The sequence below is a fragment of the Sedimentibacter hydroxybenzoicus DSM 7310 genome, from assembly GCF_013403245.1.
Lineage (GTDB): Bacteria > Bacillota > Clostridia > Tissierellales > Sedimentibacteraceae > Sedimentibacter > Sedimentibacter hydroxybenzoicus.
This window is the reverse complement of the sequence record NZ_JACBNQ010000001.1, coordinates 1-57,671: the sequence shown is the minus strand read 5'-3', so window position 1 is coordinate 57,671 and position 57,671 is coordinate 1. Positions and strand designations below refer to the sequence as shown.

The window sequence follows — 57,671 nt, the reverse complement described above, 5'->3', positions numbered from 1 at the left end:
TGTAAATAGCATTTTCGCCTCTTTCCGGAGCGGAACCGTGGCATGAAACACCTTGAACATCTACACGAATTTCCATACGTCCGCGTTGTCCTCTGTAAATACCGCCGTCTGTAGGCTCTGTTGAAACAACAAACTCCGGTCTCACCTTATCTTCTTTGATTATATATTCCCAGCAAAGTCCGTCGCAATCTTCTTCTTGTACTGTTCCCGTAACCAAAGCAGTATATTTGTCATTTAACAGACCTAAGTCCTTCATTATTTTGGCACCATATACGGCTGAAACTATACCTCCTAATTGATCGGATGTTCCTCTTCCTCCTATTTCAGTGTCTGATTCAAAGCCTTCATAAGGGTCAAACTGCCAGTTTGCTTTATTTCCTATACCAACGGTATCGATATGTGCATCAAAGCCTATCAATTTTTCACCATTGCCCATATAACCCAAGACATTACCTTGAGGATCAATTTGAACCTTATCAAATTCTAACATTATCATTTCTTCAGCTATACGGTCTATAACTCCCTTTTCTTCGGCACTTTCACCGGGTATGCGAACTAAATCTCTTAAGAATTTAGTCATATCTTTTTCATAACCCTGTGCTGACTCTTTAATTTTATTGAAATCTAAATTAGAACTCATTTTTTCCTCCAAATTTATATATTTATCTTATCAGCCTTGCTTTATTCTGGTCCATTAATTTTTGTAAAGTTTCTGCCGGATCTTTTACTTTTTGCGTAAATATCATAGCAGCTATAATATATGGCTTGAAGCTTGCTTCTTTGTAAAGAGGCACTCTGTATTTGTCAAATACCGTTGCATCTACCTCACCGGTCTTACAGCTTACACCTGTTATATCAGCAGGCAGGCAGTGCATGTATAGTGCATTTCCGTTCCTTGTTGTTTTCATTAATTCTTCCGTACAAGCCCAGTCAGTATGTTTCGCATTTTGTGCAAGTAATTTCTTTTCTAATTCCTTAATCTCATCAAATTTTCCTTCTCCGTAAAGATTGGTTCTTTCTTCCATAGCAGCAAAAGGAGCCCAGCTCTTAGGGTAAACTATGTCTGCATCCTTGAAAGCTTCTGCCATATCGTTTGTTTTTGTAAATTTCCCGCCATATTTTTCCGCGTTCTTTCTTGCTACTTCTTCTACTTCAGGCATAACCTCGTATCCTTCAGGATGTGCAAGCACAACTTCCATGCCGAATCTTGTCATGAGACCGATAATTCCTTGTGGTACAGAAAGAGGTTTTCCGTATGAAGGTGAATAAGCCCAAGTCATAGCTATTTTCTTTCCTTTTAAATTTTCAATCCCACCAAATTCATGAATTAAATGCAATGCATCTGCCATAGTCTGTGTGGGGTGGTCGATGTCGCATTGCAGATTAACTACCGTAGGTCTTTGTTCAAGAACTCCATCCTTAAAACCTTCTTCCACATATTCGGCAACTGCCTTTTCGTAAGTGTGACCTTTACCAATGTACATGTCATCACGAATACCTATTACATCAGCCATGAAAGAAATCATATTAGCCGTTTCCTTAACTGTTTCTCCGTGAGCTATTTGTGATTTTCCTTCATCCAAATCTTGTATTGTCAATCCTAAAAGGTTGCATGCAGAAGTAAATGAAAACCTTGTTCTTGTGGAGTTGTCTCTAAATATAGATATCCCTAAACCTGAATCAAATATCTTTGTACTGATGTTGTTTTCTCTTAAATATCTGAGAGTATCTGCTACAGTGAATATTGCTTCTAATTCTTCCTGAGTTTTATCCCATGTAAGTAAAAAGTCGTTCTGATAAAGATCCTTATAATCTAAGCCTTTTAAATTGTTTAATAAATCATTAAAATTTTTGTTCATGTGTTTCTCCTTTTTATTAATATATTTTGATTTATTTGTTAGGATAAGCTCCATTCCACACTATATCTCTGTATCCTTCGAAATAGGTATCTCCTTCTGTGCTGAATAACAATACTACCGAATTTTCATCAAGCTTCAAGCTTTCTTTGATACTCTTCAATTCATCAATTGTCATAACCTGTGATACAACGCCCATGGTAGCCGCTCCACTTTCACCTGATATAACACTTTCGTCTCCTTTAAGCGGATTTCCGAGAACCCTCATACCATGGGCAGCAGTTTCCTCCGGAATTGATAAGAAATTTTCTGCATAAGCATTAAGTATGGGCCATCCGATTGTTATCGGCTCTCCACATGCAAGACCTGCCATAATGGTATTCATTTCGCCTGTTACAGGATGCAGTTTGCCGTCGTCCGCTTTTGCCGTACCGTAAAGACAAGCTGCTTTATCGGGCTCTACAATTGTTATTATCGGCTTGCTGTCCGCATATACAGATGAAAAGAATCCGCATACTCCCGATGCCATTGAACCTACTCCGGCCTGCAAGAAAATATGTGTAGGTTTTATGTTTTGTTTTTGCAACTTCAAATACGCCTCATATGCCATAGTCATGTAGCCCTGCATAATCCATCTCGGCAATTCTTCATATCCGGACCACGATGTATCCTGAACCATCACATAACCGTTTTTTTCGGCTAATTCGTTGCAGTACCTGACGGTGTCATCATAATTCCACTCTGTTATCTCACATACTGCTCCGTGTGCTCTTATTCTGTCACGTCTTTCATGGGCGCTTCCCTTTGGCATATAAACAATTGCTTTTTGTTTTAACTGCTCTGCAGTCCAGGCTATTCCTCTGCCGTGATTTCCGTCTGTTGCCGTAATAAACGTTAACTCCCCTAATTCTTCTTTCACCTTATCAGAAATTAATGTTTTATATGGAAGTTCATCTATGTCTTTTCCTAATTTTTTAGCTATGTACTGTCCTATTGTATAGCTGCCTCCTAATACCTTAAATGCATTGAGACCGAATCTGTATGATTCATCTTTTATGAAGACATCTTTTAAGCCCAGATACTTTGCCAATTCCTTTAATTCCACCAAAGGCGTTTCCGTATACTGATCAAAGCTTGAATGATATTTAAGAACTTTCCTTGCTGTTTCTTCATTCACAAAGCTTAAATCAGTTTTTTCCCTTTTGGAAATATCGTTTTGTACTAAATCATATTTCAGTGTCATCTTTACTACCTTTCTTAAAATATTTTACAAATATATAAATAAATCAAAGCAAAACTTGTGCCAACTTTTTTATAAATTATTATCTTTTTTTTATGGAGCAAAAAACCAAGCTAATTTATTCCGTTGAATTTTCAATAAAATTTGATTTCAAAAAATAACGAGAAAAACAAACTCACAATAATTTAACTACATTATTATCAATATGATAATTATTTATCATATTGATAATAACAATCTCTTGATTTAGCACTAAGCAAAATCGCCTATTCTTGAATACTTACAAGCTCGGCTTGAAAATTATTGTTAAAAAATATACTATCCACAAATATACATTTATCATTTTGATAATATCTTGTAATTACACTTACTATTATTTAATATTTGCGGACAATTATTCAAAATTCTCACGACATAAAAAAGCATTTTGGGGACGGACCTTTTCGTGGTCGCCAGCGGCCACGAAAAGGTCCGTCCCCAAAATGCCTAAGTTATTGTAGTTTTCTGTATAATGTGGCAATCCCTATACCCAATGCATTCGCAGCTTTTAGTTTCCCTTCTGTCGTATCACCGTAATAATCAATTGCCTTTTTTATTTCCTCATATTCTATTTCTTTCAGAGATCTGATTTCATCATTTTTAATTATATTATTGTTCTTTTTGATATTTATGGGAAGAGCATCGTCATTAATAATTCCGAACTCCATCATATTGACCATAAACTCAACAGTATTCTCCAGCTCTCTGACGTTTCCGTACCACGGATATGACAATAGTTTTTTCATTGTTTCATCTTCTATGCGAACAAAATTTTTACTAAATAGCTTTCTGTAATAATGTATAAAATAATATACCAGGTCCTTTATATCTTCTTTTCTTTCTCTCAAAGGGGCTATCTCAATGGGGATAACATTTAATCTGTAATATAAATCCTCACGGAACTTATTTTCATTAATCATCTTTCTTAAATCCTTGTTCGTTGCGGCAATTATTCTCACATCTAAAGGAATTACCTGGTTAGAGCCTATTCTTATAACTTTTTTGTCTTGTATAACCCTCAAAAGCTTCGATTGAAGATAAATCGGCATGTCACCAATTTCGTCCAAAAAAATTACGCCGTTATTTGCAAGCTCAAACTTACCGATTTTACCGTTCGGATCGGCTCCGGTAAAAGCACCTTTAACGTATCCGAACAATTCACTTTCAAGCAGCGGCTCAGGTATGGCTGCGCAGTTTATAGCTACAAATCTGTTGTTTCTCCTGTCGGAATTCTTCCATATTGCAGTGGCCACAACTTCTTTACCACTCCCGCTTTCTCCTGTTATGAGCACTGTAGAAAATGAATTTGCTACCTTTTTAATTTCTTCCTTAAGCGCGATTGTTTTTTTGCTTGTTCCTATAATTTTATCTGTATTAAGTGCATTAACGGTTGAAGTCATAGCATATATATTCGATTGGACGTTTTTAATATCTTTAAAAAGCATTACCTGCTTGTACAAAAGATTTTCCGGTACATCGTATATATCTCCTATGACTGTATTAACATTATTACCTATTCTTACCCTGTACTCCTTGCTGTTATTAACGGTATCACCGGTTGGTTCTATATGAATTTTTTCATTATTAATAATTCTTGTTATACCTAATTGCTGCTTAGCACTCAGATTAATTGTATCTACATTCCCGTCATTGTTAATAATTATAGCACCTTCATCCATTGACCTTGTAATGAGCTTCAGCATTTCTATTATGGACTGCTTTTCTTTAGCATCGGCATATTCATATGCCTTTGTTGCTATGAAATCGGCAATTTGGGCTAAAAAATCCAAGTAACTGTCCAGATTATCTAAAATCATTTTTTTAGATTCTTCATCGTTGCTTGCCATGCCGATTACACCTATAATTTCGCCCTTCATTTTTATAGGTATGGATATTTCAAAAGTTTCATGGCATACATTTTTAATTTTGCAATTTTTACATCTTTCGTCACTGCCCGGCTCTCTTACTATTTGAAGTTCACCTGTCTTTATGGCATTTTTATAAACATGCGAATTTTCAGATACGTCTTCATATATGCCTTCACTGAAAATTCCCGTACCTGCAACTCTGATTAATTCTCTGTTTACTACCTCAACGTCTACTTTGGCTATTTTAGCCGTTATCTTTGCATATTTTTGAACCGTATCTGCAATATTGGACAAATTGTACATCATTTCACCTTCTTGGATTATATCAGTTACTATTCAGTCAAATTTTAAAAAGCGTTGGTATATGCCAATGCTATGAATAACATATATCATACGTTTCCTGTCATTCTGAGCGTCAGCGAAGAATCTCAGCCTTTCAATAATGTATTATATCATAATGATAATTATTTGAAAATAAAATTAAACATCTCTCTTAAAAAGGGAAAAAAGCTCTCAAAAATTCAATGAATTTCTGAGAGCTTCCAAATTTAACTTATAAAGGTTTTTTCGGCTTTTCGTCAATCTGTTACATCATGCCCATTCCGCCGCCCATCGGTGGCATAGCAGGTGCTGCTTCTTCCTTCGGCTCGTCAGCAACAGCCGCTTCTGTAGTCAATAGCATCGAAGCCACGCTTGATGCATTTTGAAGAGCTGATCTCACAACCTTAGTCGGGTCTACAATACCTGCTTCAATCATATTAACGTATCTTTCGTTCAATGCATCAAAACCAATACCTTTTTCACTGTTCTTAACCTTTTCAACTATTACAGATCCTTCAAGTCCTGCGTTTGCAGCAATTTGTCTTACAGGTTCTTCCAGAGCTTTTTCGATAATTCTAGCACCTGTCTTTGCATCACCTGTCAATGTTTCTGCAATTTCAGCAACAGCCTTTGTAGTAGACAATAATGCAACGCCGCCGCCTGATACTAATCCTTCTTCAACTGCAGCTCTTGTAGCATTTAAAGCATCTTCTATTCTTAATTTTTTATCCTTCATTTCAGTTTCGGTAGCCGCTCCAACATTGATAACCGCTACTCCGCCTGTTAATTTCGCTAATCTTTCCTGTAATTTTTCTTTATCAAAATCGGAAGTTGATTCTTCCCATTGTGCTTTTATTTGTTTTACTCTTTCTGCAATTTCATCTTGTGAACCTGAACCGTTAACGATTATAGTGTTTTCTTTGTCTATTTTAACTGTTCCGGCATTACCAAGCATATCTATAGTAGCTTCCTTTAAATCATATCCTAATTCTTCGGAAATTACCTGTCCGCCTGTTAATATGGCAATGTCCCTTAACATTTCTTTTCTTCTGTCACCAAAGCCCGGAGCTTTAACTGCTACGCAGTTAAATGTACCTCTTAACTTGTTAACAACCAATGTAGCCAATGCTTCGCCTTCTATGTCTTCGGCTATAATAACAAGCGATCTGCCTGTTTGAACGATTTGCTCCAAAATAGGAAGAATTTCCTGAATGTTTGTAATTTTTTTATCTGTTATTAAAATATATGGGTTCTCTAAAACAGCTTCCATTTTTTCCGTATTAGTTACCATGTAAGCTGATAAGTAACCTCTGTCAAACTGCATACCTTCAACTACAGTAAGCTCTGTACCCATAGTCTTGGATTCTTCGACGGTTATAACGCCGTCCTTGCCAACCTTATCCATTGCATCAGCAATTAATTTTCCTATTTCTTCATCTCCTGCTGATACAGAAGCTATCTGAGCAATTTCTTCTGAAGTCTCAACTGATTTAGTTGCATTTTTAAGCTCAGCTACTGCAGACTCTACTGCTTTCTGAATACCTTTTTTAAGTATCATAGGGTTAGCTCCTGCTGCAACATTCTTTAAGCCCTCTCTAATAATCGCCTGAGCTAATAAAGTAGCTGTAGTAGTACCGTCTCCTGCTACATCATTTGTTTTAGTTGCAACTTCTTTAACTAACTGTGCTCCCATATTTTCATATGGATCTGACAATTCAATCTCTCTTGCAATTGTAACACCGTCATTAGTAATAACAGGTGAGCCGAATGTTTTATTTAATACTACGTTTCTTCCCTTAGGTCCTAACGTTACTTTTACCGTGTCTGCTAATGCGTTAACGCCTTTTTCCATTGAACGGCGCGCATCTTCGTTAAATTTTATTATTTTTGCCATTTCTACTACCTCTCTTTATTTTTATTCTATAACTGCTAAAACATCAGCTAATTTGATAATAATTAATTCTTCTCCGTCTACCTTAACTTCTGTTCCTGCAAATTTAGAGAAAATTACTTTATCTCCAACTTTAATTTCATCTTTCTTTTTTTCATCGGAAGTTATTCCTGATCCTACCGCGATAACTTCAGCAACTTGTGGTTTTTCCTTAGCAGTTCCCGGCAACACTATGCCGCTTTTAGTTTTTTCTTCTGCTTCCACCATTTTAATTACTACTCTTTCGCCTAATGGTTTTACTGACATTTTAAATTCCTCCTATTTATTTTATGTAATTATTTATCTATTTTTGTTAGCACTCATTGACTTAGAGTGCTAATACTCACAATGTATATGATACTCATTTGTAGTTTTGTTTTCAAGTATCATTTTTTGCAATTTTAGCTTATTTTCCTTAATTAACATGATATTTACTATAAAATCTTTAATTTACTTTTAATATCTATATTTTTCTTTAAAAATGGCCATGATTGAAAAAATATTAAAAAAACAAATAAACTATTTGATGTTTTAGATATGGTTATAGTATAATAAGTTATATAGTATAACACATTTCTATTTAATATATATTAGGAGGATTTAAAATGTCTCTTGTCACATCCAAGGAAATGTTTAAGAAAGCATATGAAGGCAATTATGCGGTAGGTGCTTTCAACGTTAACAATATGGAAATAATTCAGGGTATCGTTGATGCTGCAAAACAGGAAAATGCACCGTTGATACTTCAGGTATCCGCAGGTGCCAGAAAGTATGCAAACCCTATTTACTTAAGAAAGCTTGTTGAAGCTGCAATAGAAGATTCAGGCTTGGATATTTGCCTGCACTTAGATCATGGTGAAGATTTTGAAATTTGTAAGCAATGTATTGATGACGGATTTTCTTCGGTTATGATTGACGGCTCTAAGTATCCGTTCGAAGAAAACATCGCTCTTACTAAAAGGGTAGTTGAATATGCTCACAGCAAGGGTGTTGTTGTTGAAGCAGAATTAGGAAAATTAGCCGGTGTTGAGGATGCTGTCAATGTAAGTGCAAAGGACGCTACCTACACAGATCCGGAACAAGCGGCAGAATTTGTTGCGAGAACAGGCGTTGATTCATTGGCCATAGCAATAGGTACAAGCCACGGAGCGTATAAATTCAAGGGTGATCCAAGCTTGGATTTTGAAAGATTAAAAACTATCGGAGATTTATTGCCGAGCTTCCCATTAGTGCTTCATGGTTCCTCATCGGTTCCAAAGGAATTCGTAGAACTTTGTAACAAATACGGCGGTAAAATACCGGGTGCTGCAGGAGTGCCTGAAGAAATGTTAAGACGTGCTTCTCAGATGGGAGTATGTAAAATTAACATTGATACGGATTTAAGATTAGCAATGACTGCATGCATAAGACAGTTACTTGTTGAAAACCCTTCTGAATTTGATCCGAGAAAATATTTAGGACCCGGAAGAACAGCCATAAAGGATATGGTCGCACACAAGATGAGAAATGTATTAGGCTGCAGCGGTAAAAGATAAATGAAAAGACAGAGGGACGCTTCGCCCTGTCCGTTTGGACAGGTGAAGCGTCCCTCTGTCTTTTGCCTTACATTCTTACTCTTTTATATGCTGATTCCAATAATTTATCACTTCTTACTATTGCTTTTTCAAAATTACCGTTACAAAATTCTCCGATATAATCTGTTCCTAAGAAAGTCATATATATTCTGTTGTTATCAATTTTTTCGACTGTAATTTTAATTTTAATTTTTTCTCCGACCAACGTAGGATTTAAATGGTTAAAGTTAAAATTTCTTACAACTGTTATATATCCGTCAGGTATCAGCTGCTTAAGCATATTCCATGAAACTTCAATAATTGTTGCAAGCAATGCCGGTGTTGACATTATGTGGTCAATTGTTATTGATTTAGTCAAATATGAATCTGCAGGGGTTATTACTTTCTCATATGTTGTTGATAATCCAACAAAAATATTATCTGTAAGCATACGACCTCCTCATAATTAATTATATTAATTTTAACAGATTCAAGTCAATTATACAACAAAAATATTTCGAATCTCAAAGCACTTATTATCCAAATATAGATAATAATAAGCCTGCTGCTACGGCCGAACCGATAACACCTGCAACATTTGGTCCCATTGCATGCATCAGAAGGAAATTGCTCGGATTCTCTTCCTGTCCAACCGTCTGTGAAACGCGTGCTGCCATTGGCACAGCCGATACTCCTGCAGAACCGATTAAAGGATTTACCTTTCCTCCGGTTAATTTATACATAAGCTTTCCTAACAATACACCTGCTGTCGTTCCAAAGCTGAATGCCAAAAGTCCTAAGCCGATAATCATCAATGTCTGAGGTTTAAGGAATGTCTCTGCATTTGCAGTTGCGCCAACTGTAACTCCTAAGAATATTGTTACTATATTCATTAATTCATTTTGTGCTGTCTTTGATAATCTTTCTGTTACCCCTGATTCTCTTAATAAATTACCTAACATAAGCATACCAACCAAAGGTGCTGCCGATGGTAAAATTAACGATACCAATGCGGTAACGAAAATCGGGAATATAACTTTTTCTTTTTTTGATACAGGTCTGAGCTGTTCCATAACAACGCTTCGTTCTTCCTTCGTAGTAAGCAATCTCATAATCGGCGGTTGAATAATCGGAACAAGAGCCATGTATGAATATGCTGCTACTGCTATCGGACCCAATAAGTCAGGTGCCAGCTTAGATGTTAAGAATATCGCTGTAGGACCATCAGCACCTCCGATAATGCCTATTGAAGCTGCCTCAGGACCTGTAAATCCAAGTAATACTGCTCCAATAAATACAGTGAAAATTCCAAATTGAGCGGCTGCTCCAAGAAGTATACTTTTCGGATTTGCTATTAACGGTCCAAAGTCTGTCATAGCACCAACGCCCATAAATATTAACGGCGGATAAATTCCTAATTTAACTCCTAAGTATAAATAATATAAAAGACCTCCTGCTTGAAATCCTTCCTGTCCCAGAGTTCCCACCGGTTCGGCCATTAGTCCGGCAAGTGGAAGATTTGCTAAAAACATTCCAAAACCTATGGGAAGCAACAGCAGAGGTTCAAATTTTTTAGATATTGCTAAGTACAAAAGTATAAATGAAACAATAAGCATTATTACCTGCCCGGGAGTTATAGCCGCAAATCCCATGTTTCCTAAAAATTGCTTCAATCCTTCTAATAAAGTATTTAACATTATATTTCCCCGCTTTCTGTCGTTATTTAAATGTTACTAACACATCTCCGGTATTAACTGTAGCTCCCTCAGTTACTTTTACTGAATCAACGACTTCGTCAGCTGTAGCAAATATTTCGTTTTCCATTTTCATTGCTTCTAATATAACTACAACATCTCCTCTTTTTACCGTATCCCCCGGTTTTACAGCAATTTTTAAAATTGTTCCGGGCATCGGACATGTAATACTTTTGGAACTATCTGATGCAGGGGCAGGTGCGGGTGCCTTTTTCTCTTCAACCGGCTTTGTGATCACCGGCTCCGGCTGTACAATCCTTTCAGCTATATTAGCATCTCTTTGACCCTTTAGTTCCTCAACTTCAACTTCATAAGAAATTCCTTTTACTGTGATTAAATATCTTTTCATAATGACATTCTCCTTTATTTTACATTTTTTTAGACATGTTTTGCTGTCTTCCCGCGGATGCCCAGATGGTGTCCTTTTGAGCTAACGGCTTTATTGATCTTACAAAAAAATCATCGGTTGAAGAACCTTCGTCAGCTGCAATTGCTGCCGTAATAAGCAGTATCAAATCGATATCTTCAACATTTTCCTGTGTCACAGGAACTAATTTCACCGGCTCTTTCTTTTCCGGCACTGATTTTTCTATTGTATTTTTATCTTTGAACATTATCCTTAATAATTCCAAAGAATACGCAATAATAATTAATACTGCGAATACAACAAGCATTCCTAAAATGGTTATGGCTATTGAATTTAAAAATCTTTCTCCAATAGGCATAGTTTCCGTAAATAACATACAGTCACCTCTTTAAAATTGATTATATGGCTAATGATGGTTAAAAAAATGTTTTCATTAGAATTAATTATAGCATACTTTTGTAATAATAAAAGAGTAATTTTGCCTTTTTATGTATTGTTTTTATTTAATTTTCCTTACTTAATATTGCGTTTTTTTGTTTTCGGCTTATTTCTGTTTTGCAATACTGTTACAGCTTCATATCGTTGATATATGTCGAAACATAATTCCTATCAATCGTTACCACTGCATAATAGTGTCTATCCTCCTTTTGTATATTCTTTTCAATGCTATTAACCAACTCACTGATTTTCATTTCAAACCCCACAGGTACAAGTACATCAAAAATTAAATTTGTATGGGTTTCTCCCTTTACAACCCGGAAATCATGTATGGATAACCTTTCATCAATTTCTTTAACTATCTTTTCGGTTAAGTTCCTTAAGTGATTTGTTTCCTTATCATCAGTTATAACGGGATCTAAATGAATAACTAAATTAATATCTAATTCCCTTGCGAAATCTCTTTCAATATTGTCTATCACATCATGACACTTCAATATATCTTCATTTGCATCAACCTCGGCATGAACGGTTGCAAAATAACGGTTAGGTCCGTAATTATGCACTACAAGGTCATGAATATTGATGATACCTTCATAAGATAGTATTTTATTTTCTATAGATTCAATAAAATCAGGCTCCGGCATTTCTCCAAGCAAAGGATTCAATATATCTTTTAGTATGGAAATGCCTGAATATAATATAAATAAGGCCACAAGCATTCCAATGTATCCATCGATTGTATAGCCGGTAATTTTAAATATAAAAACAGATATCAATACTGCGGCTGTAGATATCACATCATTTCTTGCATCAGAAGCCGATGCCTTCATTGCGGTTGAAGATATTCTTTCACCAAGTTTATAATTAAAATAGCTCAACCAGAGCTTAATTATAATAGATAGAATAAGAACAAAGACCATTACCCACGAAAAATTTAACTGTTCAGGATTCCTTATCTTGTCGAATGAAGATTTAATCAGTTCAACACCTAAAAGAATTATAATTGCACCAACCGCAAGTCCTGTCAAATATTCTATCCTCGCATGACCGAATGGATGCTCTTTATCAGCCGGCTTACCCGAAATTTTAAATCCTATTAAGGTAACTACAGAAGACCCTGCATCAGATAAGTTGTTCACTCCGTCTGCAATTATAGATATACTGTTAAAAATAGTTCCTACGGCAATTTTACCGATACTTAAAACGGCATTAGCAATTATACCCACTATGCTTCCAAAAATACCGTATGATTCTCTTACTCCCGGATCCCTTACATTTTCGTAATCCCTTACAAACCTTTTAACCAAAAATTTAATCATATTTACTATTATTACCCTTCTATTTCTGTGTGCAGCTTTTCTAAAGCAGAATACATTTTATCTATTTCCTCTTTTAAAAGTGTATATTCATTATAAATATTATTGTATGTATCTAAATCACATTCATCAGAGCTTAAATTCAGAATATTTTCAAATTCAATTATTTTATTTTCCGTCTCTAATATACTGTTTTCAAGCTTTATATAATCTCTTTTCGCCTTTTCTTTAGCTTTTTGCTCTTCCTTTTTTCTTAACATATTCTCTTTGTTTTGTGAAACGGTTTTTTCTTTTTTTATTTCCGCATGTTCAACTTGTTGTCTTTCTGAAATTCTTTGTTTTTCCTGTTTATATCCTTCGTAATCAAAATTGTACAGCTTAAATTCCTTATTTTCTAACTCACCTATGCAGGTTGCTATTTTATCTACGAAATATCTGTCATGAGATACAAAAAGCAAGGTGCCTGCATAATTGATTAAGCTTTCTTCCAATACCTCTCTTGATTCTATATCCAGATGGTTTGTGGGCTCATCCAATATTAATGTATTAACATTTTCATACATTAACATGCCCAGCTTCAACCTTGACTTTTCACCTCCAGACAACGTGTTTATACGTTTAAATACATCCTCACCGGTAAATAATATTTTTGCCAGTTCAGTCCTTGCTTCTCTTAAAGAAATTCCATAATAATATGAAAAATAATCCACTATGGAAACATCTTCATTCTCAAAGTTTACTTCCTGAGACAAATATCCTATTTTAACGTTTGAACCGATTTGTACATCTCCTGAATCCGGTTCGTCTTCATTTAATATTATTTTTAATATGGTTGTTTTCCCTGTTCCGTTTTCTCCTAAAATGCACATGCTGTCATTGAAAAAAAGCGTAAAGCTTACATCACTGAATAATTTTTTATCATATGTTTTTTCGATACCACTTACTTTAATAACTTCCTTACCCGTTCTTTCAACGGAAATAATTTTGAAGTTAGCAGTTCTTTTATCTATAAAGGGTTTATCCAATTTGTCAATTTTCTCAAGCCGCTTTTCTAATTCTTTGGCTCTTTTATACATTTTATCACTGTCACGCATTTCTCCCCATATGCGGTATCTTTGTATTTGCTCTTCCATCTTCTTAATTTTATTCTGCTGATTTTCATAATCCTTCATTGCCTGTAAAAATCTAAGTTCCTTTTCGGCAACATACTTTGAATAATTCCCAAAGTAAATTTGTGCTCCATCAGATTCAAGCTCAACAATTTTATTGACAACCCTGTCAAGAAAATACCTGTCGTGGGAAACTGCTACGATTGTTCCGCTATATGTACTCAAATATCCTTCAAGCCATTCAACTGATTTAATATCAAGATGATTAGAAGGTTCATCCAGCAGTAAGAGTTCAGGTTCTTCAAGTAAAATTTTACCTAAAACAATTTTCGTTTTTTCTCCGCCGCTAAGCTTATTAAACTCCATTCTCTGCATACTTTCCGATATTTCCAAGCCAAATAATATTCTGTTTATCTTTTCATTGATATTATAACCACCGGATAATTCATAAGAATCGTGCAACGAGCTGTACTTATATATTGCAGCTTGAAGCTCATCCCCTGATAAACAATCAAATGTCTTTTCAATTTTATCCATCTCTTTTTTTATTTCATGCAAATTTTCAAATGCTTCATTCAATACATCAAGCACTGTATTATTATCTTCGTAATTTGGTATCTGACTCAAATAGCCTATGGTTAAGTTCTTTTTCATAAATACCTGGCCGTTTTGATAATCCTCATATCCCGCTATTATTTTTAGAAGTGTTGATTTACCGGTGCCATTACGTCCTATTAATCCAATTCTGTCCTTTGTCTTAACATCAAATGTAACATTTTCAAATATTTTGTTTGTACCATATACTTTAGTTAGACTGCTGATACCTATCTCTATCATAACATAACCTCATATAGTGTCAGTCGCTTATGCTGTAAGTGCAAAAATACCTGTGGAACAATTGCGTCCCACAGGTTCTCGCCTGCATAAATTATAATACTATACGTTTAAACGATTGTCAATTTAGATTGCTGAAAAATCCCACCTGTTTAGCTGTCGTAGCAGGTCTAATCTCTTTTTTCTTTGGAATTCGACTTATCTTCTTTATTTCTTTCGTTTGTTTTATCCTTTTTATTGTTATAGCTATCATCCTTATCTGATTTAATATTTATTTCTTCTACGGCAAGCTTCAGAGCCGATGTGAGCTTATCTGTTTTTTCCTGACTTTTGCTTGATGCAGCAACTACTACACCGTCTTCCTTAGCATTGTTTAAATAACCTTGTCCCTTTAATTCAGTTAACACATTTTTAACGGCTTCTCCGATTTCCTTATTCTTAAGTTTGGAAATATCGATGTGCTCAACAGTATCACGTCCGTCATCATTGATTGCATTAACCTGAAGCACCCTGTCAAATCTGTTTATTGAGAATTCGAAAGACGGATTGATATCTAAGCTTACGTAAGAATAAGGAGTTAAATATGCCCATACCGGAGTTATAAACAATATTAAACAGGCTGCTGACGAAGCTGCGATTTTAATATATTTAAGATTATTTTTAAGTATTATTTCCTGCCCGATAATATAATTTTTGTTTTTAATTTTTGATATACAGCCATCATCGGATAAAACAGCTACAAACTTGTCTTTAATTTCTACAACTACTGCTTTCATTTTTCTAACTCCTCACGAATATATCCCATATACTCAGATAAATAAGGATAATCTCCAGACATTATTTCTACTGCCGCTACTATATATTTTCGGTGACGTTCCAATAATTTTCGGGGTATTCTTGTGTTTCTTTCAATCAAACTTAAAGGAAGCTGCCTCTTTATTTTCATCTCGCTTACAAGTATAGGATTATTAATCATATAAACGACTGCTTTTGCACAAGCTTTCTTGGTTTTATTTGCCTTTGGAGAACATTCCGTTAAATCCATAAACGAAAAGCCATACGCTTCAAAAATCTCGTTAATAAGATGTATCTCCATTTTTAAGGAGTTGTCCTCTTCGGATATAACTTTTTTAGCAACCTCCGACTGCATGGCATAATCCTGCTCATCCTCTGCTTCAGATTCAAAAATAGACGGTTTTACAGTTATCTCCGATGCAAATCTCGATTTGCTCCTTATGTAGTCAATAATTCTCCTTCTTATAACTAATTCCGCAAAGTTTATAAAGCTTCCTTTATCTGAGGAATATTTTTTTACCGCTTCTGAAAAAGCCGCCATAGCAATTGACCATTCATCATCACTTTTTGAAATATAACTGCGAGCTGCTGCAGATGCGCACCTCAATATGAAGTTTTCATATTGAATAATTAAATTGTTCATTACATCTTCATCGTTTTTAGCATTCACTGCCAATATATCTGTTTCACTCACAATTACACCTCTTAAATAAGGGCATAGCCCGTCCTCCGCATATATATGCGGATACATCCCAATTTAGTTTTACTTATGTCCACAATTATAGCATCTCATATCTTTGATTACAATAGTCAAACTTTGGTGACTTTTACGTCAAAGCGTTAATATCCGGTGAAATTTACTTCTTAAAAAGGAACCATATTCTACTGTCATTTTCATATTCTTCACCCTCTATAGAATACTGCTTATTCCCGGATGTTCATCGTCCGGATATCCGCCCAAAATTGGCTTTAAATCACTGTTGGCGAAAACTCCTCTCATTATAGCTTCATCACCGAATTTAGCTCTTATTTTATCAACAGCTTTATCCAACAATTCATTTTTTACACTCAACTCATCCTGAAAAATGTTTAATTGCTTAACATTTGAAAATTCAAGATCCGAAACAGAAACCCCAAGCTGTCTGATTGGACTCTTATCCCACAGTTCATCAAATAAACTGCAAATATTTTTATAAATGTCTCTGGTACAATCGGTAAAATACGCTAATAAGCTAATTTAAGTGCTTCTTCACGCTTCAAATCCGTAAATCTTAAAAAGCATTCATCTATACCGAAAACCCTGACATCAGGAGTGTATGTTGTGAGATAATCCCTGAGTATCTTGCTTGCTCTTACATATATGCTGTAATTCGGAGGAACAACAAGTAAATTAGGGCAAAGCTTTCTTGCCTCCATCAATGACATTCCGGTCTGAATTTTAAACTTTTTAGCAATAACAGATTTTGCCAGCACAATGCCGTGACGACTTTCTTCTTTTCCTCCTATTACAGAAGCTACTTCTCTTATATCTCTGTCAATTCCCATTTGTTTTTCATATGCGGCAGTCCAGCTTAAAAATGCCGAATTTACATCTATATGCATTATTATTTGAGCCAAAATTCAAACCTCCTCACATTTAATTCGAACCTATGTTCTATTATATCATAATTTCTAAAATTTAAAAGAGGTTTTTAGAGGTTTTATAACTAAATTAAGGTTAAGAATAAAAAACAGTTGTAGATTAATAATAAATATAAATACAACATTTAAGAGGTGCTAATGAAGTTAAAGACAATTATTATAATAACTCTTCCAATAGTTGCCGGTGTCTTAATATATTTATTTTCTAAAAGCTATTTTGAAAAAAATGCAGAGCCGGATGATTTTTATGCCTTTGAATTTCAGACTGCAGAGGTTCAAGTGACTAATTCATACATTACAAAACTTTCTGCTTATTCTGATGAATACAACATATATACGAACAACCCTTACGGGTATGAAATAGTTCTGTTAAATACTTTAAGCTTAAACGAAGATATCATAAGCGTAAAAAGCAGATTTGAATCAGATAATTTAGTTATTGATGTGTTGTATGATAATTTTGCAGGTACGCTGGATTCGAATGAGATCTATAATAATTACGGTAATAAGGGTATTAAAGAAAATTCCGAGTTTAAAATCACCGAAGAATACGATGAGAAATACCACGGAATTAATACTCACGTTACCTTTTATGAAAGAACATCAAATGATTTAAACGACAAAAATTATTATGCCACAATTGCATTTGAGAGAAGCAAGGTTGAAATAGTAACTGTATTTATCAAATCATCCCAATCCATAGATATAAATCATATTATGCCTATGTTTAGGTTTATAGATAAAAACTACGAAATGAAATCTAATAAGATATTTAAACCGGTTAAGAAAAAATTTGATACTCTCACTCAGCAATTTTATGATAAATATTTCATCAACAATAAAAGCTTAAGCTTTGGTATATTTGAGCCGCTGTTTCCCGCCCATGATGAAAACCTGAAAATTTTAGAGGAAATGTTCGATTATAATTTCCCCGTGGTACTGTTGTACAATAGATTTGAACTGCCCTATAAGCAAGAACAAATGAATAATGCAAAGAAGCATAACAAGGTTGTTGAGTACACTCTTTATACAATGGATAAAATAGACGGCAAAGAAAAGGATATTACATTAGACATACTTGACGGTAAGTATGATGATTATTTAAATGATCTTGCAATCGGCTTCAAGGAGTATAATTTCCCTGTGCTTTTCAGATTAAATAATGAAATGAACGGAGGCTGGGTGACGTATTCTGCTTTTCACATTGGCAAGGATACCGATTTATACATTGATTGCTGGAAATACATTTATAATAAATTTAAAGAGCATGATGTCAATAATTTAATTTTTATCTGGAATCCGAACGAAAAAGATTTTCCAAACTATGCATACAATCATTACCTGAATTATTATCCCGGTGATGAATACGTTGATATAGTCGGATTAACCGCTTATAATACAGGAAATTATTATAAGGGTGAAACATGGAGAAGCTTTAACGAAGCATATGACCATTTCTATTACGAATATGAAAGTCAGTTTGAACATCCGTTTATGATTACGGAATTCAGCTGTGCGGAAGCAGGCGGAGATAAACCTTTCTGGTTTGATGATATGTTTAATAAAATAGCAGAATATGAAAGAATAAAATTGGCTGTACTGTGGAACGGACAGGACTTCGATACGACAAAACCGGAAAAAACAATATCGAGGAATTATCGGCTCGACTTGGACGAAAGTGTTATAAACTCGATAAGGAATGGTCTGAAAAAATACAAATAAAATAAGATTCCTCACAATACCTGAACATATAAACAAAAGAGGTTTTACATCCGCATAAATACAGTATTCGACATTCCAGATTGTCGAATACTGTATCAAAAACTATTTGTATACTTTAAATATTTTCAAGCAATGTTTTTAATCCGATACCTTTTTCATATTCGTATCCTAATTTTATTAATGTTCTTTCAATTGCTGCAATTGTTGAATATACTGTGTGGTCATCAATATTTCCCATATGGCCTACTCTGAATGCTTTTCCTGCATAAGCTGCTAAAGCACCGGCAGCCATAACTCCTTCTTCGGCTAATTTGGTTCTGAACTCCAGATCATTGATTCCTTCAGGATATAAAACAACAGAAAGAGTTGAGCATCTGTCTTTTTCATTGGCAAGCAATTTAAAGCCTATTGCTTCAAGGGACTTATTAATTGCTTCTGACACCTTTGTATGTCTGTCGTATCTTGCTTCTGCACCCTCTTCGTTTATTAATCTAACGGACTCTTTTAAAGCCCAGATCATATTAACTGCAGGCGTAGCAAAGTATTTTGCAGGGTCGTTCATTATCGGTATCCATTTTTCAAAATCTACGTAGTATTCAGGAATTGTTCCTATTGATTTTCTTCTTTCCAATGCTTTTTTACCTGCCCATAGGATCAGAAGACCGGGCGCTACACCAAATGCTTTTTGTGATCCGGTAAATAATATGTCTATGCCGTAATCATCTACATATTCTCTTTCGCCCGCTGTTGCTGCAACTCCGTCAACTATATAAATCGTATCAGGATAATTTCTCATTATCTTTCCGATTTCCTGAATAGGTGCACCCGCACCTGTGGATGTGTCAACATGTGTTACGGTAATTGCGGCATAATGCTTTTCTTTTAATTTGCTTTCTATTTCTTCCGGTGATATAACTTCTCCCCAGGCTGCCTGCAATAAATCAACATTTAATCCTTTTCTTTCGCAAATGTCTATAAATCTGTCTCCGAAAAATCCGTTTGAAACTATTAATATGTTGTCTCCTCTTTTTGTCACGTTAGAAACAGCCATTTCCATTGCCAGTGTACCTGAACCGGCAACAACGAAGCATTCACCGTCAGCCTTCAGTAAGGTTTTTAAGTTAATAACCAATTCTTTGAAATCTCTCACAAAAGCAGGATCTCCAAAAGCTACTGTTTCTCTCCCCATCTGATCTGTAATTGATCTCACTGTCGGAGTAGGACCTGGTATCATAACTAACTTATTATTTTTCATATAACGCTCCTTATGAATTTATTTGATTTCACCTAATGAAATTCAATTTTATTATAATATATTATATAATTTTTGCAGTGTCAAGAAAAACATAAATATTAACTTCTAAATATTTTTATAAATTAATTAATATTGATTTTATTTATAATACATGATAAAATTTCACCTAGTAAAATTATATTCAAGGAGATTTATTGTGAATGAAAAGTTAGTCAAGAATAATCAGTCTGTTGAAAAGGTATTACAAATTATAGAAACCATGGCTCTACATAGAGAACCGATAAGACTTCAGGATATTGCTTTGAAGGTAGATATGCCGGCCAGCACTACATTGAGATTCCTTAATACTTTGATGAAATCCGGATATGCTTATCAGGATCCTATTACGTTGAGATATTCTTTAACCCTTAAATTTATGTATATTGGAAGTCTTGTAAGTTCACAAATAAGTATTAGAGATATTGCACACCCATATTTGGCTGAGCTTTCAAAAAAATGTAATGAATCTGTATGCTTAGCTATTGAGCAGGATATGGAAATTGTATATATTGATGTTATAGACGGACCTGATGGTATGCTGAAAATAACCCAGCGAATAGGCAAGCTTGCTCCTATTCACAGTACAGGTATAGGAAAGATAATGCTTCTTAATTATGACACAAAGCAACTGGATCAAATGATAGCAATAAAGGGACTTAAAGCTCTGACTCCTAATACAATAACATCTAAGAGCGAACTGTTAAGGGAACTTGAAAATATAAAAGCACAAGGCTTTGCTTTGGATGATGAAGAGTGTGAACTCGGAGCACGTTGTTTATCAGTAGGGATAAAGGATTATACAGGAAAGTACGTTGCAGGTATAAGCGTATCAGGACCAACAACGCGTATGACTATGGAGTACATTGAAATTATTAAAAACATAGTTATAGATACTGCTAAAAAAATTTCCGGGCATCTTGCACATAAGGATATCCTGTAAGGATATCCCTATTGCCTTATTTTTTGCAATTCTTGTCATGTATTACTTTTAATCCTTTAAACAACAATAGAGGGTCGTAAACATCTATTAGCTTGGTTTCCTCATATATTATTCTGCCTAATCCGCCTGTTGCTATAACCTTCATATCATCTATTTTCATTTCTTCCTTTATTTTTTTAATAATATATTCAACCTGCCCGATATATCCATATACTAAGCCTGCCTGAATGCTTGTAACGGTGTTTTTTGCAAGTATTGAAGAGGGTTTTTTAATTTCGACGCTTGGAAGCTGCGCCGTCCTTTGCCACAATGCATCTGCAGAAATCTGAATTCCGGGAGATGTTATACCATATTTAAATTCTCCCTTTTCGCTTACTACATCGTATGTTGTGGCTGTACCAAAATCTATTACAATCAGTGGCCCGCCATATATATCATAACCGGCCACAAGACCGACAATTCTATCGGCACCCACTTCTTTGGGATTGTCAGTTACTATTGTTATCCCTGTCTTAATTCCAGGCCCGACAATTAAAGGTTCAATATTAAAATATTTCTTTAAAGCATTTTCAAAGGAATGCATAACATTGGGAACAACCGATGACACAATTGCACTGCTTATTTTCGTATGCTCTATGTCACTGTGTTTCAATAAGCTTAAAATAAAAACGCCATATTCATCAGATGTTTTCTCACTTCTTGTAACCATTCTCCAGTTACCAAGGAGCTCATCACCATCATAAACTCCTATAACTATGTTGGTATTACCGATATCAACAACTAATATCATGTTCCCTCCCACTTTATTCCTTACTAAGCTCATCAATTGGTTTTGTAGTAATTTTACTTCTGTCTAAATTTAATAATTTAATTGCTTTTTCCAGCTCGTCTTCTGAATTCATTTCTATTTCAAGATACGGTTTTGAATATGTTTGCTTGTCCCAGGTATCTATTTCAAATATTATGCCTTCATATTCATATGACTTTCTGTGTTTATGACCGGGTCTTTTCATTTTATAGCCTAAAAGCTCTATTATTTTTGCAGTGCTGTTCCAGTCTGAAATTTCTGTTTCGATTTCCTCATTAACTCTTAATTTATCTCTGTTAATACTTTTCTTAAATGTCAGTGTATGTTTTATTTCACCATTTAAAAGGTTTTCAGTTATCCTAATCCTTAAATATCCGTTGTATGTTTTCTTTAAGCATCCATCTTCCGTGTCAAATCTGTAATTTATCTGATTTTCATCCTTAATAAGAGTTGCTCCCAAGCTGATAAGCTTTTTTTCTATATCCTGTTTATCGATGTTAAGAACCTTAACTTCTTTTTCCCTCATAAACTCCTCCAAGTCATTTTTAATATTATATCACAAAACAAATTAATTTAAATAAAAATTACAAAAATAGTTAATTTCAATAAAACATTGTGATATAATTAAATATATTTACTGAGGTGATTTATGGAACTTGATATTAATAAGTTATTAAAGATACTTAAGCTTTCTGCTCAGATAATAATCGAAAACGGTGGAGAAACCTATAGGGCGGAAGAAACAATAAAATACATATGCAAATCCTTCAAAGTTAAGGAAATAGAGCCTATTGCTACCCCGACGGGATTATATTTTACTATTTCCGTTAATGGAGAAGAAAACAATACAATAGTTAAACGAATCAGAAAGAGAACTATTAACCTACAAAAAATTAATGAAGTAAATAATACTTCAAGGAATTTGACATCAGGACAGATAACCTTGGATGAAGCATTGCTTCAATTAGAGGATATATATGGCAATGATAAAATTCAATATAAATACTCATTGTTATACGGCGGTATTTCTTCGGCATTTTTTACCCTTCTGTTTGGAGGAGGTTTATTTGAATTTACTGTTGCACTGTTTTCGGGAATAATAGTCACTATAATTTCCGGAAAATTTGAAGAGCTTCAATCATATCAGTTTTTTTCAAGTATTATTGCAGGTGCATTTTTATCCTTTATTGCAATTACATTTACACACCTGCTTGGAAAGGGTAATTACAACTATATCATAGTGGGAGGAATTATGCCTTTGTTACCCGGACTTGCTATGACTAATGCCATAAGAGATACTATTAGAGGAGACCTTTTGTCCGGAATTACGAGAGCTACAGAGGCATTGTTGATTGCATCATCCTTGGCCGCCGGAGCCGGAGCAATTATATATACAGCGTATGCTTTAGGCATATCTTAATGAGGAGTAGAATATGTTTTTAGAAATGATATATTGTTTTATAGCAACTTTCTTTTTTGCACAAATTATGAATGCTCCAAAAAAATCTTTGATTTATTCTTCATTAACTGCATCAATGGGATATGCCGTATATAAGTTCTGTATAATTTCAGAGCATTCATTGCTTGGTTTCTTTCTTGGTACCTGCTTAATTGCAATCATAGGAGAAATTTTAGCACGAAGGTTAAAAATGCCTGCAACCATATTTATATTTCCAAGTGTTATCCCCATCGTTCCCGGATTAGGGCTTTATGAAACAATTCTTGCATTTGTTCAGAATGATATACAAAAAGCTCTTGAAACAGGAGTAAACACAATTTTAAGCATTGGAAGCATGGCAATAGCTATGGCACTTATAAGCTTGATAGCATTAAAAATACGTAATAAAAAAACTGTTTAATGTTTTTTATATTATATGTTTTAAAGTGTATGGAATTGGGTATAGAAATGTTGTTGAACTATTAAAATATTTGGAGGGTACTATGTGTAAAACAAAATTTTATTTATGTGAAACTTGCGGTAATTTAGTAAGCTTATATAACGAAGGCGGCGGAACTTTAGTTTGCTGTGACAATGATATGAAAGAACTTATTCCCGGTACGGTAGATGCTTCTTATGAAAAACACATCCCTGTAATAGAAGTTGAAGGAAATAAAGTAACCGTAACAGTCGGAAGCGTAATTCATCCTATGGCTGACGAGCATTGGATTGAGTGGATATACCTTGAAACAAAGGAAGGAACTCAAAGAAAATGCTTAGAGCCGGGCTGTGAACCAAAAGCTGTATTCATGTTAGCTGAAGGTGATGAAGTTGTTTCTGCTTACGAGCACTGCAACCTTCACGGTTTATGGAAAAAAGAAGCGTAAATGAAATATTAAGCAAATAAAAACACCACTCCCTGATGCTCACGAGGGAGTGGTGTTTTTATTTGTCTGCGTTCATCAGCTTTTTAAACGCTTCATACCTGTTTCTCAGTGCCTTCTCATGATTTTCTTCGTCTGTTACCAACTGCTCAAAAAATTTTTTTGCCATAGGGTCATCTGTTTTTTCAAACAGCATTTTGTAATGCTTTTGTGCCCTGATTTCATCATCGATTGCTTCTAAAATTCCGTCCAATATTTCTTTCATAATAATCCCCTCCTCATTAATTTCTGCCTTAAATATCATTACGATAACTTTGCAACTACCAAGGTTATGTCATCATTTATTTTTTCATATTTTACAAAATCATTAAAATCCTCATGGATTTTCTTGACAATGTGTGACGGTTTAAGTCTATATATTTTTTTAATGAGCTTTTTCATTCTTCCTTCATAATATTCATTGCCGCATCTTTGCTCCGGCAGCCCGTCAGACATAATAACCAGTGTCATTTCCGGAAGCAGCTTTATGGAATGGTCCTTATAATTATACAAGCTAAAATCTAATGCTGTAGAAACCGGAAAATATCCCTCGTTCAACTCAATTATATTGTCTTTGTCCACAACTAATATCGGACACATATGGAAACCAGCGTTACAATACGTCAGCTCCTTTGTTTTTAAATCAAATACCGCAAAAAAAATGCATACGAGATATTCTGTGGGGTATCCTTCTTTTATATATTGCTCGAGAAAAAAATTCATAACTTCTTTGGGTGAAAGCACCTGTCCCGGTATATGCTTATGTCTGAAATAACTGTTTATTGTGTCCTTAACAAAAATAGCCAGCATTGCGCTATCTAGTCCATGTCCCGACACATCTGCCACAAAACAGACATACTGCTCAAAATAATCGTTCAACAAGCCGTTGTCTACTTTAAATACATCAAACAAATCACCGCCTAAATCCTGTGCGGGAATATATAATGAAGCAAAGGAAATGTTTCCTGTGTTTGGAAGACTTCCGGGAAGAGAGCGTTCATGAATTTTTATAGCATTTTTGATCTCTATGTCCAGTCTGTTCTTTACTCTCTCATACTCAGCATACTTTTCATTACCATAAATATATAAAAGATTATCCTTTTTAAGTATCTTCACATGCAGCTTTATCAAGCCATGCTTGCCATTGAACAGAAACTCCTCCGGAAGAGAAATACTTTCGGACGCATATTTAATAAAAGCTTCAGACCTGCTTATGTGAATATCCGCAATAATTTCCAGGAATTTTTTTTGTTTTAATTCAATATCATCATAGCTCAGGATATCCTGCAAAGCCTTATTGGAGAATATAATTTGTCCATCTGGGCTACAAACTAAAATATGCTCATCAATAATATCTGTTATAGTCCTGTTTATTTCAACAAAATCAATGTCGTACCCCATGATAAATCCTCCCTGTCTGTTATTTGGAATGTAATATTTGCTTGTTAATTGTATCACAATATTTTAGTATATTAATAATATTATATCATTTTTTTAATAAAATCAACAATTGTCGTTAAATATCTACAAATTTCATTTACAAAAAAGGATTTGCATGATACAAATCCTTTTTCACTCTATCGAAAATCCACTGCAAGTCAATTGCTAACCCATTGACAATCCATGGCTATGATATCGTTGCACCGTCCGCAATATCTTCAAGTGTGGAAAGTAAAGTTAATTTTTTACCCTTTTCAGCAGTTAAAAGCATGCCGTTGGATTCTATGCCTCTCAGCACGACAGGCTTTAAATTGTATACCATTACAACCTTTTTACCTGCTAAATCCTCAGGGCTGTAATATTTTGATATACCCGATACCACCTGTCTCGTTTCTTCTCCAACCTTTAATTGGAACACTAAGAGCTTATCTGCATCAGGATGTCTCTCTGCTTTAACTATTTCAGCAATTCTCAAATCTAATTTAGCAAAATCGTCAATAGTTATGAAATTATCTTCTTTTCCTTCTTTGACCTCAATAACTTCCTTCACCTCGGATTTAGCTTCATTTATTTTATTGATTTCCTCTAATTTTTTAACTGCATCTATTCTTGCAAACAATATTTCAGGAGTATCTACCTTTTGTCCCGGCACCATTCCATTAAAGCTTAATAATGAATCCCAATCTGTCTTGTCTGTATTAAGCTGCTTAAATATCTTCTGTGCCGTTTCGGGAAGGTATGGTTCCAGTAAAGCTGCTGCAATCCTGATAGATTCAAGCAGATTATATAATACTGTTCCCAGCCTTTTCTTCTTGCTTTCGTCCTTGCCCAATACCCAAGGCTGTGTTTCATCAATATATTTATTGCTTCTTCTGAGAAGGTTGAAAATTTCATCAATAGCATCAGAAACCTTTAAATCATCCATTTTCTTTTCAACTCTTACAGGTGTTTCAAGCGCTAGCTTAATAAGCTCATCATCTATTGATTCATGTTCTTCCGGAGGAAGAATAACACCGTCAAAATATTTATTGGTCATAGTGATGGTTCTATTTACTAAATTTCCCAAAATATTAGCCAGATCAGAATTTATTCTTTCAATTATAAGATCGTACGTCAATGTACCGTCGCTGGCAAAAGGCATTTCATGGAGTACAAAATATCTTATGGCATCTACACCAAACAGATCTACCAAGTCATCAGCATAAATTACATTACCTTTTGACTTGCTCATTTTACCTTCTCCCACCAACAGCCAGGGATGACCGAAAACCTGTTTTGGAAGCTCCACATCCAATGCCATCAATAATATCGGCCAATAGATAGTATGGAATCTTAAGATATCCTTGCCTATTAAATGAACGTCTGCGGGCCAATATTTATTAAACAAAGCTCCATGCTTTCCCTCAGTATCATAGCCTAAAAACGTAATGTAGTTACTCAGAGCATCTATCCACACATAAACAACATGACCTTCGTCAAAGGTAACGGGTACACCCCAGTTAAACGAAGTTCTTGAAACACACAAATCCTGTAATCCAGGTTTGATAAAATTATTAACCATTTCATTTTTACGTGATTCAGGTTGAATAAATTTAGGATTTTCTTCAATATGTTTCATCAATCTGTCGGCATAATTGCTCATTTTAAAGAAATAAGCTTCTTCTCTTGCCATGTGCACATCCCTGCCGCAATCAGGACATTTTCCGTCAACTAACTGAGATTCTGTAAAAAATGCTTCATCCGGTGTGCAATACCAGCCTTCGTAATATCCTTTATAAATATCCCCCTGGTCATAAAGCTTTTTAAATATTTTTTGTACGGTTTTTATGTGTTCCGGGTCTGTGGTTCTGACAAATTTGTCGTAGCTTGTGTTCATCAAATCCCATATTCGTTTGATTTCTCCTGCTACTTCATCAACATAAAGCTGTGGGGTTTTACCGGCTTCCTCTGCTTTAATCTGAATTTTCTCTCCATGCTCGTCTGTTCCTGTCTGAAAATAAACATCGTATCCGTTTAATTTTTTGAATCTGACGATACTGTCGGCAAGAACTATTTCATATGTGTTTCCTATATGGGGCTTGCCGGATGTATAGGCGATTGCCGTTGTTAAATAATATTTTCCTTTATTCATGTTTTCCTCCTATGTTTTTCAAAAATCACCAAAAAAATCGAACGCCTCTTTGCATATGCAAAGAGGCGAAAATCCGCGTTACCACTCTTATTCGCACATATTTCGCAATATGTGCCTCAACAGGTCATATAACCCTTGTATTATAACGTATACTCACGTCAAACCTTAACAAATGCTCAGGCATGAAGCTCCAAGGCCATCTTCACTATAAAGTCAATCTCCGGCTCGCACCTTACTCCGGTTCTCTTTGTCATAACTTACAAGCTACTCTTCTTTTCACAGCTTTTTTATTAATATTCATATAGTATTATTTTATTTATGTAAAACTATACATAAATACTTAACATTTGTCAACTGTTTGTTTTAATTATCAGAATATAAACTGAATCAACTTAACAATAGCTATTATTATACCAATTATTATTGCAGGGATCAATAAAAATCCAATGCCTAAGGGTATCAATAATATTATGACAAAAAGTCCTATTACGGCTCCTATAATCGTAAATATAACCTTTAATAAAACAACACCTATATTTATTGCAGCAACTATAAATACAAAAAATACAAATATTCCGATTAATATTTCCATTTCACATCTCCCTCTTTTATTTATTATATATTTTATTCAATTTATTCATATAATACACATACTATATTCACAGTTGATTAGCGTATTATTAAAATTTGATTAAATTATGGCAAAATATTTCAATAAATGATATAATGGTTTATTAAAAGCAGGAGCAGCAAATGATCGATTTACACATCCACTCTAAATTTTCCGACGGAACTGATTCCATCGATGAAATACTTAAAATTGTTCAGGAAAAAAATATACCCACGATTGCTTTAACCGACCATGATACTACCTATGGTATAGTTGAAATAACAGAAAAGGCAGACATAAATAATATAAATGTTATTCCTGCCGTAGAAATATCATCTGTTTCTAGCGGACACCTGATACACATCCTTGGATACAACATAGATATTTACAACAGTCAACTGCAGGATATGTTAAGCTTGATTTGCAATTATTTCAACAAATCATTCTTAGAGCATTATAATTGGTTGTTAAAAAACAACTATGTGAATTTTGATATAAATAAAATAATTAAATTTGCCGAATACAAGCAATGTATAGCTCTGTCAGATATTATGAAGGCAATGATAGCAAATGGGGTGCCTTACTCATTAAAGGATTGGCCGGAATTTTTCAATACTAAATTAAGACACTACAACGGTCATTTTATAGAAAATTTTCCTGTACACTCTTCGGAAGCTGTTGAGGTTATAAATCAAGCTAAAGGAACTGCAAGCTTTGCACATCCTGCAAGAATCGGTGATGCCGACATAAAAGAAATGGAGCTTCTTTTACCGCACGGTCTGAGAGCTTTAGAGGTTTATTATCCGTACCATGATGAAATTTTAGTTAAAAAATACGAAGAATTTGCTTTAAAGCACGATTTAATCAAGACAGGCGGCACAGACTGGCACGGTAAGGATTTGACAACCTGGAATGTTGAGATTGGTGATTATGGATTAAAAGAAACGATCCTTTTCGACTGATGAAAAGAATCGTCTTTAACCTTTTAACCAAAAAGGCTTTTTGTCTGCCTTTATTTCATAAAGTTTTCTATGTCATTCACCGACTTGATTATTTCTTTGGAAAGGTTAACTAAGCCCTTTTTAGTAACCCATACATTGTCTTCAATTCTGATTCCGATTCCTTCTTCTTTAATGTAAAGTCCCGGTTCGACAGTATAAACATTGTTTTCCTGAATTGTCTTATCTCTTCTCCTAAAATCATGTACGTCAAGACCTAACGGATGACCTATGCCGTGATAATAATATTTACTGACTTCGGAATCATCCTTAATGAGATTTATAGCTTTTAAACTGTCTGCGAAATACTTTTTAACCGCATTATTTACATCCTCTTCCGACGCACCTACATGCATTTTATCCATTGCCACATTTTGCGCCTCTAAAACTATGCTGTATATATCCTTCTGTCTCGTTGTAAACTTTCCGTTTGCGGGATACGTCCTTGTGATGTCGGATGCATAATTGTTGGAAAGCGCGCCTAAGTCAAGAAGTATCATACTGTTATCCTGTATCTTCTGTTTTAAATCTATGTAATGCAGAATCACCGCTTTTTCACCTGAGGCACCTATTGTTTTAAAGCTTGGCTTAGAACCTCTTAGCCCAAGCTGGTATTCAAAATCAGCTCTCACCTGATATTCGAATTTACCCGGTTTTAAATTTTTCATTACAAACTCTAGTGCTTCCTTAGTATAGCCAATGGCTGTCTTTATTTCATTTATTTCTTCCTCTGTCTTAGAACCTCTTAATTCTGACATAATGTCCAAAGAGCTTTTAATACTTACTGCAGGATACTGGTTTCTGATCCAATGAGCCAAGCTCCTGTAGTTGTCGTAGGGTTCATCCTTGTCGGCAATATAGGAAAAAACATATACGTTGTCCGGTCTGTCTGCGGAAGACAATCTCTTTGCAAGCTCATCCATAAAGCTATATCTGTTTTGAATTGATTCAATGCCTGAAAGCTCTTTAGCTTCATCGTTTCTCATTAAAATTCCGTACCATTTTTCATAATGCTCATCCACAGGCGGTATATACAGAATTTCGGTAGTTTTTCCTGCGATTTTATTTATCAATAAAACCATATTTTCCATATCGATTCCGGTTAAATAAAAGAAATTTCTGTCTACAGAAAATCCATATTCCTGATCTGCACTTTCTCTCGGTGCCTTGCCGGAAAAGAATACCGCCGTTGAGTAATCATCCATTTTTTCAGCAAACTTCTTTCTGTTATCAATAAAAAAGTTTTTATTCATTATATTTATTTCCTCCATATTATTTTAAAACCGTCCCCTCTGACTGTCCTCTAATTTTTTCACATCGTTCTGTTTACTGCCTTTTTCCAACCCTTATATAGTTCTTCTCTCGTTTCCTCGTCCATATCAGGTCTGAATTTTCTTTCAATACTCCAGTTTTGAACAATTTCACCCTTTGATTTCCACAAGCCTACAGCCAGACCGGCTAAATATGCAGCTCCAAGAGCCGTAGTTTCCGTAACATCAGGTCTTTCTATGTTTATATTGAGTATGTCTGACTGAAATTGCATTAAAAAGTTGTTTTCCGTAGCTCCGCCGTCAACCCTTAATGCAGTTAAATTGATTCCTGAATCATCAACCATGGCCTCAATGATGTCTTTAGTCTGGTACGCAATTGATTCAAGTGTCGCCCTTATGATGTGATTGCGATTCACTCCTCGCGTTAAACCTATAATTGCTCCTCTTGCATACATATCCCAATACGGTGCTCCAAGACCCGTAAAAGCGGGAACCACATATACTCCGTTGCTGTCAGGCACTTTTTGGGCAAAGTATTCGGAATCTCCGGCATCATGGATAAGCTTCAGCTCATCCCTCAGCCACTGTATTGCTGCACCCGCCACAAATATTGAGCCTTCAAGTGCATATTCAACCTTACCTCCTATTCCCCAGGCAATGGTAGTAATGAGCCCATTATGCGATTTAACGATTTTTTCCCCCGTATTCATAAGCATGAAGCAACCGGTTCCATATGTGTTTTTAACCATTCCCTCCTGAAAGCAAAGCTGACCAAATAGTGCTGATTGCTGATCCCCGGCAATTCCCGATATGGGTATTTCAGATCCTAATAAGTCTTTTCTTGTATTGTCATAAAATTCGGAGGATGCTTTAACCTCCGGAAGTATATTTGAAGGTATGTTAAGGGTCTTAAGAAGCTTTTCATCCCATTTTAACTCTCTTATATTATAAATCATTGTTCTTGATGCATTTGAATAATCAGTTACATGTACTTTATTAGCACTTAAATTCCATATAAGCCATGTGTCAATAGTGCCGAATAAAACTTCTCCCTTTTCCGCCTTTTCTCTGACGCCGGGTACATTATCAAGTATCCATTTGATTTTTGTACCGGAAAAATAAGCATCAATTACCAACCCGGTATTTTCATTTATGTATGTTTCTATTCCCGTCTTTTTTAGTTCGTCACATATTTCCGATGTTTGCCTGCTCTGCCACACGATTGCGTTATAAACAGGCTTCCCTGTATTTCTATCCCACAATACCGTTGTTTCTCTTTGATTGGTAATACCAATACATGCAATTTCATCGGGGTCAACGCCCTTTATTGCCTCTATAGCCGAGTTCAGCTGCGTTTCCCATATTTCTTCGGGATCATGCTCTACCCATCCCGGTTTGGGATAAACTTGCTTAAATTCTTTTTTTGCCAAATTAACAATTGCACCGTTCCTGTCAAAAAGTATAGCTCGTGAACTTGTTGTTCCCTGATCTAATGCAAGAACATATTTTTTCATTACGGTCCACCCCACAATCTTATTAATTTAATTATACACTTGGTGCATAAAATAATCAACGCAAATGAAAAATAACAGACAATAAAAAAGGCTGTTTAAAAAGTTCATCCTGCAAGGCACCGCAAGTCGAGCAACCGCAGCATATTAGACATATGTGAGGATTGACCGACTTGTGGCAACGACGCAGGGGGCTTTTTAAGCAGCCTTATTCGGTTACTAATCGTTTTTCTCCTGTAATCTCCTGTATGGGCTTGATATCCTGTGATACTTCCAACACTCCTAAATATTTACCTTTTTCATCACGTACCGCATAATATCGTATATGTATATATTTATCCTTCATTTTAATCCAGAAATCCTCGTGTTCCTTTTTACCTGATTTAAAATCATCTACAATCTCCTCGACAATATGTACGCTTGCAGGGGGATGACAATTTGATATATTTCTTCCTATTATGGTTCTTGGTCTTGGGAAAATTCTTTCACTGCTTTCAGAAAAATATTTTACCGTATCATCACTTCCGACAAATGTAATGTCAAAAGGCAGAGTGTTAAGCATATGAGTTAACTCGTTTACTTTAAATATACCTGAAGGTAATGTAATTGTTCCCGGCTCGCTCATTTCTTCTTTGATTTCTTCCTTAGCTTCCTCATCCGGTTTCCATTCAGGAACCCATCTGAGCATATGACCTATTTCACTGCTGTTGTCAGCTGCTGTTTTCCATTCATCCTGTGACATAACATCCAAAAGCATCGGAATCATTATATTCTCTTCCTTAAAAATCATTTCATTTACACGGGTTAATGCTTCCTCGATTCTTTTCTTAATTTCATCATTCAAATGTCCGGATGATAAATCAGAATATATTGATTTTAAATCGGCTCTTATTTCATCATCAACGCCCCACATAACCTTTGGAGGTGCTGTTATTCCGTATTTCTCCATGTATGGAAACAATAAATTTTCCTTTTTAGAATAATGAATGTCAATTTTTAATAGCTGCTCAAAGCCGTCTTTTAATTTTTCAACTGATTCTTTATCCGATAAATTGTCTATGTACGGTTTAATTTTATTTTCTATTATCTTTTCAATTTCTCTGTTTTCAAGAAACAACACATTAGCAGGATGTCCGGGTATTTTAGTCGGATCTGATTCTCTGTGGATTTCTTCTATAGAACCCTTAAATACTGCAGAATGCACATCGCACAATCTTTGAACCTCTGTTATAGGAAGTCCTTCCTTGATAAGTGCCTGCTCTGCTTCCGTAATTTCCACAGCCGAAACCCCTTTGAAAGCTTCTTCAAATCTGCTTTTTACTTCATCAACACTTTTACCGTCATGAAGTTCTTTAATAATTTGTTTGATTATTTCTTTCCTGTATTCCCTGTTATTAATATGTTCACTCATAAAATCTCTCCTTATTCTTTAATTTCAAATCCTCTTTGAATTAATTTTTCTTTAATTTTTTCCATAGGTATTCCCTTTGCTTTAGACCCCTTAGTCAGCGTCATAATTCTCCCTGCCGTATTAATCATTCCCGGCAGCGTTATATCCTTAAAGCCAATGCTTGCCAATATTTCCTGCAGTTCGGGGTATTCCCTGCACAACTCATATACGCTTTTGCTTATATCAATAACTTTGCTCATATACTTCACCTCAAAATATTAATATACCACATATATTTAATTATACCTTAATATACTAAAATTAAACAGATTTACTTTGTACTTCTGTGCATATATTACCAAAAATATAAAATAAAAAACATTGAATTTACTTTAACAATAGTATAGTATTTACTTAAGCAGTCTAATTTTTTTAGGAGGGAATTTATGAAAAAAACAATTTTTACACTCAGCTTAATACTAATGTTAGTATTATCATCAACTACTGTTTTTGCACAAAATAATGAAATAATAGTTGCAATCGATTCTGAAAAGGTTGAATTTACTGAAGAATCAGGACATCCTTTCGTTGATGAGAACAGTAGAACTCTTGTTCCGTTCAGAAAAGCTCTTGAGTCATACGGAGCAACTGTGGATTGGAATAATGATGAACGTATTGCAATTGCAGAAAAGGACGAGATTAAGGTTGAAGTTCCAATTGATCAAAGCTACATATTGGTAAACGGAGAACAAAAAGCTACAGATACTCAGGCGAAAATAGTTAACGGTAGAACATATCTTCCTATAAGAGCCGTTATTGAAGCTTTCGGTTCAAGCGTAGAGTGGGATGCATCCTTAAAAACAGTAGTTATTACTACAACTCCTGTTGATGCAAAAGCTATATTTACCGAAGCTAATAACAAATCAATTGATTGGAAAAACTACGATGCTGATGTTAAAGTAGACATCTCTTTGGATGTTCCCGATGCGGCAGGCAGTGTTCAAACTATGAATATGAAAATGAACATGTACATGACTTTATTCGTTAATCCTATGAAAGCAAAAATAAACGCAGATATGTTAGTGAATATTGCCGGACAGGAAATGTCTCAGCCTTTTATGAACATGTACATGACAATTGATGAAAATGGTATGAACCAATATATGAGCATGGATAATAATGGCACATATACATGGATGAAGCAAACTATCGCCAATGAAATGTTTGGGGATTTATTGAAATATGATGAAGAAGCAATTGAAAAAAATAAAGAAACAGCTGAAAAATATACAAAGGATGTTAAATATTTCGGTAAATACAAAGACAAAGACAGAACTCTTTTAAGATTAGAATATACAATGTCAGGCGAAATCTATAAAGATATGCTTGGTGAAAGCTTAGAAAATATGCCTGCTCCTACAAATGAACAGGAAGAAGCTACTTATGAAGCATTGAAAGCATTGGTAGACGGAAATTTCGGCGATACTAAGTATATAGTTTACATTGATGAAGAAACCAAAGAAATTGTCAAATATGAAATGGATTTAGGTACAATGATTCAGCTTGTGATGGGAAGCATGACTGACTTGTTAGGCGAAATGCCTCAAGAAGTATCAGATATGCTAAAGAGCATGAAAGCTACCATGGTTATGGAAGTTTTAAATGTTAACCATGCTGAAGATTTTGAAATACCTGAAGAAGCACTGAATGCTCCTGAAATGAATGAATATTTAGAGCAATTATCACAAGAAGCTGCTACTGAAGAAACTACAGAGGAAGAAACTACTGAAGAAACCGAAACCGAAGAATAAGCTAAACAAATTAATAAAACCATCAAACCATGAGAGGGCAACCTCTCATGGTTTTAACGGCAACAAACAGGTGGGTCTTTTCATCAACCTATATTTTTTATTTAATAAATTGGTTCTATATGTTAATATTAATACTATCACTAAATAGGAGCATAAAATGAAAAATTTATTTATTTATCTGCTGATTTTTTTATTAACAGGTTGCACGTCTATAGAACAGCCAAAAAATCCGGACAAAAATAATGGAGGTCCTCCGCCTGTTGAAGAACCAAGTGTCCCGATAGATCCGGAAGAACCGGAAGAACCGAAAAATAACAGCTTATTTCATGAATATGATGAGCAGGCTGAAAAATTGCTGATGGAAATGACCACAGAAGAAAAAATCGGACAAATGTTCTTAGTCAGATACCCCGAAGAGAAACAGTTAGATCTTTACCTATCTATGAATCCCGGTGGATTTATTATGTTTGGAAAGGATTTTGCAGGTAAAAGCAAAAATGAAGTTATATATAATATTGATTATTGTCAGAGCAACAGCACTGTACCTATGATAATTGCTGTTGATGAAGAAGGTGGAACGGTGGTAAGAGTAAGCTCAAATCCACTTTTATCCGACGAAAGATTTAAGTCACCGCAAGAGCTGTATGAAATTGGAGGTTTTAACGAAATTGAAAAAGATACTGTAAAAAAATCTAAGCTTTTATCCGAGCTGGGTATTAATTTAAATTTAGCACCTATCGCGGATATCTCCGTTGACGAAACAGATTTTATATATCAAAGAAGCTTTGGAAAAAATGCCGAAGAAACTGCAAAGTACATAAAAACTGTTGTTGAAGCAATGAAGAATCAAGGAATTTCTTCGTCTCTGAAACACTTTCCCGGTTATGGAAACAATGTTGACACTCATACCGGTTCCGCAACAGATACCCGGCCATATCAGCAGTTTATAAGCAATGACTTCATTCCTTTTAAGGCAGGTATAGAATCGGGATCTGAGAGTATATTGATTTCCCATAATATCATTGAAGCAATTGACCCGGAGCTTCCCGCTTCATTGTCAAAAAAGATTATTGATATTTTAAGATATGACATGGAATTTACAGGTATAATAATGACCGACGATTTATCAATGGGGGCTATATCGGAGCTTCGGACAGAATTATCTCCCGAGGTAGCTGCTGTATCCGCAGGTAATGATATGCTCATAGTAACTGATTTTGAAAACAGCTTTCAAGCATTATTAAGTGCTGTAAACTCAGAAGGAATTTCTATGGACAGGATTGATGAGTCCGTTCTGAGAATATTGAAATGGAAGTATTATATGAGCCTGTTTAAATAAAAAACAAGGGTAAAACCCTTATTTTTTATTGCTTGTACTGCTTTATTAATTCTTTTAATTTATCTACTACCTCCATATTTCCTGCGTTATCCGGCTTACCCATCATATCTGCCACTACCAGCTTAAGCATATCATCAATTCTATGCTCTCCCACAGATTTTATGAATTTGTTAATGCCTTTCTCCTTAATACTTGATGAAATATCCTTTATATAGTGGTATTTAATCAATATATAGACATCTGAAATAAAATCATCGTCATAACCTAATCTCTTTAATATTTTTTCACTTTCCTCCGCGGACCTTATGTGATGACCGTAAAAATGACCTCTGCCCTTTTCGTCTACCGTAAAGCAATCCGGTTTGGATATGTCATGTAAAAGTGCCGCCATTCTTAATGTCAGTCTTGGTTCGATTGAATCTACCACGGCCATCGTATGCTCTAACACATCCTTATCATGGTAGGGTGTTTTTTGTTCAAATCCTTTTAGCTTTAATAATTCAGGGATTATCTCATTTATTTGTCCTGTTTCCAGCAATTTATATATACCCTTTGAAGGTTTATGACTTAAAAGTATTTCATTTAAAATTTTTTTAAACATTTTTTCTCCTTTTGGGAACTATTTGTATTAAATTAACGTCTAATTAAAGTAATGCTTTAATTTTAAAACAATTATACATAATAATACATTAATTTTGTTTATCTTACAATAAGAAATAATATAGCTTTAACTTTTGCCAAAAAAAGTATATAATTAGATACGATGTAAGGAAGGTGATTGTATGAAAAGATTTTTAACAATTTGCTTAAGCACATTTATAGCAACCGCTACCGTTTTTTCACTAAATACATATGCAGCTGATTACAGCGCAAGCAATTTTCTTGAATTGGAAAATGTATTATTCGAACAAATGAAGGATTATAACGAAGTATTTGATATAAAATACACCGGTTCATTGGATAATATCGAAGATATATTAAAACATGTGGTTGATAAGGATCCATATTTAAATTCCAATATAAAATCCGTGGGATGGGAAATTGAAGGCACAAAAAGAGTAAGTAATATTAATGTTAATGTTGATTATATAATTACTAAGACAGAAAGAATTCAAGCTGATAAACAAATTGATAACATATTATCTGAAATTATAAACCCATATATGAATGACCACGAAAAAGTTAAAGCAGTACATGATTACATAATCTTAAATGGTAAGTATGATGAAAAAAAATTACTTTATTCCGATTATGATTTGCTTACTCAGGGTAAATCTGTTTGTAACGGTTACGCTTTGCTAACCTACAACATGTTGAACAAGCTTAATATACCTGTCAAATTAGTTACAGGTACAGGAAATTCCGAATTACATATATGGAATATGGTTGAACTTAGCGGTCATTGGTTCCATCTTGATACTACATGGAACGACCCGCTACCGGATGAAAACACAATTTCATACAATTATTACATGCTGACAGACAATGAAATTTCAGCAGACCATATAATTGATGAAAATCTTGACCTTCCGGTAGCAAATAAAAGCTATTATACTCTTTTAAAAGAATTATCATATAACAAATTGCTGATGGAAACAGGTCTCGACATTTATGATGATGTAAACACTGCAAAAAGCGAAAACGAATTAAAAAATATTCTTTCGTATAAAATAAAGCATCGTCCATTGAAGATTTCAGTGAGAATTCACAATTCAATATCTCAGGACATTGTAAATTCTGCGATGTCCGGTTTGCTTCGAAATGACTTTGTTTCAATTATCAGCTATGATTCTCCGCTTAAAACCGATAATTCCGGGGAATATAGAATATTAAATTTATATGTTAATTATAAAGAAACACCGGAAAGTATTGAGTTTGAATCAGTAAACAAAGTTTACAATACTGCAACAAAGGCTAATTTCAGCGTATATGCTGTATATGGCAATAAAAAGGTTAACATTACAAAGGATGTACTGCTTTATCCATATAAACATGAAGGTATAAGTATCTATGAAGGTACAATGACCTTTAAAAAACCGGGAAGCTACAGCTTAACCTTTGAATTTCAGGGACTTCAACAAAAAGTATCCATAGCTGCTTTAAATTCAAATGCATTTGAATTTATAACAAATAAAAAACCTGACAATCCGGTAAACGTAAAGGTTTATGATCAATATATCAACTTTAGCTCAATTAACCAATGGCCTTTTATCGAAAACGGCAGGACAATGGTACCGTTAAGAGCAGTTTTTGAAGTGTTAAACTGTAATGTAAACTGGGATACGGAAACAAACTCAGCCATAGTCGAATATGAGGGTACTAAAATAATAATTCCTGCTGATAGCAATGTTGCATATATCAATGGTACGGAAAGTGCATTGGATGCTCCTGCAAAATTAGTAAATAATCGAATTATGGTACCTCTAAGATTCATAAGCGAAGCAATAGACAAAATAGTTTTATGGGATGACAAAGACAAAACAGTTTTAATTTATTAATGGAGGAATAAATGAGCCCTTTTTACGACCCTTTTGTCGGATTTAACATTATGTCCACCTTATTCCCGATAATGTTCTTTTTAGTATTCGGGATAATAATATTTTCTGCTATAAAAAGCTTATCGGTCAGTATGCACAATAACAAGCAGCCAATAATACCTGTAGAAGCTAAAATAGTAACAAAACGATATGATGTATCACATCTCCGCCATCATCATGGAGATAATATGCACCATCACTCAAGCAGCAGTACCAGCTATTTTGCAACATTTGAAATGCCCAACGGAGAGCGTATGGAGCTTAAAGTTCCTTCAAATGAATTTGGAATGATGGTTGAGGGAGATAGTGGAACACTGCAATTTCAAGGAACAAGATTTATCACCTCCAGCATAAGCGACTGACACCAAATCTTTGATTTGGTGTCAGTCGCTTATGCTGGAGGTGAAAGCAGATGACCCAAATCTTTGATTTGGTGTCAGTCGCTTATGCTGTAAGTTAAAACATCAAAATAGCGAGAGCACATGCTCTCGCTTAATTTTTTTATTGATTAGCTTTTTCTTTTAAAACCTCAACTGCTTTTTTAAGCTGGTTGTCGGTATCATAGAATTCAAATCCGTAGCCCTGAGCATCCTCAGGCAATTCTATTTCAATATCCGGCTCTATTCCAATACCGTGAATATTAACTCCATTTGGAGTAAAATACTCAGACACCGTCATTTTAACACCTTCACCTTGATTTCCAAATTGTTGAACGCTCTGAACTATTCCCTTACCGAAGGTCTTCGTTCCGATCAAAGTTGCTCTGCCGGTATCTTTCATTGCACCTGCCATAATTTCAGAAGCGCTTGCGCTTCCATCATTTATTAATAAAACTATCGGTATGTCTTCTGATTTTGCATCAGATTTGAAATGCTTAATGTCTCCTGCTTTTGTCTTGGTATAAGTAATTATTCCTTCACCCATAAACATATCGGAAATATCAACCGTCGCATCTATAATGCCTCCCGGATTATACCTTAAATCAATTACTAAGCCCTTCATGCCTTTACTTTTCAAATCTGCATATGCAGCTTCAAAATCCTTTGCAGTTTGCAAATCAAATGTTGTAATTCTTATATATCCGATATTGTCATCAAGCATTGAAGATTTTATAGTCTTAATCCTGATTGTTTCTCTGTTGATAACTAAATCCGAAACATCCTTGCTTCCATCCGCATTTTCTCTTTGTACAGTCAAGGTTACACTTGTGCCCGGCATACCCTTCATGACATTTACTGCCTGCTTTATCTGACTTGCCGTATATTCGGTACCGTTAATTTTTATAATTTTATCGCCGGTTTTTAACCCTGCCTTCTCTGCAGGAGTATCTTCTATTGGAGATACAACCATGATTCTGTTATCATCACTTTCAGTTATATAAACACCTATTCCTTCATATGATCCTTCAGTATCCTGCATAAGTGCGCTAAATTCTTCTTTATTCATAAACTGGGTATAAGGGTCACCTAAAGCTTTTAACGTTCCCTCTAAAGCTCCCTCAAGCATTTTTTCCTCATCCGCTTCATACAGGAACTCCCTTTTAGCCAGCTCCATTATACTTTCCTGCTTAGCATATTTTTCATACGTATTTTTCATCTTTGTGTATGCTTCTTCGGATATAACTACCTTATTGCCTATCTCTACCATAAATACATTACCCAAGGTAAAGGTTAAAAAAGCAGTTACAAATACAACCACGATAATCGTAAGAATATATTTCCTCTTAGATACCATATACTCACTCCTAATATTAAAGTTAAGCCAAAATTAAACGCTTATATTTATTTATATGTTTCATTGTACAATTTTATCCTATGTAAATTAATACAACCTTAACTTTGATATTATAACACATATGAATATAAATAAAAATAAAATTTTGCTAAATTAGCGTTTATACTGAAAATCTTCTATAAATACGATGGCTTCCTTTATCATTTCAGGAGTTACTTTGTATGGATAATGCCTTACATCTATCCCTTTGAGAGCTTTATCAATCATTTTATCCACATCCGCCATTGAGCAATGAAGATCAGAAAGCCTTGTAGGAAATCCCATTTCTTTATTGAAGTTAAAAATTCTTTCAAATTCTTCTTTTTGCCTATCCACTGCAAGAAGCACCAGAATTCCGTAGGACACTATTTCCCCGTGAAGATGCCCGTGCTCTTCTATTTGAGGAATAACCGTGAATCCGTTATATACGGCATGCGCTAGCCCTGTGTTCAAATCTATGTTAACTAAGTTTGAAACATACCCTGTTGAAACTATAATTCCTAAAATTATTTCTTCTAATTCATTGGATACTTTGTTTTTCCTGCAATCTTCAAGTGCCTTAACACCATATTTCACAAACGGACCGTTGCACATGGAGGCAATATTAACTCCCATGCCTTGAGAATGATTGAGTTCATTCCCGCGGCTTGAAACAGAGCTTTCAAAATATTTAGCCATAGAATCGCCTATACCGGCCCAAAAATACTTATCCGGTGCATTTGCAATAATTTCACTGTCTATGAAAATATGAACAGGGGTTATGGCTGAAAATGTATATTCTCTTAACGAACCGTCCGGATGATATAATATACCCAAGCTCGTACAGGATGCGCATGTGGAGGCAATTGTAGGGAATGTAAAAAACACTCTGTTTGTAGTTTGTGCCAATACTTTTCCCGTATCAATTGCTTTTCCTCCTCCAACCGCAAATATCATATCTGCTTCCTGAACTTCAGGAATTGATTTTAAACGTTCTATATTTTCTGCGGATGCCTCTTTTCCAAACGGAAAAAATCCGGTAATTTGCAGTTCACTTCCTTCAACTGCATTTCTAATCTTATTTTCTGCTGCTTTTATAGCGCGTTCACCGCCTATTACAGCAGCCTTTTTTCCATATATACCGCATATTTTAACTATATTCTCATACGCATCATTACCTATCGTATAACCGGGATAAAATTGTGTTTTCATAATAAACTCCTTAATTTTATATTAATATTCTGCGCCTTCTGCAAATGAAGATTTCAAATTTGCATTATCACTATTTATATTGTTGCTTTGCTCCCTTAAAAACTTACGGTTTTTATATGCACCCACAGTCAGGAACGGAACTATAATTATAGCAATTCCGAAATAACCCATGTAACCATAACCGTATTTTATAATTCTATCCAAACCTACCATTGAAATTCCCATGGATATAAACATTATGATGAAAGATACGATTATTCTCCTGATTACAACATTGTTTATTTTAGACAATGCTTTCGCTTTTTCAAATTTTGTAACAAAACCGTAAATGGTTGTTACTCCGGTTGAAATAAAGCAAAGGAACAAGCAAATGTTGTAAGCCCAAAATACATATGGTTTTCCTAACTGTCCTGCTATAAACAGTGTTGGCAGGGTTGTTTCTCCTGCCTGGGTAAAATCAGCATACCACACTAACAGCATTACTACAGACAAAACCAATGCAAAAGAATTTATCACAAAAGAAATCAACATTGAACGAGAAATTTCCTTTGAATTTTTTAACGACTTACCGCATGAAATCATAGTTGGAATTACCACGGATTGAAATCCTGCATAAGTAAATGCTTTAAAAATTCCTGTTCCTATATTTCCACCACTTGGTTTTACTGCAAATATCGTTGATATTTCAGGTATCTTAGCATTAATTCCCAATATGAATATCACTCCACATGTTGCCAGTATTCCTATAGACATAACTGTTGATGCTTTTGAAACCAGCGATGCACCAAAGATTGTCATTGTCAGAAGTATTGCACCTACAGATAAAACAGCGTAAACATAATGTATACTATATGTTTTATTTAAAAGTGAAGCGGCTCCTGCTATTACTGCGCCAACTGCACATACAACCATAGTATAAAAATAAATATCGAATAATACCGAAAATTTGTCAAATGGGTGATACAAATTTTGAAAAAGCTCCTTATAGCTTGAGAGACCTCTGGAATTGTACATAATCATACATTCACGAATAGTCAAAGTTAAAAGTGCCATAGCAATAACTGCCATAAATGGTGCAGCCCATCCATACTGCACATAGTATTGAGTTGCCTGATTTCCCGTTGCGAAGCCTCCGCCTGCGTGTGAACTGAATAGCACACACGCTACCGCAAATATGCCTGTAAAGTTCATTGTCTTTGTTGATTGCTTTTGTTGTTTCTCCATTTTAATACCTCTCATGATTTATTTTTTTATACACCATATTTCCTCATGAGAGAAGAGATAAAGAAAAATAAAAAAATCTTCCTCTCTCAGGGAAATTAACCCTAAGAGACGGAAGATATATGATCTTTCGCGGTACCACTCTTATTCATTTCATAATGAAATGCACCTCTGGATACGGATTTATAATCGATATCCTGCCATTTTTTAACGGTCGGCTCACCCGTACCTGCCTACTGATTTAAAACTTTCGGCAAATCCGCTCAAAGGCTAGTTCAGCATCTCATTGACGTTGTTTCACACCTACCAACAACTCTCTGAAGTCTCTTATAATGCTTACTGCTCCTTATCACAGCGTTTATGTTGCTCATTCAATTGTGTATTGTTTAGCAGTATAGCACCTCTTCAATAAGCTTGTCAATAATTATTTTAAAATATTTTTTAAAACGTATTTTTTAAAAATATTTTTGTATAATTTATCACTATTCAAATAATCCATATATTTGATACCCTAAATAGAAAAAAACCTCTCTCGCCAAAAATGATACCTTGCTTTTAAATGTCATATATCTTGTTGTCGGTGTCGGTGAAGAATACGCAATTAATCCATAATCTTCAGCCATCAGCATCGCCCTTTTCATATGTAATGGGTCACTTACAATAATTACATCCTTTAAGTTGTTTTCTTTTGCTATTTCAGCCGCATATTGTATATTTTCTTCTGTTATAGTCGACTTTTCTTCGGTAAAAATATCTTCTTCCGGTACTGAATTTTTAATAGCGTAATTTTTAGCCACACCTGCCTCAGAAAATTCATCACCTTTACCTACACCGCCTGTAAAAATCAAATTCTCTGCATAGCCTTCCTTATACAACCAAATTCCATGCTTTATTCTTTCTTCAAAAACCGGTGACGGTTTATCATCCCATACGGCCGCACCTAAAATTATAGCCGCATCGGCACTGTTAAGTTCATTTATATTACCGTAATTATATATATCAAAAGTAACATATACTATATAGCTAATAAGTATAATTAATAGTATAATCAGTATTTTGCTGATGTTTTTCCATCGTTGTTTCATAACTAATCCTTAATTATAAGTTTTATATAAATATATCACAAAGTCAAAAATAACACAATTTTAGATAGTATATATTAATAATAAAAAAATTGTGTTCATCTATTGATATTTAAGTTCATCTATATTATAATTTAAAAGTATTCTTTGGACCATTAGCTCAGTGGATAGAGTCGCAGACTTCGAATCTGTTGGTCGGGGGTTCGAATCCCTCATGGTTCAGTAATTGCAACACATGCACGGATTAATGCGATATGTCAAAATTCGCATTAGCCCCTTTTTAGCCCTTTAGAGAAATTTAATGCAGAAAAAAGAACCTGTCTTCACAATGGGATTTGTAGGTTCTTTTTTCTATTGCTCTCTTGAAGCTTACTGTAATATAATAAGCTTAGCTATCTCTTATTAAAAATGTCCTAATTCATATAATTTTATATAAATTCCACATTATCAGTCTTTATTACACATGATCATAAGCATTAAAATTAAAGTCAAACCCTATAACATAAAACATAGGACAATATCCTAATTTAACACCTATAATTCTGTGTAAATGGTTGTTAAATTGAAAAATGTAAACTTTTTGATCTTTAGTAAAATCTTTAGGTAGACTATTGCATGTAAAATTAAGATTTGAATATTGCATTGTTTCATGTCCAATTTTCTTGCCCTTTGAACCCCAGTATAGCCATGTATTACAAGTAATTTCTGTAATCCTTTTCGACAGTTCAGCTAAAGCCTTTTCTTTTTCTATTGTTTGTGAAGTAGAAAAATAATCAAAATTAAATGTGCTATTTGATGTTAAATATCTAAAAGAAAATGCAGGATACTGATCGCAATTTAGTTTTTGCCCCTCAGACCCTGCTTTTATTTTCTCTACTTTCTTTTGTTTTATGCCCATTATTCAATATACTCTCTTAAAAAATATTCTTTTATCAAATCTACATTTATTTCATCATTCATTTCAGTCTTTTTCCAAGGTTCTTCATTATGTGTCATATTTCTTAACTTCCAAGCTGAATACTGACCAAAATAATCATAAACCTCTTCTAAAACTTCTGTTGTTTCTCCGTCAATTTTAGAAAAATCAAATTCATCTTCAAACTTTATGCCATTTGCGCCATTTGACTTATAGTCATGATATACATCTTCAACAACTGGGCCGTGTTTCCATGCCATTATTTCATCATCAAATAAAACCTTATTTTTCATTGCATAGTATACACCTTGAGCATAGTAAAGCAATTTCTGCAACTTTAAGTTTGAAATATATTCAGCATCCTCTTCAGCCATAACTTGTCTGTTATGTGCAAGAAACCACTTAGCAATGAGTTCAGCAGAATATTTTAAGCTCTTCTTTGCCATTTTAATTCCTCCTTAAAACATTATAATCAAAAACTAATTAATAATGTCTTATTATTTCCTATTTTAACTAATATATTCTATGTATAATTATTATAACATGTTAAAGATGTTTTGCAACAATAACTTTCCTATTTCGGAACATCTTTATACCTTTTCGGTATTATTTTTTATTAAATAGTACCGAATTTGTAGTTTTTTAACCTTAAAATCCAATATTACAAATTTTATTATTATACATTATCGATATAGTTTATACGCATTTTACGAAAAAGTTAAGCAGTTAAAAAACTGCCTTTAATTGTTCCCTAATTTTATTCATATAGTACGACTACTCATCCATTCCTCTAAATCAGTCTTTAAAACCCTTTTATTACGTCCAATTCTTAAGCATTTAATACCACCATACTCCGGATTAATATCCATTAATTCATACACTCTTCTTTTGCTTAAGCTTAAAAATTCAGACAATATGTCTGCAGTGAGTATGTCTGGAAGTTCATTAAATTTTGTATGTTTTTTTGAGATATTTAAAGTTGTGTTTTCAATCTCATTTGCAATGCTAACTTTCTCTAACACTTTATTGGCTATTTGGGATGTGATGTTATCAATAAGCTCCTTTAATATTTCTTCCATATCTTCACACTCCTTTTTCCTCAATGCTTTCATCTTGTATAGTAGGTCGTGGTATACTATGAATCAGATTAATTATTTTAGTATCCTCGCCAACATCAGCTTTTTTCTCCTCAATTTCTAATTTACGCTTATCAAATTCAATCTTATAACGGTTCATAGGATTCATTTCAAAGTAATTTGATAGCCATTCAAGCGCTTTCATTTTGTCAGCAAGCCTTATGGATGCACCGTCACGCCCTTGTTTAACCTCACTTATAATTGTTCCGTCAATTTCTGTTGATTCCTTAAATCGTACAGTATTAACAACTTTAGTCAACTCTATTTGTTCTCCCGTATCCTCGTCCTTGATTGATATAGGACCAAACGGACCCATGACCGGGACTTCTTCTTGTCCAAATTTTACATAATCGGTTATATCGGCAAAAGCTATACTCATGTATTTTTCAATGATATCTTCTTTATCGAGTAGAATGGAATCGGCTTTAGCCTCTTTCAATCGAGCAATTTCATTCCTTATCTTAGGATTTCTTAGGGCATTACTACCTTCGACCATTGCAGTTTTATAAGTGCAGCCGTAAGCTTTTAGGTAACTTTGTGTAGCATTAAAAGTCTTAATGTAATACAGACAAAATTCCTGTTGTTTCTCGGTCAAATTGCAATTTTCTGTCAGAGGTTTAATTCCAGGAGTAATGATTTTAATTTTGCTCTTATCCTTCTTTGCAACGTTGCGTTTCTTCGTTGCAACACTTTTCCCCGTTGCGTTGCATTCTATATCCCAGTTGTTTCGTTTTTTCCAGCTCCGAATTGTACTGGCAGGCACTTCTAACCGGCTCGCAATCTCCGTTAAATTTAACCCCGATTTATACAATTCATATGCTTGTTTTAAATTTTCGTCTTGTGCTCTTGCCAATATTATCACCTCACTTTTTAATCAAACCTAACGTTTTATAGAACTTTAATACATGATTGATTAATTATGGTTATCCTATTTTGAATCGCTTAGATCTTGTATTTGTGACCCTTGTCAAATTTTTATCTATCGAAGAATGACTTTCTATTTCCGCATTGTTCTTTCTTTGTTCAATCCATTTTTCTATATCAGCACGGTAAAATTTATCTCCTCCGCACTGGAAGTACGGAATGTTTAACTTATCCTTGTTGACACTGATCCACGCCTGAGATACCCCGAGCCATGCAGCCAGTTCTTTAGGACATAACACCTCCGGATTCTTAGACTCCTGTTTAAAGCCGTTCTCAATTAATACCTCTTTTACGGCTTCCTTAATAATTTGCTTTAATTTTTCCTCTATTGTAAGTCCTTCCATGATATACCTCATTACATATTCTTAATCATTTCATTCTTACAAAATTCTACCACACTATTGCCAAATTTTACATCAATTTTATAAAATATTGAGTTGAATTTTTTAATAAAAACTCAACTCCATTAAGGTATAAGCATCTCAACGCTTAGATAAAAACCTTTCCGCAATCATTCTCACACCATCAGCTGTATTATTTCCTCCTATGCTCGCAGCAACCTGTCCCCATGACAACCCATTAATATACCTAAGTGAGAGTATCTGCCTCGTCAAGCTGTCATCTATGCTCTGTATGTATTCTTCTGCTTCCTCGACTGCCTCCATAAGCTCAGCCACTCTCCTGTTTAGTTTACGCTGCAACCTCTCGCGTTTCTTGTTATATTCGTCTGCATCAACACCCTCAATCACAGCCGTATATTGAATATACGGAAAATCCGACATAGAGGCTTTCACACTATCTTTTGTGGTGTGGGCTTCAAGACCTAAAATCTGATATTTCAATAATTCTATTTCATTTTTAAGATATTTCAACTGGCTTAATTCATGTTTAGTCACTTTGTACCTCTTTTATTTTTCAAACATAAAACTGTACACATCATCAATAAGCCCTTTGTCATCGCCACTCCATTCCATGCAGCGTCTAAGAATTGCCTCAAGCTCCCGGTTAACATTTTTAGCACTTAATCCAGTCAAATATCCCGTTGCTTCTATAAGGTCTCTTACAAGAAACTTCCATGAATATTTAAGTTTTTTACCTTCCGCAATAGAAACTATATTTTCATAAAACCTCTGCGTAGAACGTACAATCCTATACAACCCCTCATATTCGAACCTCTTAACAGTAAATCCTTGGAACATGCTATATATATCAGACACAATAGGCAACATGCCCAATGGTTCACCAATTAAATTACTGCGCCACAATTGCCATAGTGTTTCATCATCGTCATCTTTCTGTCTCCATAAATCCATCATAGATTGAACAAAAGTATTTACTAATGTTGTCGCAACATAAGCAGACATAACCCGTGCAAATTTCTTTCTTCCGGCACTTGTATCCTCATCCTTCAAAGAATAAAACGCATCAAGCAGCAGATTGTAATTTTTAGTAGGTTCAGACATAAAATTAGTTACCATCTTATAGCTCCAATCCTTACGCCGCATCATGCCTGATCTGTGCAGTACCGTATCAACAACCTGAGTTTCCTCAATTACATCAGAAAATCTTTCCGCAACAGCTTCAAAATATTCCTCGCTTCCAACCTTTAAATCCGGCATTGTATCTTTAATTTCAAGCTTAACCGCATTCCAAATCTTTGCCCAGGTCAAATCGTCAGCCTTTTGCATCCCTGCATACTGTTTATCCAGGATAGATCTTTTGCCTAATAAAACATCTTTCATAGCACGACCCGTATTAATATCAAAGAACCCCTGAGACTTCCACCATGCCACAGACGAATGTTTAAGCATCTCCTCCATATCACTCTTCATGGCGGCGCCCTTAATCAGATACTCCAAATCCATAACAGCAGCAGCTCTTATATAAGCCGTAGGCTGCTGAATAATAACCCTTGCATTCATTCCAATCATAGCCATTTTAGCCTTACGAGTTAAGAAGCTTGTAATAGCATTGTTACTTTCAATAGTCAGCCCACCTTGCATATCATTTAAAAACTGTCTCAGGTAAGCAAATGCCACACGCCCGAACTTCTTTTCCATTGCAAGCTTTACACTCACATCAGAAGTCCTGAAATTAACAATCTTTTTCATATTCTCAATTGCAGTCAGCAAGGATCCATAAGTAGCAGACTTGTCCGCATGGTCTGTAAAAGTATCAAAAATATCATCAATAATAATAGAATTATTCGCGCCCTTAACCGTTTGTTTCAGCATTCCCATAGATTTGAGAGACTTTTCAAGAGCATTAAAATCAAGCTCAGTCTTTAAGAAATCATCATTACTCCTAATCGGGAAATAATTCTCCTCTTTCGCCAGCTCATAGCCATAGTTCTGCAATGTAGCTTCATTTACCCATTGTTTCGAGTAAGTATTCAAGAATTTACTAATACCATCCGCAACCTTTTTCTGTTCCTTCGTGAGCGTCGCTGTCATTTTCTGTACATCTGCAGGAGTAACCTTTACCGGTTCAAACTGCTTTGTAATATGCTTTTTAAAAGTATGCTTGCCATTTTCTCCTTTTTCCACATACTTGGCAACAATAGGAGCCGCCTTGATACCGAAACCATAAATATGTCCCTGAGCCTGTTCCCTTTTATTTAATAAGTATAAGCTCATAACCTGTGCCGGAGTAAGGCTTATAGCTTCCTTACTTTCAAGCTGAAATTTTGTGACCTTGGCATTATCACCCGACCATTTTGCAATTTCACCGCCAAAACTTTCAGCCATACCCTTGCCGGCTGTCAAATCCTTTACAGTCTGCTTAACTCCCTTGTTGCTGACATCCTTCAATAAATCAGCCATATATTCATAAGTAATTTGAGTATACTTAAGCTTCCTGTCGTTAGCTCTGCTCATATCCTTATAAACTGATTCAAACGTCTTTCCCATTCTCCTTGCAAACATCAGAGGTGTCATCATATCCCAGTTAAACATATCTTTGCCTGCCTGGACCAAGAAATTAGCAGATTCATTAGCTGTTTTATCAGTTCGTAATTCCTTGAGTATCTTATTTGAGATATCGCTTATATTCTGCTGCTTACCATTTACAAAGACTTTGTTATAATCCCTGACAAGCTTTTCAAAATACGCGACAACATTACGCAGCATCTCAAGCTCATTTAAATTCATATCAGTTACAGGCTTTCCATTCAGTTCCTTTAAAGCTTCCATGATGTAAGGATCTGCAGCAGTTTCAATGCCATTCTCTGCACTTGTTTTAGTGATATTTTCATATTCAGCCCTGAGTTCCAAAAGCCTTAACGCCTTATCACGCTCAATCTCAACCGACCTTTCGGCTCTGTCCCACTTTTCTTTTTCCATCGGACCCTTTTCCATCGAACCATATACCCTTTTATTAAACTTATCGATGTCCGTGCTAAAATCAATTTGCAAAAGCAACTCAGCAATACTCTTCTCTAAAACCTTTGGCACATGCTTCTTTTCAGTAGGCTTCCTGAGTAGAGTATCAAGCCTCTTAACCTTGCGCGCTATATTTGCCTTAGTCTCGCGCATTTTGCGGTCCTCATATATTCGACCAACACGCTCACGATACCGGGATGCAGTTTCATCAATTTTCTGATTTTTCTCCGCCCTCAGCTCTTTAATCATCTGCTGATAATGCGACCGAATGTCATTTTCCTTGAGTTTATTTCTCCACCAAGTTTTGTATGCTTCACCTTCATATCGCTTTTTAACAGAATTAACAGCCTTTTCCCTTTTCTCTGCCTGCTGCTCAAGTATACGGCTTATGCGTTCCTTGTTTTCAAGCTTCAATTTATCAGTTGCAGCCTTTTTCTCAGTTTTCTTCTTGTCAGCAAATGTCGGCTTTGCCTCCGCTACATCCGTCATACCCCCGAATAATTCAGCCGCCAGATATTCAACCGCCGTATTCATATCTCTGTCGAAAGGATTCTCATATACCGGCATCAGACCGTCAAGGACATCAGATATAAGCATTAACTGGTCTGACGGATTCGCTATATCTTTCAGGAACAGTTCCGGATACATTTCCGACAATTCCTGATACAGAACATCAACGACCATACCGTCAGCTGTCAGATTCATCCTTCCGAAATTTTTCTTCCGGAAAGCATCAAAGCTGCCGTACTGCTTAAAATCACCATGATACTTGTCAGGCAATGTAATTGCCGTATTGCGTAGTGTTTTTCTCAGTTCAGCATATTCCTTGTGCATGGTATCATTCAGTACCGACGTGCTATCAAGTATATCCCTTGCGATACTCTGCATCTCAGCCTGCATTTCTTCAAAGTCAATAGTATCATTGGCAATTTTATCATACAGATTATACAGTCTGTTTTCCATTTCAGCATGCGAATAATTACTGTTATAGTCCTTTAATATGCCTCTGCTGAGCTTTTTAACAGTTTTCTTATCGAGTTTTACACCCTTTGTGAGCTTGAATTGCTCTTTAAGTCGTTTGTTGATTTCTATGAGACGGTTAATGTCTTTATCGTCTTTGAGTTGATAGTACACTTTGTCGGATTCCTTGAGCTCCGGAATAACCCCTGTTTCAAAATAACTGTTTATTTCATTTATGATTCTTGCATGATCGGTCCCCTTGTTATATACAGTTCCGCCTATTGTATAGCCCAATGGACTTATATAATCAACCACGATTTTGCCATTACCCTTTATCTGTTTCAGATGTTGTGTGAGTTCGTTTATCTGGTTATTGCGAGGTTTAACAGCAACATTAATCCCGTTTCTCGTTAGCTTGATATTTCCCATGTTCAAAAATTCTATTTCTCCCGAGTTGTAAGGCATATCATCGGGGATATTGAACATTTTATTAATATCTATATTGCTCTTAAGAGTATTTCCGTTGACCGTAATATATGAGCCAATCTTATCCCAATCGGCATAACCTTTAACTCCGTAATGTTTCTCTGCTGTTTCTGCAATCTGTTCAGCAGATACATTTTCTTTCAAGGAATATCTAATATCCGCATTTTCTTTTGTAGGATTCTTGTTTTCATTTTCATTATCTTTGGATATCCCATTATTATAAACAGGATCTATTCCTGTATGAGCCTTTTCGGACACTGGCAATTGTAGCCTTTCGCCGAGTGCTTCTTTTTGTTTCTCCGCAACACTATTCAGCGCCTCAACCCACATTCTCTCCGCAGTTCTTAATTGTTCGACTCCCATCCAACCGGAAGTAACACCTCTTACAGCCTCGTCAACCTTGCCTATAAATTCCCGGATAGCATCAAGGATTTTCTGCCCTAAAGTTCTGTTTTTATTAACCAACTTTTCAATGGCAGATCTGTCCGTCAAGAATGTTTCCGTTGCATCCGCAACAATTTCATCCTGAATTTGGCTTTCGGACAAATCAAGCCCCGCCGTTCTATGTCTCAACTCATATTCATCATACACACCGTCATATGTACCGGCTTCTTTCATGGAGTTGATTATATAGTCTTTATATTCCTTGTACAATTTCGGAGATTTCTGCTGCAGCATATGAGTAATCTCATGTTTTGCAACAACCATTACCGGATTGCTTGACAGAGTTGAAATTTCCAATGTATTGGTTTTAGCATCATACTGCCCGTTAGCAAAATCCTGATTTGTTCCGTCCGGACTTGCAATATTAGGAACAACAGCAATCTTTATTCCCGTAGCCTGTCCAATCCTGTCCATGATACGATACGCCACCGGGTCAATATTTCTTTCATGCCCGTTGTTAATCATGCCGGACTTCTTATTCGCCACATCCTCAGTCTTGATGCTATGCACAAACATTTTATTACCGTTGTCAGTGCGGCGCACTTCAAGATTTACCGTATATGGGATACCATTCACCTCAACAGCACCGGCTATATTCGCATACGGTACTTTGCTCGACGGCTTGCCCTCAGAGTCAATAATCTGCATCTCCCCATTTTCTATAAGCGGAACAATATTCTCCATAGCAGCAATCTTAATTTCATTGTCCGCAGCCTTGCGGAATCTTTCATCGGCGCCGAAGGTCTGATTAATTGTTGCCCTCGAAACCTCAATAGGAAGATTTGTATTTTTATTCAAAATTGGTTTTGAAACTTCTGAGGTAGAAATCAAATCCTGATAGTAATTATTCACTTTTGACTTAACTTCCGTAGGATTTTGCACATTTTCTATACCAAAAACGTTAGAAATCTGCCTTTTTGTCTCAGACGCCACATTTTGAGTTTTAACGAAAGTTTGTCCGTTTTCGACCGATTGCTCAAGGATATTGTTTTCGTTTTGCTCGGCTTGGACTGTTTGACGGTTTTGGCGCATAATATTGTCCACTTCGCTTTCAAAATTAAATTCTTCACCGGCAGACCTTATAGCCCATGTTTTTACATCGTCAGTGATAGCAGCTCCGTTTTCTTTTATTGTATATATTCTTTCACGAATAGGAGAATCCTCCGGGAGTTCATCCATGATGCGGTTGTACTCTCTGTCAATAAGCTTCGATTGCCTGTCATTCAATTTATTAACCGCGATATTTCCACCGGCATTTATTCCGCCGCTCACAAGTGCAATATTAAAACCACCCTTTCCGGCTTCCTTTATCCGGTCCCAGTCCTCTTGGCTTGTTGCCGTCCTTGTGAGTCCTGCTTGCGACATAGCCTTTTTCTCTGTCTCAATAGATACTTTTTCCTGCGCAGCCTCTTCCAATGTTTCAGAAACAAGATTAGCTCCATACGCTTTTAACGCGCTTTTCACATAGCTTTGCGCCGCTTTCTGAGCGTTATCTTTTGCCGGATTTGACAATACCTTTGAAAACAGTTTGCTTGCGCCTAAAGTTGCAACATCAACAGCAGCACCCGAAGCTTCAATTAATGAACTTATGAAAGCCTCATCCCCGGAAGCCTTAAGAGCTATGTCGTTCGGCACACCCAAATCCAAAAGATTTTTATATGCAGCTCCCGCCATTGCATTGTAACTATATTCAGCGACACCTTTAACATATCCGACCTTGCCACCTTGATACGCGCCCATGGCAGCAGCAGTCGGCACGGTTATAATTTCTTCCGGAATTGCTATTTGTGGACCCATTTGACCCATTATAGCAGCAGTATATCCGAATGTATTTGCCCCTACTAACGCACCAGGAGCCGCACCTTTTAAACCCGCACCTGTCTGATTGATAAGCTGCGGTACATACTGAGCAAAGTCCTTCGTTATAACATTTCCATAACCAACCATATTATTTGACGCAAAATTTTCTCTCTGTTTACTTGCCTGCTGAGCTTTTAAAAGACTTTCCGGGGTCTGTTTTGACCTGTATTCATTCCATGCCTTGTTTTCATCTTCCTGCAGTTTACCGTGAGTAAAATTGTTTTTTATGTTTGTCAGAGGCTGCATTCCGGGTGGTTCCGGAATAGGCTCGAAACCCCGCTCTCTTTCAATTTCTTCAAGTGTCTTTCTACGAACGCTATTGGGAGACACGGTTGTTAATCGCATCCCCTCTCTTTCTTTTTCTATCTCTTCAAGTGTTTTTCTTACAGCCATGCTATAATCACCTCATTATTTATACAATCCATTGTATTCTTTCAATGCCTTCATCACTGCTTGAAGTTCTTCATTGGTCATTCCTCTTGCAATTCTTTCAGATAGCCAATTAGGCATATCTTTGGGGGATACTTTTAGAGCTTCTTGTATATACGTTTGTATATTATTACTTCTTTGTGCCTCAGCATCAGTTTGCTTGTTTTGAGCAATCTTTTCTCTCAAATACTGATTGTATTCTTTGGCAGCATCTTCCTTTTCCAACTGTGCATCGGTATCATACTCCTTAACCCTTTGATCATGCTGAGCCCATCCTAATGATGTATTACTTTGAGAAATAGCATTCCTTATAGCATCCTGAGACATCCCATAATCAAAATCCCTATCTTGGGTGAATACATCTCTATCAAACTTTCTGTAATCAAAATCAAGCAATGACTGATTATGAGCATTATCAATGCTCTTTTGAGCTAAATCATCCTGCCTTAAAACCTTGTCGTAATATGCTTTATAGTCAAAGTCCTTATTCTTCATTTCACTATCATGCATAGTGAGAGCATTATCCCATTGACTATTATATTGATTCAAATAGTCTTGATAACTGAAATCTCTTTCACCAAGATATCTGTTATAGGCATTCTGTTCTAACACCGGAATAATATCCGCAGTTTTCTGCGCATAAGTCTGCTGAGCCTGTGCATTTGCCGCAGCAGCATAGCTCGACGGCATACCTCCCGTTGCTGCAGCAGTACCCGCAAGAGCTCTCTCGCCTGCAGACTGTCCTTGCCTTGCAAATTGAGCGGCGTATTGTTTGTAAATATTGTCATTATTAACGTCGTACTCAAACGGCTTATATTCATATGGTTTATACTCGGGCAAATTCAATTTTGGTGTTTCAGGCATTGTCAATGAATATCCCACCCGTTGAGTATCTGCAGCGATTTTACCAATCATATCGTTATCGCCAAAATTATATGCTTGATTGAGTTTATTTTGCTGTATATTTTTATACGCATCCATTCCGCCCATACCGCCGTAAATCTGATTAATATAATTTTGATGTTCATTTGCACCATTTGTATTTGAATAATTTTTCATGTTTTTGAAATAGTCCTGATATGAAAACTGATTTGCATTTGAATTCATTCCGATATTCGCATAATTTCCTGAAAGTTTATTTATATCAAGCCCTTTCATAAGACTTTGATAATCCGTCGAAATATTTGTGTTTTGCTTTTTTCCGATGCTTGAAACGCCTGCAGAAAGTTTACTTAAATCAAGTCCCTTTAACAGACTTGCATAATCCGTTTGTGCAGTTGGTTGTTTTTTCTTATTAATAGCTGAATTAGCTATATTTGAAGCTACTGCACCTATTGCTTTTCCTATCATATTAAAATCACTCCTTGTTTGAGATTTAAATCTTTTATTAACTCATTTGTAATTTATTAAATATCATTTAATTCTTAAATTTATATCCTCATTTCATATTCCATCTCACTCTCCCTTTTTAAGACTACCCACTCAACAGAGCTCGTTCTTGTATTTTTGTAGGTACTTAACCTAACGTGATGGTAGAAATCTACATACCCCTCAACCCTTTTTTTTAGCTTATGATCCATCCTTAGTGAGCGTAGCGCTTTTCTCTCAGTATTATTAATGCTTTCCGGAGTAACTCCTTTTTCTATGGCAATTTCAGTACGCGTTAAATTCTCAAAATATCTTTTATAAATTATTTCTTTTCTATCTTCCGGGAGTTTTCCAACAGCCTCTTGAATTATAGACTTTAATTCTTTGTTCTCAAGATTATGGTTGAAATCTACTATTTCAGCTGAATAGTCAGAATATAAATCTAATCTTGTACCCTCTTCCTCCTCTCCTATGGGTTCATCAAGAGATATTACGTACTGAGCTTTAATTGCTGACTTTATTGCACCAAGCTCTTTTAATTTGATATTCATGTGAAGAGACATTTCATTATCAGTAGGCTTTCGGCTAAGCTCTGAATACAGTTTGTCATAGATTTTTCTATATTTAATTATCTTATAAACCATATGCTCAGGTAATTCGCTCTGAATGTCTCTTATACAATTCCATATACAATATTTAAGCAACTGCAGAAAGCTTGTCTCCTCTTTGGATTCGTCGTATAATTCCACGGCTTTTACAAGACCGATATAAGATTGTTGCATCAGATCATCAATTTCGTATATGCCGTGGATCCTTTTAATTACCGTCTGAAATATAAAGCCTCTGTTTCGTTCATATAGCTTTTCATAGTTTTCCTTAACGTTGATATTCTTTTTTATGAGTCTTATTAACTCCTCATTGGTCATATCCGTCAAAGTCCTCACGACAAACGCATGAGTTAAGAAAAAGTAACAAATAAAGAAAAAGCTTTTTTTGGTTGGCAAAAACAGGTATAATCATCCTAAGGGGATGATAAAATGCAAGAGACAATAAAATATTTAGAAGAAGTAAAAGATTTAAGACAAGAGAAAAAAGTAAAGCATAAAATGAGTGATATAATAGCATTGGTATTTTTTGCAATGTTAGCAAATGCAAATGAATGGGTGGAAATAGAAATATTTGGAAAAGAACATAATGAATTTTTGCAAAGATATTTAGAACTGCCAAATGGAATACCATCACATGACACAATACAGCGAGTATTTGCAATGGTA

Annotated in this window: 53 protein-coding genes, 1 tRNA gene and 2 other annotated features (1 of these 56 running past the window's edge); of the genes, 13 read left to right on the top strand and 41 right to left on the bottom strand. The window is 35.2% G+C overall.

The window, feature by feature from the left end; all coding sequences use genetic code 11:
* From HZF24_RS00265 to HZF24_RS00240, 6 genes are all read right to left on the bottom strand, one after another.
* On the bottom strand, positions 1 to 640 hold the beginning of the coding sequence (locus tag HZF24_RS00265) for a YgeY family selenium metabolism-linked hydrolase (protein ID WP_179236255.1). It extends 680 nt beyond the left edge of the window; only the first 640 of its 1,320 coding nucleotides appear in the window; its start codon is at positions 638 to 640; its stop codon lies beyond the left edge, outside the window.
* A gap of 22 nt (positions 641 to 662) precedes the next feature.
* Positions 663 to 1,859 carry a knotted carbamoyltransferase YgeW gene (gene ygeW / locus HZF24_RS00260; RefSeq protein ID WP_179236254.1) on the bottom strand — a complete coding sequence of 399 codons (1,197 nt, stop codon included), beginning with the start codon at positions 1,857 to 1,859 and terminating at the stop codon, positions 663 to 665.
* A 31-nt stretch (positions 1,860 to 1,890) separates the two neighbouring features.
* Entirely contained in the window at positions 1,891 to 3,099 is a 1,209-nt protein-coding gene (gene dpaL, locus HZF24_RS00255) for a diaminopropionate ammonia-lyase (RefSeq protein WP_179236253.1), read from the bottom strand.
* A 488-nt stretch (positions 3,100 to 3,587) separates the two neighbouring features.
* Positions 3,588 to 5,309, bottom strand: coding sequence for a sigma-54-dependent Fis family transcriptional regulator (locus HZF24_RS00250; protein ID WP_179236252.1), 1,722 nt, complete (start codon positions 5,307 to 5,309; stop codon positions 3,588 to 3,590).
* Positions 5,310 to 5,589: 280 nt separating this feature from the next.
* A complete protein-coding gene (groL, locus tag HZF24_RS00245) occupies positions 5,590 to 7,218 on the bottom strand; it encodes a chaperonin GroEL (RefSeq protein ID WP_179236251.1) in 1,629 nt (542 codons plus the stop codon).
* Between the two features lie 21 nt (positions 7,219 to 7,239).
* Positions 7,240 to 7,521, bottom strand: a complete 282-nt coding sequence (locus HZF24_RS00240) for a co-chaperone GroES (protein WP_179236250.1) — start codon at positions 7,519 to 7,521, stop codon at positions 7,240 to 7,242.
* Positions 7,522 to 7,859: 338 nt separating this feature from the next.
* Here HZF24_RS00240 and fba point away from each other — a divergent pair, with 338 nt between their 5' ends.
* Entirely contained in the window at positions 7,860 to 8,789 is a 930-nt protein-coding gene (gene fba / locus HZF24_RS00235) for a class II fructose-1,6-bisphosphate aldolase (protein ID WP_179236249.1), read from the top strand.
* Between the two features lie 67 nt (positions 8,790 to 8,856).
* Here the strand turns inward: fba and HZF24_RS00230 are convergent, their stop codons facing one another.
* The 10 genes from HZF24_RS00230 to HZF24_RS18805 form a co-directional block, all read right to left on the bottom strand.
* Entirely contained in the window at positions 8,857 to 9,258 is a 402-nt protein-coding gene (locus HZF24_RS00230) for a thioesterase family protein (RefSeq protein WP_179236248.1), read from the bottom strand.
* 85 nt (positions 9,259 to 9,343) lie between these two features.
* The gene (locus HZF24_RS00225; RefSeq protein ID WP_246345899.1) at positions 9,344 to 10,504 is read right to left on the bottom strand and encodes a sodium ion-translocating decarboxylase subunit beta; all 1,161 of its coding nucleotides are present in this window, start codon (positions 10,502 to 10,504) and stop codon (positions 9,344 to 9,346) included.
* Positions 10,505 to 10,526: 22 nt separating this feature from the next.
* Positions 10,527 to 10,910, bottom strand: coding sequence for a biotin/lipoyl-containing protein (locus HZF24_RS00220; protein WP_179236247.1), 384 nt, complete (start codon positions 10,908 to 10,910; stop codon positions 10,527 to 10,529).
* Between the two features lie 19 nt (positions 10,911 to 10,929).
* Entirely contained in the window at positions 10,930 to 11,304 is a 375-nt protein-coding gene (locus tag HZF24_RS00215; protein ID WP_179236246.1) for an OadG family protein, read from the bottom strand.
* A gap of 190 nt (positions 11,305 to 11,494) precedes the next feature.
* Positions 11,495 to 12,688 carry a cation diffusion facilitator family transporter gene (locus tag HZF24_RS00210; RefSeq protein WP_179236245.1) on the bottom strand — a complete coding sequence of 398 codons (1,194 nt, stop codon included), beginning with the start codon at positions 12,686 to 12,688 and terminating at the stop codon, positions 11,495 to 11,497.
* An 11-nt stretch (positions 12,689 to 12,699) separates the two neighbouring features.
* Positions 12,700 to 14,631 carry a ribosomal protection-like ABC-F family protein gene (abc-f, locus tag HZF24_RS00205; protein WP_179236244.1) on the bottom strand — a complete coding sequence of 644 codons (1,932 nt, stop codon included), beginning with the start codon at positions 14,629 to 14,631 and terminating at the stop codon, positions 12,700 to 12,702.
* A gap of 167 nt (positions 14,632 to 14,798) precedes the next feature.
* Positions 14,799 to 15,404, bottom strand: coding sequence for an anti-sigma factor domain-containing protein (locus HZF24_RS00200; RefSeq protein WP_179236243.1), 606 nt, complete (start codon positions 15,402 to 15,404; stop codon positions 14,799 to 14,801).
* Positions 15,401 to 16,117 carry an RNA polymerase sigma-I factor gene (gene sigI, locus HZF24_RS00195; RefSeq protein ID WP_179236242.1) on the bottom strand — a complete coding sequence of 239 codons (717 nt, stop codon included), beginning with the start codon at positions 16,115 to 16,117 and terminating at the stop codon, positions 15,401 to 15,403. Before sigI ends, HZF24_RS00200 begins: the two co-directional genes overlap by 4 nt.
* A 216-nt stretch (positions 16,118 to 16,333) precedes the next feature.
* Positions 16,334 to 16,495 (bottom strand): hypothetical protein, encoded by a 162-nt coding sequence (locus HZF24_RS18835; protein ID WP_246345898.1) that lies wholly within the window; start codon positions 16,493 to 16,495, stop codon positions 16,334 to 16,336.
* 152 nt (positions 16,496 to 16,647) lie between these two features.
* Positions 16,648 to 17,040, bottom strand: coding sequence for a Y-family DNA polymerase (locus HZF24_RS18805; protein ID WP_218835225.1), 393 nt, complete (start codon positions 17,038 to 17,040; stop codon positions 16,648 to 16,650).
* Between the two features lie 162 nt (positions 17,041 to 17,202).
* On the opposite strand from HZF24_RS18805, the gene HZF24_RS00185 reads away from it, so the two are divergent.
* Positions 17,203 to 18,786, top strand: a complete 1,584-nt coding sequence (locus HZF24_RS00185) for a glycoside hydrolase family 26 protein (protein ID WP_179236241.1) — start codon at positions 17,203 to 17,205, stop codon at positions 18,784 to 18,786.
* A gap of 115 nt (positions 18,787 to 18,901) precedes the next feature.
* On the opposite strand, the gene HZF24_RS00180 is transcribed toward HZF24_RS00185, so the two are convergent.
* Positions 18,902 to 20,041 (bottom strand): pyridoxal-phosphate-dependent aminotransferase family protein, encoded by a 1,140-nt coding sequence (locus HZF24_RS00180; RefSeq protein WP_179236240.1) that lies wholly within the window; start codon positions 20,039 to 20,041, stop codon positions 18,902 to 18,904.
* Positions 20,042 to 20,237: 196 nt separating this feature from the next.
* Here HZF24_RS00180 and HZF24_RS00175 point away from each other — a divergent pair, with 196 nt between their 5' ends.
* A complete protein-coding gene (locus HZF24_RS00175; protein ID WP_179236239.1) occupies positions 20,238 to 21,020 on the top strand; it encodes an IclR family transcriptional regulator in 783 nt (260 codons plus the stop codon).
* 16 nt (positions 21,021 to 21,036) lie between these two features.
* Here HZF24_RS00175 and HZF24_RS00170 read toward each other — a convergent pair whose 3' ends face one another.
* Complete coding sequence (locus tag HZF24_RS00170; protein ID WP_179236238.1) at positions 21,037 to 21,810, bottom strand: type III pantothenate kinase; 774 nt, start codon at positions 21,808 to 21,810, stop codon at positions 21,037 to 21,039.
* 13 nt (positions 21,811 to 21,823) lie between these two features.
* The gene (locus tag HZF24_RS00165) at positions 21,824 to 22,354 is read right to left on the bottom strand and encodes a class IV adenylate cyclase (protein WP_179236237.1); all 531 of its coding nucleotides are present in this window, start codon (positions 22,352 to 22,354) and stop codon (positions 21,824 to 21,826) included.
* A gap of 123 nt (positions 22,355 to 22,477) precedes the next feature.
* On the opposite strand from HZF24_RS00165, the gene HZF24_RS00160 reads away from it, so the two are divergent.
* The 3 genes from HZF24_RS00160 (at position 22,478) to HZF24_RS00150 (ending at position 24,153) form a co-directional block, all read left to right on the top strand.
* Positions 22,478 to 23,248 carry a threonine/serine exporter family protein gene (locus tag HZF24_RS00160; RefSeq protein ID WP_179236236.1) on the top strand — a complete coding sequence of 257 codons (771 nt, stop codon included), beginning with the start codon at positions 22,478 to 22,480 and terminating at the stop codon, positions 23,246 to 23,248.
* 13 nt (positions 23,249 to 23,261) lie between these two features.
* Complete coding sequence (locus HZF24_RS00155; RefSeq protein WP_179236235.1) at positions 23,262 to 23,687, top strand: threonine/serine exporter family protein; 426 nt, start codon at positions 23,262 to 23,264, stop codon at positions 23,685 to 23,687.
* An 82-nt stretch (positions 23,688 to 23,769) separates the two neighbouring features.
* Positions 23,770 to 24,153, top strand: coding sequence for a desulfoferrodoxin family protein (locus HZF24_RS00150; protein ID WP_179236234.1), 384 nt, complete (start codon positions 23,770 to 23,772; stop codon positions 24,151 to 24,153).
* A 58-nt stretch (positions 24,154 to 24,211) separates the two neighbouring features.
* Here HZF24_RS00150 and HZF24_RS00145 read toward each other — a convergent pair whose 3' ends face one another.
* The 4 genes from HZF24_RS00145 to HZF24_RS00130 form a co-directional block, all read right to left on the bottom strand.
* Positions 24,212 to 24,415, bottom strand: a complete 204-nt coding sequence (locus HZF24_RS00145; RefSeq protein ID WP_179236233.1) for a ferritin family protein — start codon at positions 24,413 to 24,415, stop codon at positions 24,212 to 24,214.
* Positions 24,416 to 24,453: 38 nt separating this feature from the next.
* Positions 24,454 to 25,590, bottom strand: a complete 1,137-nt coding sequence (locus HZF24_RS00140; RefSeq protein ID WP_179236232.1) for a SpoIIE family protein phosphatase — start codon at positions 25,588 to 25,590, stop codon at positions 24,454 to 24,456.
* A 226-nt stretch (positions 25,591 to 25,816) separates the two neighbouring features.
* Entirely contained in the window at positions 25,817 to 27,760 is a 1,944-nt protein-coding gene (gene metG / locus HZF24_RS00135; protein ID WP_179236231.1) for a methionine--tRNA ligase, read from the bottom strand.
* A gap of 58 nt (positions 27,761 to 27,818) precedes the next feature.
* Positions 27,819 to 28,049: a binding site (T-box leader), on the bottom strand.
* An 81-nt stretch (positions 28,050 to 28,130) separates the two neighbouring features.
* Complete coding sequence (locus HZF24_RS00130; protein ID WP_179236230.1) at positions 28,131 to 28,352, bottom strand: hypothetical protein; 222 nt, start codon at positions 28,350 to 28,352, stop codon at positions 28,131 to 28,133.
* Between the two features lie 161 nt (positions 28,353 to 28,513).
* Between HZF24_RS00130 and HZF24_RS00125 the strand changes: the two genes are divergently transcribed.
* Positions 28,514 to 29,332 (top strand): PHP domain-containing protein, encoded by an 819-nt coding sequence (locus tag HZF24_RS00125; protein WP_179236229.1) that lies wholly within the window; start codon positions 28,514 to 28,516, stop codon positions 29,330 to 29,332.
* 50 nt (positions 29,333 to 29,382) lie between these two features.
* Here the strand turns inward: HZF24_RS00125 and HZF24_RS00120 are convergent, their stop codons facing one another.
* The 4 genes from HZF24_RS00120 to HZF24_RS00105 form a co-directional block, all read right to left on the bottom strand.
* Positions 29,383 to 30,621 carry an aminopeptidase P family protein gene (locus HZF24_RS00120; protein WP_179236228.1) on the bottom strand — a complete coding sequence of 413 codons (1,239 nt, stop codon included), beginning with the start codon at positions 30,619 to 30,621 and terminating at the stop codon, positions 29,383 to 29,385.
* Between the two features lie 59 nt (positions 30,622 to 30,680).
* Positions 30,681 to 32,153: a glycerol kinase GlpK gene (gene glpK / locus HZF24_RS00115; protein WP_179236227.1), complete on the bottom strand. Its 1,473-nt coding sequence runs from the start codon at positions 32,151 to 32,153 to the stop codon at positions 30,681 to 30,683.
* A 205-nt stretch (positions 32,154 to 32,358) separates the two neighbouring features.
* Positions 32,359 to 33,561, bottom strand: a complete 1,203-nt coding sequence (locus HZF24_RS00110; RefSeq protein WP_179236226.1) for a DUF438 domain-containing protein — start codon at positions 33,559 to 33,561, stop codon at positions 32,359 to 32,361.
* 11 nt (positions 33,562 to 33,572) lie between these two features.
* Complete coding sequence (locus tag HZF24_RS00105; RefSeq protein WP_179236225.1) at positions 33,573 to 33,800, bottom strand: DUF1858 domain-containing protein; 228 nt, start codon at positions 33,798 to 33,800, stop codon at positions 33,573 to 33,575.
* 186 nt (positions 33,801 to 33,986) lie between these two features.
* Between HZF24_RS00105 and HZF24_RS00100 the strand changes: the two genes are divergently transcribed.
* Together HZF24_RS00100 and HZF24_RS00095 are read left to right on the top strand one after the other, a co-directional pair.
* Positions 33,987 to 35,351: a copper amine oxidase N-terminal domain-containing protein gene (locus HZF24_RS00100; protein WP_179236224.1), complete on the top strand. Its 1,365-nt coding sequence runs from the start codon at positions 33,987 to 33,989 to the stop codon at positions 35,349 to 35,351.
* Positions 35,352 to 35,508: 157 nt separating this feature from the next.
* Complete coding sequence (locus tag HZF24_RS00095) at positions 35,509 to 36,690, top strand: glycoside hydrolase family 3 N-terminal domain-containing protein (RefSeq protein ID WP_179236223.1); 1,182 nt, start codon at positions 35,509 to 35,511, stop codon at positions 36,688 to 36,690.
* A 25-nt stretch (positions 36,691 to 36,715) separates the two neighbouring features.
* Here HZF24_RS00095 and HZF24_RS00090 read toward each other — a convergent pair whose 3' ends face one another.
* A complete protein-coding gene (locus HZF24_RS00090) occupies positions 36,716 to 37,291 on the bottom strand; it encodes an HD domain-containing protein (RefSeq protein ID WP_179236222.1) in 576 nt (191 codons plus the stop codon).
* Positions 37,292 to 37,472: 181 nt separating this feature from the next.
* Here HZF24_RS00090 and HZF24_RS00085 point away from each other — a divergent pair, with 181 nt between their 5' ends.
* Together HZF24_RS00085 and HZF24_RS00080 are read left to right on the top strand one after the other, a co-directional pair.
* Positions 37,473 to 39,188 carry a stalk domain-containing protein gene (locus tag HZF24_RS00085; RefSeq protein WP_179236221.1) on the top strand — a complete coding sequence of 572 codons (1,716 nt, stop codon included), beginning with the start codon at positions 37,473 to 37,475 and terminating at the stop codon, positions 39,186 to 39,188.
* A gap of 11 nt (positions 39,189 to 39,199) precedes the next feature.
* Positions 39,200 to 39,589, top strand: coding sequence for a DUF2500 domain-containing protein (locus tag HZF24_RS00080; RefSeq protein WP_179236220.1), 390 nt, complete (start codon positions 39,200 to 39,202; stop codon positions 39,587 to 39,589).
* Positions 39,590 to 39,728: 139 nt separating this feature from the next.
* On the opposite strand, the gene HZF24_RS00075 is transcribed toward HZF24_RS00080, so the two are convergent.
* The 4 genes from HZF24_RS00075 to HZF24_RS00060 form a co-directional block, all read right to left on the bottom strand.
* Positions 39,729 to 40,961, bottom strand: a complete 1,233-nt coding sequence (locus tag HZF24_RS00075) for a S41 family peptidase (RefSeq protein WP_179236219.1) — start codon at positions 40,959 to 40,961, stop codon at positions 39,729 to 39,731.
* 153 nt (positions 40,962 to 41,114) lie between these two features.
* Positions 41,115 to 42,191: an iron-containing alcohol dehydrogenase family protein gene (locus tag HZF24_RS00070; protein ID WP_179236218.1), complete on the bottom strand. Its 1,077-nt coding sequence runs from the start codon at positions 42,189 to 42,191 to the stop codon at positions 41,115 to 41,117.
* A gap of 21 nt (positions 42,192 to 42,212) precedes the next feature.
* The gene (locus tag HZF24_RS00065) at positions 42,213 to 43,415 is read right to left on the bottom strand and encodes a hypothetical protein (RefSeq protein ID WP_179236217.1); all 1,203 of its coding nucleotides are present in this window, start codon (positions 43,413 to 43,415) and stop codon (positions 42,213 to 42,215) included.
* A 101-nt stretch (positions 43,416 to 43,516) separates the two neighbouring features.
* Positions 43,517 to 43,774 (bottom strand) — a binding site (T-box leader).
* Between the two features lie 120 nt (positions 43,775 to 43,894).
* Entirely contained in the window at positions 43,895 to 44,497 is a 603-nt protein-coding gene (locus tag HZF24_RS00060; RefSeq protein WP_179236216.1) for a YdcF family protein, read from the bottom strand.
* Positions 44,498 to 44,643: 146 nt separating this feature from the next.
* Here HZF24_RS00060 and HZF24_RS00055 point away from each other — a divergent pair.
* Positions 44,644 to 44,716: transfer RNA gene (locus HZF24_RS00055), tRNA-Arg, on the top strand.
* 235 nt (positions 44,717 to 44,951) lie between these two features.
* Here the strand turns inward: HZF24_RS00055 and HZF24_RS00050 are convergent.
* The 9 genes from HZF24_RS00050 to HZF24_RS00010 all read right to left on the bottom strand — a co-directional run bounded on the left by HZF24_RS00050 (position 44,952) and on the right by HZF24_RS00010 (position 57,323).
* Positions 44,952 to 45,392 (bottom strand): hypothetical protein, encoded by a 441-nt coding sequence (locus HZF24_RS00050; RefSeq protein ID WP_179236215.1) that lies wholly within the window; start codon positions 45,390 to 45,392, stop codon positions 44,952 to 44,954.
* Positions 45,392 to 45,856, bottom strand: coding sequence for a Panacea domain-containing protein (locus HZF24_RS00045; RefSeq protein ID WP_179236214.1), 465 nt, complete (start codon positions 45,854 to 45,856; stop codon positions 45,392 to 45,394). The genes HZF24_RS00050 and HZF24_RS00045 overlap by 1 nt, the downstream gene beginning before the upstream one ends.
* Before the next feature lie 315 nt (positions 45,857 to 46,171).
* Positions 46,172 to 46,489 carry a helix-turn-helix domain-containing protein gene (locus HZF24_RS18830; protein ID WP_246345897.1) on the bottom strand — a complete coding sequence of 106 codons (318 nt, stop codon included), beginning with the start codon at positions 46,487 to 46,489 and terminating at the stop codon, positions 46,172 to 46,174.
* A gap of 4 nt (positions 46,490 to 46,493) precedes the next feature.
* The gene (locus HZF24_RS00035) at positions 46,494 to 47,399 is read right to left on the bottom strand and encodes a terminase small subunit (RefSeq protein ID WP_179236213.1); all 906 of its coding nucleotides are present in this window, start codon (positions 47,397 to 47,399) and stop codon (positions 46,494 to 46,496) included.
* Between the two features lie 70 nt (positions 47,400 to 47,469).
* Positions 47,470 to 47,814, bottom strand: a complete 345-nt coding sequence (locus tag HZF24_RS00030) for a MerR family transcriptional regulator (RefSeq protein WP_179236212.1) — start codon at positions 47,812 to 47,814, stop codon at positions 47,470 to 47,472.
* A gap of 138 nt (positions 47,815 to 47,952) precedes the next feature.
* Positions 47,953 to 48,366 (bottom strand): RNA polymerase subunit sigma-24, encoded by a 414-nt coding sequence (locus tag HZF24_RS00025; RefSeq protein WP_179236211.1) that lies wholly within the window; start codon positions 48,364 to 48,366, stop codon positions 47,953 to 47,955.
* Positions 48,367 to 48,378: 12 nt separating this feature from the next.
* Positions 48,379 to 54,993 carry an LPD3 domain-containing protein gene (locus HZF24_RS00020; protein WP_179236210.1) on the bottom strand — a complete coding sequence of 2,205 codons (6,615 nt, stop codon included), beginning with the start codon at positions 54,991 to 54,993 and terminating at the stop codon, positions 48,379 to 48,381.
* Between the two features lie 15 nt (positions 54,994 to 55,008).
* Entirely contained in the window at positions 55,009 to 56,379 is a 1,371-nt protein-coding gene (locus HZF24_RS00015) for a hypothetical protein (protein ID WP_179236209.1), read from the bottom strand.
* Positions 56,380 to 56,459: 80 nt separating this feature from the next.
* Positions 56,460 to 57,323 carry a sigma-70 family RNA polymerase sigma factor gene (locus HZF24_RS00010; RefSeq protein WP_179236208.1) on the bottom strand — a complete coding sequence of 288 codons (864 nt, stop codon included), beginning with the start codon at positions 57,321 to 57,323 and terminating at the stop codon, positions 56,460 to 56,462.
* A 111-nt stretch (positions 57,324 to 57,434) separates the two neighbouring features.
* Between HZF24_RS00010 and HZF24_RS00005 the strand changes: the two genes are divergently transcribed.
* The coding region (locus HZF24_RS00005) for a transposase family protein (protein ID WP_179236207.1) at positions 57,435 to 57,671 on the top strand (237 nt) is incomplete at its 3' end.

Excerpts from the sequence above, each read along its gene's own strand:
- HZF24_RS00100 (WP_179236224.1), top strand. The coding sequence starts at position 33,987 with ATGAAAAAAACAATTTTTACACTCAGCTTAATACTAATGTTAGTATTA.
- HZF24_RS00225 (WP_246345899.1), bottom strand. The coding sequence starts at position 10,504 with ATGTTAAATACTTTATTAGAAGGATTGAAGCAATTTTTAGGAAACATG.
- ygeW (WP_179236254.1), bottom strand. The coding sequence starts at position 1,859 with ATGAACAAAAATTTTAATGATTTATTAAACAATTTAAAAGGCTTAGAT.
- HZF24_RS18830 (WP_246345897.1), bottom strand. The coding sequence starts at position 46,489 with ATGGAAGAAATATTAAAGGAGCTTATTGATAACATCACATCCCAAATA.
- HZF24_RS00110 (WP_179236226.1), bottom strand. The coding sequence starts at position 33,561 with ATGAGTGAACATATTAATAACAGGGAATACAGGAAAGAAATAATCAAA.
- HZF24_RS00060 (WP_179236216.1), bottom strand. The coding sequence starts at position 44,497 with ATGAAACAACGATGGAAAAACATCAGCAAAATACTGATTATACTATTA.
- HZF24_RS00165 (WP_179236237.1), bottom strand. The coding sequence starts at position 22,354 with ATGAGGGAAAAAGAAGTTAAGGTTCTTAACATCGATAAACAGGATATA.
- HZF24_RS00155 (WP_179236235.1), top strand. The coding sequence starts at position 23,262 with ATGTTTTTAGAAATGATATATTGTTTTATAGCAACTTTCTTTTTTGCA.
- HZF24_RS00145 (WP_179236233.1), bottom strand. The coding sequence starts at position 24,415 with ATGAAAGAAATATTGGACGGAATTTTAGAAGCAATCGATGATGAAATC.
- HZF24_RS00010 (WP_179236208.1), bottom strand. The coding sequence starts at position 57,323 with ATGACCAATGAGGAGTTAATAAGACTCATAAAAAAGAATATCAACGTT.
- HZF24_RS00020 (WP_179236210.1), bottom strand. The coding sequence starts at position 54,993 with ATGGCTGTAAGAAAAACACTTGAAGAGATAGAAAAAGAAAGAGAGGGG.
- HZF24_RS00090 (WP_179236222.1), bottom strand. The coding sequence starts at position 37,291 with ATGTTTAAAAAAATTTTAAATGAAATACTTTTAAGTCATAAACCTTCA.
- abc-f (WP_179236244.1), bottom strand. The coding sequence starts at position 14,631 with ATGATAGAGATAGGTATCAGCAGTCTAACTAAAGTATATGGTACAAAC.
- HZF24_RS00015 (WP_179236209.1), bottom strand. The coding sequence starts at position 56,379 with ATGATAGGAAAAGCAATAGGTGCAGTAGCTTCAAATATAGCTAATTCA.
- HZF24_RS00240 (WP_179236250.1), bottom strand. The coding sequence starts at position 7,521 with ATGTCAGTAAAACCATTAGGCGAAAGAGTAGTAATTAAAATGGTGGAA.
- HZF24_RS00180 (WP_179236240.1), bottom strand. The coding sequence starts at position 20,041 with ATGAAAAATAATAAGTTAGTTATGATACCAGGTCCTACTCCGACAGTG.
- HZF24_RS00125 (WP_179236229.1), top strand. The coding sequence starts at position 28,514 with ATGATCGATTTACACATCCACTCTAAATTTTCCGACGGAACTGATTCC.
- HZF24_RS00030 (WP_179236212.1), bottom strand. The coding sequence starts at position 47,814 with ATGGAAGGACTTACAATAGAGGAAAAATTAAAGCAAATTATTAAGGAA.
- HZF24_RS00070 (WP_179236218.1), bottom strand. The coding sequence starts at position 42,191 with ATGAAAACACAATTTTATCCCGGTTATACGATAGGTAATGATGCGTAT.
- HZF24_RS00215 (WP_179236246.1), bottom strand. The coding sequence starts at position 11,304 with ATGTTATTTACGGAAACTATGCCTATTGGAGAAAGATTTTTAAATTCA.
- HZF24_RS00075 (WP_179236219.1), bottom strand. The coding sequence starts at position 40,961 with ATGGTATCTAAGAGGAAATATATTCTTACGATTATCGTGGTTGTATTT.
- HZF24_RS00045 (WP_179236214.1), bottom strand. The coding sequence starts at position 45,856 with ATGGCAAAGAAGAGCTTAAAATATTCTGCTGAACTCATTGCTAAGTGG.
- HZF24_RS00160 (WP_179236236.1), top strand. The coding sequence starts at position 22,478 with ATGGAACTTGATATTAATAAGTTATTAAAGATACTTAAGCTTTCTGCT.
- HZF24_RS00050 (WP_179236215.1), bottom strand. The coding sequence starts at position 45,392 with ATGGGCATAAAACAAAAGAAAGTAGAGAAAATAAAAGCAGGGTCTGAG.
- HZF24_RS00170 (WP_179236238.1), bottom strand. The coding sequence starts at position 21,810 with ATGATATTAGTTGTTGATATCGGTAATACCAACATAGTTATAGGAGTT.
- HZF24_RS00150 (WP_179236234.1), top strand. The coding sequence starts at position 23,770 with ATGTGTAAAACAAAATTTTATTTATGTGAAACTTGCGGTAATTTAGTA.
- glpK (WP_179236227.1), bottom strand. The coding sequence starts at position 32,153 with ATGAAAAAATATGTTCTTGCATTAGATCAGGGAACAACAAGTTCACGA.
- HZF24_RS00085 (WP_179236221.1), top strand. The coding sequence starts at position 37,473 with ATGAAAAGATTTTTAACAATTTGCTTAAGCACATTTATAGCAACCGCT.
- HZF24_RS00080 (WP_179236220.1), top strand. The coding sequence starts at position 39,200 with ATGAGCCCTTTTTACGACCCTTTTGTCGGATTTAACATTATGTCCACC.
- HZF24_RS00220 (WP_179236247.1), bottom strand. The coding sequence starts at position 10,910 with ATGAAAAGATATTTAATCACAGTAAAAGGAATTTCTTATGAAGTTGAA.
- HZF24_RS00200 (WP_179236243.1), bottom strand. The coding sequence starts at position 15,404 with ATGAAAGCAGTAGTTGTAGAAATTAAAGACAAGTTTGTAGCTGTTTTA.
- fba (WP_179236249.1), top strand. The coding sequence starts at position 7,860 with ATGTCTCTTGTCACATCCAAGGAAATGTTTAAGAAAGCATATGAAGGC.
- HZF24_RS00210 (WP_179236245.1), bottom strand. The coding sequence starts at position 12,688 with ATGATTAAATTTTTGGTTAAAAGGTTTGTAAGGGATTACGAAAATGTA.
- HZF24_RS00230 (WP_179236248.1), bottom strand. The coding sequence starts at position 9,258 with ATGCTTACAGATAATATTTTTGTTGGATTATCAACAACATATGAGAAA.
- HZF24_RS00095 (WP_179236223.1), top strand. The coding sequence starts at position 35,509 with ATGAAAAATTTATTTATTTATCTGCTGATTTTTTTATTAACAGGTTGC.
- HZF24_RS00185 (WP_179236241.1), top strand. The coding sequence starts at position 17,203 with ATGAAGTTAAAGACAATTATTATAATAACTCTTCCAATAGTTGCCGGT.
- groL (WP_179236251.1), bottom strand. The coding sequence starts at position 7,218 with ATGGCAAAAATAATAAAATTTAACGAAGATGCGCGCCGTTCAATGGAA.
- HZF24_RS00105 (WP_179236225.1), bottom strand. The coding sequence starts at position 33,800 with ATGAGCAAAGTTATTGATATAAGCAAAAGCGTATATGAGTTGTGCAGG.
- metG (WP_179236231.1), bottom strand. The coding sequence starts at position 27,760 with ATGAATAAAGGAAAATATTATTTAACAACGGCAATCGCCTATACATCC.
- HZF24_RS00250 (WP_179236252.1), bottom strand. The coding sequence starts at position 5,309 with ATGATGTACAATTTGTCCAATATTGCAGATACGGTTCAAAAATATGCA.
- dpaL (WP_179236253.1), bottom strand. The coding sequence starts at position 3,099 with ATGACACTGAAATATGATTTAGTACAAAACGATATTTCCAAAAGGGAA.
- HZF24_RS00065 (WP_179236217.1), bottom strand. The coding sequence starts at position 43,415 with ATGGAGAAACAACAAAAGCAATCAACAAAGACAATGAACTTTACAGGC.
- HZF24_RS00120 (WP_179236228.1), bottom strand. The coding sequence starts at position 30,621 with ATGAATAAAAACTTTTTTATTGATAACAGAAAGAAGTTTGCTGAAAAA.
- HZF24_RS00140 (WP_179236232.1), bottom strand. The coding sequence starts at position 25,590 with ATGGGGTACGACATTGATTTTGTTGAAATAAACAGGACTATAACAGAT.
- HZF24_RS00130 (WP_179236230.1), bottom strand. The coding sequence starts at position 28,352 with ATGGAAATATTAATCGGAATATTTGTATTTTTTGTATTTATAGTTGCT.